Genomic DNA, 44,307 nt, shown 5'->3' with positions numbered 1-44,307 from the left:
CCCGCGCTCGTGCTGCCGCGCCGCGTGCCCTCCGCCTCGCCCGGCCCGGAGGCGGTGACGGCCGCCGCGTCCGCGCTCGCGCTGCTCCAGTCGAAGCTCAAGGGGCCCAGCTGGAAGGTGACGCGGCTGGCGCGCAAGGCCCGCCACGCGCTGCGGGTCCTGGGCGGCGTGGACCCCGCGGCGCACCCGGCCCTGGCCGCGCCCTTCGCCGCGCTGATGGCGCACGTGGTGGGCCCCAAGGCGGAAGGCCGGCTGCCGGTGCGCCACGCGCTGGGGCTTTTGTCCCAGGTGGACGTGGCGGCCTTCCAGCGCGCGGCGGAGATGTGGAAGGCCGCGCCCGCCGGCTCCGTGCCCGCGGGCCTGGCCGCCGCGAAGACGCTCAACGACCCGGAGCTGGCGCTGCGCGTGACGGCGCTCCTCGCGGAACGCCCGGACCTGCGCGACGGCTCCGAGGACGCGTGGACGAAGCGCTGGGCCGCGCTCAAGCCGCACGTGGAGGCCCACCTGTCCGGCGTGGGCCAGTCACTCGCCGCCTTCGTGGGCGGCGTGGACGCGGGCTCGGACGCGCACCTGTCGAAGCGGCTCTCCCGGCTGGGAGCGTGACGCTTCGGGCCCGTGCGCCGCGTCCGGGCCTACGGTGCGCCTTCCGCCGCGCTGCCGTTGTCGGACGCGGCGGGCTTCTTCTGGAGGGATTCGGCCGTGGGCTGACGGTCCACCTCCTCCGGCGGGTAGGCCAGCGCCGCGCCCAGGTACTTCTTCGCCTGCACGCGCCGGCGCTCCGCCTTCGACAGCCCCTCCGGGCTGAGCAGCGTGGCCTCCGCCTCGCCGGCCTTCTCCACGACGTGGCCGTCGCAGAAGAACCACTCGGTGCGCTTTCCCTCCGGCGACTCGCGCGCGAAGTAGAGGTCCGGCTGGCCCACCTTCGAGGGCTTCGGGCACCAGGTCTCCTTCGCCTTCGCCTCGCGCTCGGCGCCCTGCTCGCGCCACTGCTTCTGGGCCTCGCGCAGCGCCGCGGCCGCCTGGATTTCAGGCCCCAGCGCCATCCGCTCCCGCGCCTCCGAAAGCAGCGTCGCGCCGCGCTGGGCCAGGTCCGGGAACGCGCCCGCGCGCCGGAAGTCGCAGGCCTTCAGCGCCTGGAGGTTGGACTCGTGCACCTTCAGCACCGGGGGCAGTGTGCGCAGCCCCTCCTCCAGCAGCGCCAGCTGCTTCGCGTGCTCCAGCCCGTCCGGGTCCAGGGCCTGCTCCGTCTCCTTGATGAAGCGCGCCAGCAGGCCGTTCACCGCGGTCAGCTCGTCCTGGAACCAGCGCGGCTCCGAGTCGCAGGGGCTCGCCTTCGCCCCCGTGTAATCCCGATACTCCGCCCGGGACATGCCCAGCGCGTAGTGCTGGACCGGAGGCGCCTGCTTCGCCGCGCAGCCTCCGAACACCGCTCCCAGTCCCAGGAGCGCGATGCTTCGTGCCAGTGTCATCATCCGGTCCATTCTGCCAGTCCTATGGGCCCCTACAAACCCGCGAAAAGCTCCCTGGACGGGGAGCGGCCGGGGGACATGCCGTGAGTGACAGGGTTGTGACAAAAGCACGGGCGGGCTTTCGGGGACCGCGACCCGGGGTACGAGGGGGAGCATGAAGCCCCGGATTCTCCTCATCATTGGCGTGCTGGCCGCCCTGCTGGGGGTGTTCTACCTCCTGGCGGCCCCGGAGGCGCCCCGCACCGAGACGCCCGAGTCCGTGTCCGCGCCGCTGCCTTCGCGCAAGCGCGTGACGGACATCACGTTCCTCTACAGCACGGAGAAGCGGGCGTGGGTGGAGGCGGCGCTCGCGGACTTCGAAAAGACGCATCCCCGGGTGCGGGTGACGCTGGTGGGGCAGGGCTCGCTGGAGGCGGCGCAGGGCATCCTGGAGGGGCGGGAGAAGCCCACGGTGTGGAGTCCGGCGGACAGCGCGGAGCTGCGCATGCTGGCGGCGGACTGGGCGACGGACCCCTCGCACGGGCCGCTGTTCGCCACGCAGGGGGACGCCGCGCCGCACCCGCTGGTGATTACACCGCTGGTGTTCGTGGGCTGGCAGGACCGGATGGACGTGCTGCGCAAGGCGGGCGGAGGCGCGGCCCTGTCGTGGAAGACGCTCCATCGCGCGGTGGCCAGCGACCGGGGCTGGCCCGCGGTGGGCGGCCCGCCGGAGTGGGGCTTCGTGAAGCTGGGCCACACGGACCCCACGAAGTCCAACTCCGGCCTGCAGGCGCTCCTGTCCGCGACGCTGGAGTACCTGGGCCGGCGCGAAGGCGTGAAGCAGGGGGACCTGTTGGATCCGGGCTATCAGGCGTGGCTTCAGGGGCTGGAGCGGGGCGTGACGCGCTTCGAGCCGTCCACGGGCACGTTCATGACGGACCTGGTGCGCTACGGGCCATCCCGCTACGACCTGGCGCTGGTGTACGAAAGCCTGGCCATCGCGCACCTGGGCCACGCTCAGGGCCGGTGGGGGCAGCTGCGGGTGGACTATCCGCCGGTGACGCTGTGGAGCGACCATCCGGCGGCGGTGCTCCAGGCGGACTGGGTGACGCCCGAGCAGCGCGAGGCGGCGCTGGAGTGGGTGACCTTCCTGCGCAGCCCGGAGGTGCAGGCCCGGGCGCTGGCGTTCGGCTTCCGGCCGGCGGATCCGTCCGTGCCGCTGAAGACGCAGGACGCGGACAACCCCTTCACGCGGCTGGCGGCGCAGGGCATCCGCGTGGACGTGCCGCCCGCGGCGGACGTGCCGGACGCGTCCGTGCTGCGCACGCTGTTGAACCTGTGGTCGCGCATGGGTGTCGGGCGCTGAGGCGCGCGTGGTAGCTTCCCCTCGCGGGCGCCGGCCGGGTCGCCCTTGAGAAGCCGAGGGGGAAGTCCAGATGACACGTCGTGGGAAGGGGTGGCTCGCGCATCGCGCGTGGGCCCTGGGATTGCTGCTGGTGTTGGGGCTGGGCGCGTCGTGTGACACGAAGCCCGGACCGCCTCCGGTCATCGAGTCGCCTCCGGACATCAAGCCGCCTCCGGACATCGAGCCGCCTCCGGACATCGAGCCGCCTCCGGACATCGAGCCGCCTCCCCCGGTACCGGACGATGGACTGCCACGGCCCCAGGTGCTGGCGGAAGGAGCGCGGCTGCTGGAGGTGGATGCGCGGCAGCGCTTCATGCTGTTCGTCCGGGACGGGGGCACGTACGCGCAGGCCCTGCCGGACGGAGTGCCGGTGCGCATCTGCGGCGAGGCCGAGTCGGTCTCCGTCTCGGATGACGGCGACAAGGTCCTGCTCTGGAGCCCGCAGGGGCAGGACGTGTCCACGCGGTCGTTCTGGCTGTGGCGGCGGGGGACGCCCGCCGCCATCCTCCTCACCTCCCGGCTCTGGGGCGGCTGGGAGTTCGACCCGCCCATGTCCTACGTCGCCTACGCGGACTTCGAGGGCTACGGGAAGTCGTCGCCCCTGCGCATCGTGCGAACGGCCTCCTGCACCCCGGAGGCGTGTCCGGTCTGGGAGCCGTTCCCGCGCATCGCGCGCGCCAGCCCTTCCGAGGAACCATCGCCCCAGATGCTCCTGTGGCAGGACGGGCACATCGTCTCGCTCGACGTGATGTCCGGCGCCCTCACGGACCTGGGCCCGAGCGTGATGGGCCCGCTGCGCTCCGCGAACCGTGCCTGGTACGGCCTCTTCGACGCGGAGAACCACCTCCAGGTGTTCGACACGGCCACGCGGACGCTCCAGTGGGAGCACGTCTGGCGGGATGAAGCCACCCGCGCGAAATGGCACGTCTCCAACGCCTTCTTCACGTCCGCGGGCAGCGTCGTCCTCAACATCCGCTCGAACGCCGACGTGGTTCCTCCGAACCAGAGCGACACCGTCGTCTGCGACGCGGCGGGCTGCCGGGACACCCAGGGCGGCACCTGCTCGCCCGCGTCGTCCGACCCGGAGGTGCTGGGCTGCCTCATCGACCTCTGCCCGGGGCGCGACTGCTGGGTGTATGAGTATTCCTATCTCGATGCAGCCGGGCGGACGCTCGTCTATCTCGACAGGGACGCGAGTGTCTCCGCGGGGCCCATCTTCAGCCCGGCGCAGGACCAGGTCTGGATGGAGGGCTCGCCGAAAAGCACCCTCAAGTGGAAGGATGCCACGGGGACGCGTCAGACCGCCGTGGAGGGGTTCGTGGAAGGACTCCTGTTCCTCTTCACGCCCGCGCCCCACCAGCTGGTGTTCACCCGGGCGCTGCCCGACGGAAGGGGCGGGACGGATTTCCGCCTGTCCCGCTGGGATGGCCAGACCGTGTCCGACGTGGTCCGGCTGGGAGGCTCTCCTGCCTGGGCTCGCTCCTCGTTCAAGGTGCGTGACAACCCGCGCATGCTCTACGTGACCCTGGGCGGAGAGAAGGGGCCCTTCACCATCGTCCAGGTCCCGCTCCCCTAGTCGAGCGGACCTGCGCGACGCGACGATTCTCCAGCACTTCGAACCCTGAGGCCGACCATCTCCGTGCCAGGAAATCAGGCTGCCGCCGTATCACTCCCATGACATCCATGACGGGGAGGCAGCGCATGCCGTTGCTTGGAAGCCGTTCGTTCGCGGGACGCGCACTGCGGGTCCTGGGGCTCGTGCTGCTCGGGGTGGGGTTGAGCCACTGCAAGGGGGATCCCGACGGAGTGGATGCGGGCGTCGACGCCAGCGTGGATGTCGGCGAAACACCGGACGCGGGATGGGACGCGGGGCCTCGGGTCCAGACGTTGATGCAGGACGTGAACCTGCTGGACGTGGATGCCCAGCAGCGGTGGCTCGCCGCGGCACAGCGGGATGACGGGGGGACGGTAGCCCAGGACCTCGCGACTGGAGAGACCCGGCGCATCGCCCCCGCTGCCGATCGCGGAGCCTTCTCGAGTGATGGCCGCGTCCTGGTCCTCACCCGTTCCCCGGGAGGGGGCAACACCGCCTGGCTGTGGCGGGCGGGGGACGCGGAAGCCTCCGTGATGGGCACGCAAATCTTGAGCAACGTGGCGCTCAAGGAGGGCGCCACCCCCTATGCCGCCTTCCTCGAAGGGACCGCCACGGGGGGCTCGGAGCTGCGCAGGGTGTTCCCCCAGGCGTGCGATGGGGGGACGTGCCAGGTCGAGACGTTGGCCCAGGTCGAGGCGGAGTGGGCAGAACCCGCGGGCATCTCCGTGGGGGAGCGCTTCCTGTGGCTGCGGGGCACGCGCGCCACCTGGGCCTTCGATACGGAGCTGGGAACGCTCACGGAGATCGAAAGAGGCTTCAACAACCTGGTGCGCGTCTCCCAGAGCGGCAATCGTTTCGCGCGGCTTACTTCCGAGCGACACCTCCTGATGTACGAGACCCGGACGCAGGCCCTGCTCTGGGAAGTGGTCGTCCCACCGAGCGATAAGGAGCTCCGGGAGGTCTCCTTCCTCGACGAGGACACCGTCATCGTCGGCAGGGCCAATGACCTGGGGGCGCACCCTCGCGAGAACTCCGTTGCGTGTACCTCACGGGGGTGTGAATCGCTTGGCGACACGCTCTGCCGTTCCCGGAGCATGGGTGGCGCGACGGTGCTCTTCTGCTCGGCCACGGTTTGCTCCGGTGTCACCCCTTGCGAGCGGAGTTACGACTTGATGCGCAGCCCCGGGGTGACGCTCTCCCATCTGGAGGGAGCCATCGACCTTGAGCCCACCCTGAGCGATGACCTGTCGACGGCGGCGTGGATGACCTACGAAGTGAGCAACCCGGCGGGGAGCCGGACCCTGATCCGCGAACGGGGGATGACCTCGCAGTGGCTCGCCTTCCCACGGAAGATCGACATGACGGTCTTCTCCTTCGTGCCGGGGCAGCAGCGGTTCGTCTTCGTCAATCCGAAGCAGGATGCGAACGGCGGTGTGGAGAACGTGCTCTCGCTCTGGGACGAGGCGGGCGTGGAGGAGGTCGGCGTCGTCGAAGGCACGCCCGTCCACCCCCTCTTCCGGACGTCGCCGCCCGCGCTCTATCTGAACGCGTCGCAGCCGGCGTCGGATGGCGGTGCCGACGTGAGGATCCTCCAGCGCTTCGCGCTCTGAGTCCAGGCGCGCTCCGTGGCGCTCTTCGTGGAGGCGGACGCCGAACGTCCGGCTCCCATCAACCCCGCGCCTACCGCACGTGCGCCAGGAACTCGGAGACGCGCAGCGCCCACGCCTCCGCGGAGTCCAGCTCCGAGCGCGCATCGGCGTAGCGGTCGAACGACGCCTCCGAACCGTCGCGCGCGAAGAGGGCCGCGTTGAAGTCCTTCTGCGCCGTGGTGAGCCACTGGCTCGCGCGCATGCGCAACCAGCCCGCGACCTGCGGCGTGGGCTCGACCTGATTCAAATCCAACGAAGTGGGGTGGAAGTCCACAGCCTCTCCATCCTTCTCAAACTCTGGCGTTCCGTGCATGGACCGGATGGTTGCCACGCCCCCGGGGATGAGCACCCGACCCGGATGGACGAGACAAATGTCGGTTCCGCACAGTTGCCAGTGCTGAAATCTTCGCTGGAGGACGGAACGTCAGACTGGCGGGCTGCGTCAGATGACGCCATCCCACCCGGTGTCATGGCGACGGAAGGCGTCGCGGATGGCGTGCACGGTGGGCTCGGGGAGGGGCCCCTGCTCCAGGGTGCGAGCGTTGGCGCGCAGGTTGTCCAGCCGCGTGGTGCCCACGATGCAGGTGGCCACGCCCGGCGCGAACGCGGTGAAGCGCAGCGCCAGCTCCGGCCAGTCCAGGCCGTCCGTCTGGAGGGCCATGCGCTGCATGCGGTCCCAGTACTCGCCCACGTCGTGCGCGAGGGGACGTCCCGGGAAGCGCCAGGGCGCGTTGGCCAGGGGCCGCTTGGCGATGACGCCCACGCCGCGCTCCTGGGCCCTGGCCACGCCGTGGTCCAGCGAGCGCTGGTCGAAGAGGTTCACGGACGTCTGCACCACGGCGAACGCGCCCGTCTCCAGCGCGGCGTCCAGCCCGGCGTTGTCACCCGAGTACGCGGCCGCGCGCACCTTGCCCGCCTCCACCGCGCGGGTGAGCGCTTCAATGAGCCCCGGCCGGTGCAGCACGTCCGGCGGACACGAGTGGAAGTGCAGCACGTCCAGCACGTCCGTGCGCAGGCGCTGGAGGGCCAGGTCCACGCCGCGCGTGATGCACTCGGGCGTCCAGTCCTCCACGCCGGGCACGCCGTAGCCGCACTTGGTGGACAGCACGAACTCACGGCGGCGCGCGCCGAGGAACCGGCCAATGCGCTCCTCGGACACGCCGTAGCTGGGCGCGGTGTCGATGAGGGTGATGCCCGCGTCCAGCACGCCGTTCAGCAGCGCCTCCGCGTCGCGGTCGCTCAGCGCCTCATTGCCCACGGGCCCCGCGCCGAAGCCGAGCGCGGACACCGTGAGGCCACTCTTGCCCAGGGGACGTTGAATCATCGGGTGGGGCCCTCGCCACGCGCCGCCAGGTCGATGAAGCCGCGGATCCAGATGAGGTTCACCGCGTCGCACGCGTCCTGCGTCGTGGGCGTGGTGGTCTCCAGCGCGGCGGCGTACGGCACGCCCTGGCGCATGTACCAGTCGGTGACGCTGCCGTCGTGGAAGAAGATGAGGCCGTGCTCGTCCGCGTAGGCGTTGTCGTCCACCTTGCGGCTCTTCACCACGGTGGCATGCGCGGCGGCGGCCTCCTGCAGCGGGCGATAGGCGGCCTTGTCCCCGAAGACGTACGCGTACGTGGCCACACCGCCCAGGTAGTTGTCCTGATGGATGTCGAGCGCCGCGTCCGGAGCCGGGAAGCGCGCCAGGTCCGTGCGCACCGCGCGCGTCTCCTTGGGGCCGCCGTCATACAGGGCCCAGCGGAGGATGGACGGGTCGCCCACGAGCTCACCGCGCCACTCACCGGGAGCGACCTCGTAGCGCATGAAGTCGTTGTTGGGCTTCTCGCCGCTGCGGTTGTAGCGGGTGCCGTCCTCGAAGCCGGAGGGGTTGATGCAGGGGTAGACGCGCAGGCCCACGCCCCTGGACTTCGCGTACGCGACGATGTCCGGCAGGTGCTTCGCGAGCGTCAGGGGCCCGGCGGGCTCCTCCCCATGGAAGCCGGACGTGATGACGAGCCAGCGGTCGCCCGGGACGATGAGGCGGAAGAGGGGATAGTCGCGCCCCCCTTCGTGTACCTGGCCGTATTCGGAGAGCTCACCCAGGGAAGCGTGGGAGCGGATGCGTCGAGCGTAGTCGGTGTAATCCACCGACCGACAATAACCGCGCGCGTCATCCCTGCCCACGAAGGTTCACGGCGCTACACGGAATGTGTCATTCGCCGCGCACCGTGGGAGGGCGTTACTTTGCGCCGGTGTGCTCGCGGAAGTCGCTGGCGAGCGTCTGGCGCTGGGCGGGCGTGAGCGTGCGGTGGACCTCGAGCACGGCATCCACGGCCTTGTGGGCGAAGGCGCGCGCGGCGTCGATGCGCGCATCCACCAGGGAGTGGAGCTTCGCCGCGTCGGGCGTGTCGGACGTCAGCTGCGTGACGGCCTCGGCGCGGGCGGCCTGCTGGCCCTCCATGAGGGACTGGCCTTCGTTGAGCAGGCGGTCCTTCACGGCGTGGATGGACGAGCGCTGGGCCTCGGTGGCGTTGAGGTCATCCAGCTTGTCGTCCAGCTTCCAGGTGACCATCTGATGGATGCGCTCCGGGTCGGGCGTGCCGCGGTGATGGCGGCCCCAGCCGAAACCGGTGAGCAGGGTGACGGCGACGACGGCGGTACCGGCGATGGCGAGCGTCTTCTTCATGGCGTGTGACTCCAGGCGTGGGGTGTCGTTTCCCGCTGCTTGACTGGAGCCAATATGGAAGCCGCTGGTTGCGTGGGTTTGAGCACGCGGTGAAGAAGTGTGAAGGCCTGGGGGCGAGCACGCAGCGCCGTCCACGCGGCAGGCACACGAGGGTGTTGGCGGTGCTGTCGTTGTGGCCGTTCTTGAAGAACCCGCGTCCCTGCGGACCGTTGAACACCACCACGCCCAGGCCCGCCGCCGCGGCGGTTCGCCTTGCGCATTGCGTGCGCCATGGGCCCGGGTCGCCACCACGCGCCCGTCTTCAATGACAGCAATGGCCAGTCCCTGCGCGCCGGTTGCGGTCATCGCTCGTGCCGCTTCCGCATCCATCGCGGCGATGTCCGGGACGGGCGGCGTCTCACGGACCCCTGGCGTGATGCGTCGCACCGGCGCCGCTCCTTCTTTTCCAGGGTGCTTTGCGTTTAGATGCCTTCCACGCCTCCAGAGACTCACGGTTCTTTCATGTCTCAGTGCCCTGACGAGAACGAGCTGCTGGACGGGGCGCGGGCGCGGCTGTCGGCGGAGGCGCAGGCCCGGCTGGAGTCGCACCTGGACGGGTGCGCCGCGTGCTGCGAGGTGCTGGCCGGCCTGGAGGGTGGGCGCTCCCTGTCCCTGCGCGACCCGCGGCGCGAAGCACCGCCGGAGCCGGAGGAGATGCCCCGGCCCGGTGCTCGCGTGGGCCGCTATGTGCTGCTGCGGCGCGTGGGAGAGGGCGGCATGGGCGCCGTGTTCGCCGCGCATGACCCGGACCTGGACCGCCAGGTGGCGCTCAAGCTGCTCAAGCCCGGCGTGGTGGCGGACGCGGAGGCTCGCGGGCGGCTGATGCGGGAGGCCCAGGCCCAGGCGCGGCTGTCCCATCCGAACGTCGTGACGGTGCATGACGTGGGCCTGGACGGCGACACGGTCTTCCTCGCCATGGAGCTGCTGCGCGGTGGGACGCTGCGCCGCTGGTTGGCGGAGGCACCACGGACCTGGCGCGAGGTGCTGACGCGCTTCGTCCAGGCGGGGCGGGGTCTGGCCGCCGCGCACGCGGTGGGCCTCGTGCATCGAGACTTCAAACCGGACAACGTGCTGCTGGGCGAGGATGACCAGGTGCGCGTCGCCGACTTCGGCCTCGCTCGCGCCGGGCCCGTCCAGCCTGGCGCGCTGGATGCCCCCGCCGCCTCGGTCCCCGTCCGCGAGCCGCCACTTCTCGCGGGTGCGACGCCCACCGGCGCTACGCTGGGCACGCCCGCGTACATGTCCCCGGAGCAGTGGCGGGGCCAGCACGCGGATGCGCGCAGCGACCAGTTCAGCTTCTGCGTCGCGCTGTACGAGGCCCTCTTCGGCCAGCGGCCCTTCGCGGGGGACACGGCACTGGAGCGCGCGCGAGCGGTCTTCGAGGGCCGGGTGCTGCCACCGCCCCGGGACTCGCGGGTGCCCGTCGAGGTGAGGCAGGCGGTGCTGCGCGGCCTCGCCAGCAATCCCGCCCTTCGTCACCCTTCGCTGGACGCGCTGCTCGCACGGCTCGAGCCCGCTCCGCGCGCGTCACGCTGGCGCCTGGCCTCCTCGGCGCTGGCCCTGGGCGTGGTGATCAGCGCGGCCACGGGCCTTGTCGTCATGCGCGGCGGCGAGCAGCGGGTCTGCACCGGCTTCGAGTCCCGGCTCGCGGGCACCTGGGACGCGGCGCGGCGGGCGCGGCTGGAGCAGCGCTTCCGCCCGGGAACGCCCGGTGTGCCCGAGGCCACCTTCGCGTCCACCGTGCGCGCGCTGGATGCCTATGCCCAGGCGCTGGTGGCCCAGGAGCAGCGGTCCTGCGAGGACACGCGCGTGCGGCAGACCCAATCCGAGCGGCTGATGGACCTGCGCGCCGCATGTCTGGATGGCCGGCGCCAGGCCCTCCACGTCCTGGTGGAGCTGCTCGAGGGCGGGGAGCGCGAGGCGCTGCTGCGGGCCCCGGAGGCGGCGCGGCGGCTTCCCTCGCTGGCCGCGTGCGCGGACCGGGCGGTGCTGGCCCGCGTGGATCCGCTGCCCGAAGCCCCGGAGACCCGCGCGAAGCTCGCGTCGCTCGTCCGTGAGCTGGACGGGCTGCGCGCGCAGGGCGCGGCCGGCTTCCACGCCCGGGCCCTGCCCCGGCTGGAAGAGGTGGTGGGCGCGCTGCGGGGGTTGGGACACCGCCCCACGCTCGCGCGGGCCCTGCTCCTGCTGGGCGAGCTGCGGGGCACCGACGGCGGCTTCACGGCGGCGCGCGAGGTGCTGGAGGAGGCCGTGCGGGTCGCGGAGGCCGGACACGACGACGAGACCGCCGCGCACGCCTGGAACCGCCTCCTCTACACGGAGGGCGAGGGGCTGGGCCTGGTGAAGGAGGCCCAGCGCACCGCGCGCATGGCGGAGGCCGCCCTGGCCCGGCTGGGACCCGAGGGCTCCGCGGAAGTGGCGTCGGAGCTGCACCGCTACCGCAGCGCCTTGAGCTACCGGCAGGGCGAGTTCGCGCGGGCCCTCGCCGACGCCGAGCAGGCCCTGGCGCTGCTGGAGCACGCGGAGGGCGCGCAGGACGAGGCGCTCGCGGAGTCCCTCACCGGCATGGGCCGGGCCCTCAACAGCCTGGGCCGCTACGCCGAGGCGGAGCGGCACTACGCCCGCGCCCTGACGTTGGTGGATGCCGTGTACGGGCAGGACCACCCGCTGCGCGCGGTGTACCTCAACAACCTGGCCACCGCGCTGCGGCTCCAGGGCCGGGTGGCGGAGGCTGTCGAGCGCTACCGCGAGGCGCTCGTGCTGGGAGAGCGTCACTACGGAGCGGATCACCCCACCACGTGCGTCATGCGCACGAACCTGGGCGACGCGCTCGCGCGGCAGGGCCGGTTGGAGGAGGCGCTGACGCACTACGAGCGCGCCCGGGCCAGCCTGGGCGGCGGCGGGGACGGGGAACGGCTGCGGCTGGCGGCCGTGCTGCTGAGCCTGGGCAACGCGCGCTCGGACCTGGGGCAGCTGCCGGAGGCGGAGGCCGTCTACCGCGAGGCGCTCGCGCTCCAACTGGCGCAGCTGGGCCCGCGGCATCCGGACGTGGCCCTGTCACGCAACAACCTGGGGTCGGTGGCGCTCGACGCGGACCGCCTGCGTGAAGCGCGCGAGCACTTCGAGGCGGCGCGTGAGCTGTGGGAGGCCGCGCTGGGCCCGGAGCACCCGAAGGTGGCGAGCGCCCTGTACAACCTGGGCAACGTGGCGCTGCGCATGGGCCGGGTGCGCCCGGCCATTGCCTACCTGCGGCGGGCGCTGGCGGTGCGCGAGGCGGCACTCGGTGCGGAGCACCCCCGCGTGGTGCCGACGCTGGGGCTGCTGGGCGAGGCGCTGTGGGACGCCGGCCAGCCACGCGAGGCCCGTGAGCTGTTGGAGCGGGCGGTGGCGCTGTCCACGCGAGTGGAGGTCTCCCCGCCGGACCATGCCCGCGCGCGCTTCGCGCTCGCCCGTGTCCTCTGGCCGACGCGCGCCGAGCAGCCCCGGGCGCTCGCCCTGGCGCGCGAGGCGCTGGAAGCCTATTCGCGCAGCTCGCCCATCAATGCGCCCCGCGTGCGCGAGGTGCGGGCCTGGCTGTCCGCTCACGGCCCTTCGTGAGCCGGGCGCGCGTGTCCCCGCCCGCGTGGGCGGGCCTGTCGCTGGAGGTGGGCCATGCCGTCCGAACAGACCGAGTTCTTCCTCTCGCGGGCTCCCCGCGCGCTCGTCCCGGCGCTGCGCTCGCACCCCGGGCTGGAGCAGGTGCTCCAGGAACTGGTACGGGCCGCGCGCGAGGCCTGGCCGGAAGTGGGCCTGGAGGTGGAGGCCTTCCTCGCGCACGCGGCGGAGCGGCTGCCTGCCACGGGTGACGCCGGTGCCGTGCTCGCGAGCCTGTGCGCGGAGGACCTCGCCCTGGCGTTCACCTGCACGCGAGGGAACGCGCGGGCCCTCCAGACGTTCGACGCGCACGTCCTGTCGCAGGTGGGGACGTGGCTGCCGGGCGAGGCGCCGTCACAGGTGGATGAGCTGCGGCAGTTGCTGCGTCAGCGGCTGCTCGTCCCGGTGGGCGGGGCCCCGCCGAAGCTGGCCTCCTATTCCGGGCGTGCCCCGCTGGCGCAGTGGGTGCGGGCGGTGGCGCTGCGGCTCCACATTGATCAGCAGCGCGCCGCGCCCCGCGAGCAGCCGGTGGGCGAGCGGCTGCCGGGGCTGGCGGAGCGGTTGGGCGCGGACCCCGAGCTGGCCTTCATCCGCGAACGGCACCAGGAGGACTTCCGCGGGGCCTTCCGCGCGGCGCTGGGCCGGCTGGACACGCGGGAGCGCAACCTGCTGCGGCTGCACCACGTGCATGGCCTGTCCATGGACGCGATGGCGGCCACCACGCAGGCGCCGCGCTCCACGGTGGCGCGCTGGATTGCCCGCGCCCGCGAGCGGCTGCTGGCCCTCACCCGCGAGGAGCTGACGGCGCGGCTGGGGCTCACCACGGATGAGCTGGACAGCCTGCTGCGCCTCGTGCGCAGCGAGCTGGACATCAGCCTGCGCCAGCTGCTGGCGGACTGACCCCCACTCCGGAATCCCGCGGCCGGGTGAGACGAAATTCTCAACTTCTCGTCCCTGGGGAAGAACAGTAACCGCGGGAAACACGGGATGTCGCGATGCGTCGAGGCGCGGGGCGTCGTGGGAGTCGTGTGTCCGGCGGTGCGCGTCACTCAAGGGAGGAAGCCCATGAAGCAGTGGACCCGATGGAGCACCGCCAAGTCCGCAGTCACCGCCCGTACCTGGGCCATGCCGTTGGCGTTGCTGGGCATGGTGGGGTGCACGAACGACGTCGCGGGGGATGAGGCCAGCGCCCCCGCTCCGCAGGACGCGCACGTGAAGGCGTGGGTGCCGGAGACGGCGGTGCCCGCTCCGGCGCACGCGGAAGGAACAGAGCACACGCTCCAGATGGACTGGGCCCTCCAGGAGAAGACGGTGGAGGACCTGACGGACCACTCGGCGCTGATCATCGACGGGAAGGTGGAGTCCACGCGCTACGACGTCCTGCGCACCTATGCGCGGTCGAAGACGGAAGGGGCGACCCCGGGTGAGCTGAGCGGCCTCTACACGGACCTGCCCGTCACCATCGCGACGGTGCGGGTTTCCAATATCGCGCGCACGTCGAGGGACCTGCGGAGCGCGTCGGGCGGTGTCGTCGCGCAGGGGGCCACCGTGGACGTGATGTATCCCGGCGGCCTGCTCGCCGACGGCTGCACGCTCGCGCCGGAGGACAGCCCGCTGCCGGCGGTGGGGGAGCAGGCGGTCCTCTTCCTCGCGCCGCAGGAGGGCGTCAAGCCGCTGGCCGCGCAATCCCTGACGGGCGTCTACGCCGTGACGGGAGGGCCGGTGGGGCGCGTCCTCGTGAAGGGGGGCTTCGTGCAGGGCCCGAGTTCGTCGCGTCACGCCACCGCGCTCAAGGAGCACCTGGGCGGCCCCGTTGACGCACTGCTCGCCCGGGTCGGCGCCCGCGCCCGGGCCGTCGAGTACGTGCGCCCCGAGGCGCGCGCGGTGCCCTCGGTGGAAGACGCGCCGAGCGGGCCGCGCGCCCAGAGCTGGTGCGGGGTTCCACTCTTTGGCTACAGGTGGTGCCGCTACCCCACGAACGTCACGTACACGGACTTCACGACCACGCGGTGGCCGGTCGGCGACGCGATGAACGCGTGGATGTACACGAGCATCTCGAACGGCCTGTACCTGCACTGGCGCGGCAGCGGTTCCTCCGACGTCATGGTCTATGAGAACTGGTACGGCAACAACGGCTGGCTTGCCTATACCTGGAACTACGCGTCGGGCGGCTGCATGACCGGCAGCGTCGTGAACATGAACAACACCTATCACGCGGGCGCGTACCACGCGAAGAGCGTCAGCGTGCATGAGATTGGCCACACGCTCGGCATCGCGCACCACTGGGATTGCAACTCGATCATGTACTCGAGCCCCACCGTCTGCGGGTCGGCCGTCACGTCCTGCGACGCCCAGGTGGCGGCGGAGCTGTACCGGTACTGACGCCGCGGCCTCGCGCGTGGACGGTGGTGCTCGCGTTCGTGCTCATGCTGATGACGCTCGTCGTCGGGAGCGTCATCGTGGTCAACGTCGCCCTGAGCGTTGCGTGCGCCATACATAGGCCCGGGTTGGCAGAAGGCGTGGCACAGCCGCTGACAAGCAACACACCCAGGCCCCAGGCCCCAGGTCCGCGGTGCTTTCCGCAATCGGCTCTCCTCCAGCACGCATCACCCGCGAAGCAGGAAACGTACTTCATGGTTTCGCGTGGAGGAGGACTTCCGTCCGGAGAACACCCACTTGCAGGCGTATCGCGCGGCAGGAGAGCTTCTTCCGGACGCCCTGGAAGCGCCATCCCCCGGAAGAGGTAAAGACAGTCAACGTCCGTCTGGACATCGTGCGCCCCGAACACCGACCCTTGGGGGCATCGCACAGGCATGAAGATTCATCGGATGTTGGCAGTGGTCGCGGGGATGTTGCTGGCGGGTTGCGGTGGCGGTGACGACCCGGGGGAGGACAATAAGCCCCCGGTGACGTGCTCCGCGGCGAACTGCACGGGCTGCTGTTTCAACAACACCTGCCAGACGGGGAACACCGCCTCCGCGTGTGGCAAGGCCGGGGCCGCGTGCATGGCTTGCAACGCGGCCCAGGTCTGCAAGACGGATCAGACGTGCGGTGCGGATCCGGCGGGTGTCTGGTTCGTCCAGCCCACGTCCGCTCAAATCACGGCCAGCAACAACGGCACGGCCTGGGATGCGGATGGCTCCGCGCCGGATGTCTTCGTGGAGATGCAGTGTCCGGGGGCGACTGCGTCCTCCGTCACCCCGGAAGTGGAGAGCTACACGCCCGCTTGGACTTCGGGCGGCTGCACCGCCACGGCGGGTCGTCTGCTCACGGAGCCCTGGGCCTTCCGCGTCTGGGACAGTGATGTCAGCGTCAATGACACCATCACCGGCGTCCTCCTGTATCAGTTCAAGGAGGCGGACCTCTCCGCGGGCCGTGTCACGCTCCAGGCTTCGGGGGGAATGATGTCCATCACCCTCGGCGTGCGGAAGCAACCGTAGGGCGCGAACCGAGGCCTGCCCGGGCTGCCATGGCAGGCCATGGGTTCCCCTGTCGAGCCATCTTCCGGCGCCAGTCCTCCGGCACCCGAATCGCCACGCCCGCGCGTGTGGCCGGTGCTGGTCGCGTTCATCCTGCTGCTGCCGGCGATCTTCGTGATGACGCTCATCGTGGCCAACATCGCGATGGCGGTGGAGATGGCCCGCGCGGGAGTGGACCCTCAGGACAGCGAGGCCATTCGGGCCGTGACGGAGCAGCTCTGGCCGATGTCCTGGCTGCACGTGGCGGTCATCATGACGTCCAGCCTCCTGGTGATGCTCGCCGCGCTCCTGGGCGGATTCCTGTCGCCGAAGCCCCTGAAGGAACGGTTGCGCTTGGGGACGGGAACGGCATTGCCCTCGTGGGCCTGGGGCGCCGCGCTGGTGGGATGCTTCACGGTGGGGCAGGCCCTGGAGAGTCTGTCGGTGCTCGCAGGTGTATGGAATTACGCAGTGGCGCTGAAGAGTTTGTAGGCCACGAGTCAAGGCTCGGCTGCGACCTTCGCGGGGCTGGTGTTCGTGGGAGTGGTGACAGTTCTGCGGCGTCGGCGCTTGCTCTGTCTGTCCAAAAAGCTCGGAGCCGCCTTGCACCCGCAATCCAAGGCAACCTAGCGTTCGAGGTCGCAGTCCTTCTCCTTGGAGGCAATCGATGAGGAAGTTGCTCTTTGGCGTCGCGCTGGCGGTTCCCGCGTTGGTGGGCCTTGGAACGTCCGCATATGCCCCGAAGGCCGAGGCGGCTCCGGCGCAGAGTTGCGAGTGGGACTACTACGCGGATGCCACCTATTCGGAGATGGTGGGCAACGCAACCCAGACGTGCAGCGGACGGACGTACCTCACGGGCATCCGGACGCCGTACTCCCAGCTGGTGATCTGCTTCCCCTGTTGAGGAAGCGGTTCATGGCGGGTGCCGCGACCTTCAGTGCGAAGTGAGCAGCACCCGCCGCCGCAACTCGCGCAGGGCGTCCAGGTCGGGGGCCAGTCGTCGAACCTCCGCCATGGCCGCGTCCGCTGCCTTCAGCGCTGCACCCGCCAATCCCTCTCGGTACGTGTGCGCGGAGTAGCCCATCCACTGTTCCCAACGCGAATAGAGCTCCACGGGCCAGTCGGCGAGGTGGACTACCACGTAGTAGGGCGTGGCTTCGGGCTTCGCGGGGCCGCAGCGCAGGAGCCATAGATGCGCCTCCGCCAGGAGGACGCCGTTGCCTTGTTTGGCTTCAGCTCTCCAGAGATCAAAATAGCCGCGCGAGAACCGCTCCCTGTGCGGCCAGTGCGCCAGACATTCGAGGTGCAGCGGCGCGTCGCAGTAGGGCCAGAGCTCATCCCCTTCATCGAAGAACGCGCCGGAAGTCGCGGTGTACGGCTTCGACAAGTCGGTGCTGCCGCAGATGGGGCAGCTTGTAAGTCCTTCCAGGATGATGGCCATGGCATGACACCCTACTCAGGGACCCACGGCGCCGCGAGCTTCACCCGTCCCATCCGGCAGCTCCGCAGCAAGCTTCGCCCTCAATGAGGCCACGACGTTCGGATGGTCTCCCGACACGTCCCGAAGCTCCGAAGGATCCGACACCGTATCGAACAGCTGCACCCGCACCCCATCCGGCGTGGGCAGCTCCAACAGCTTCCAGCGCCCCAGATACACCCCGCGGTGACGCGACCGTCGCACCGGTCCCTCCCACTCCGGCTTCAGCGCGATCTCCCCCGTGTCTCCCTCCACCATCGCAATCTCATAGAGCCACGGATACGGCATGCGCACCGTCTGGTACGGCTGACCATCCCGGTCGCTGAACCACACATCCGTCTCAATCAACGCGGGCACGTCCGGTAACGCCTTGGGCTCTGGCCCCGGCCGCACGAGCGACGCCAACGAGCGTCCCCGGAACGACTCCGGCGCGGGCACGCCCAGCAAATCCAGCACCGTCGGCGCCACGTCCAGCGACCGCGCCCGCTGCGTCACCTCGCGCCCTGACGCCACCTGCCCGGGCAGCCGCACCACGAACGGGATGCGCAAACCCGCGCTGCCCCACAGATGGTCGCCGTGCCCCTGGCCCAGTCCCTCGTCCTCCAGGTGCTCACCATGGTCCGACAACAGCACCACCAGCGTGTCGTCCCATCGGCCCCGCCGCTCCAGGTCCGCGCGCACGTTGCCCACCAGCCCATCGAACGTGCGCACCGCCGCGTCGTAGTTCGCTCCCAGCGCCGCGACGTCCTCCGGCGTGGTCGCGGGCGCGTTCGGATCCACCTCCATCCTCGGCGTCGCCCCGAAGCGCCAGGGCCCCCGGTAGCCGTGCTCCACGTACTGCCCCTCCTGCGGCCACGGCGCCGCGTAAGGGAAGTGCGTGGAGGACGCGAACACCACCAGCGCGAACGGCGCGTCCTCCGGCATCCCGTCCAGCACGCGCCGCACCCGCGTGCGCAGCGGGGCAGGGTCCGTCAACTCCGGGAACTCGCCTCGCTCCTTGAACAGCCCCGGCGCCAGCGCTGTCCACGGCAGCAGTGCCACATGCGTGATCAACATTCGCTGCCGCACCAGGTCCGGGAAGCGGAAGTCCGGCGCGGACGTCACCTGGAAGCCGTACGGGAACCGCGAGAAATGATCCCCCGCGTAGTCCGCCACCACCGCCGTGCGGTAGCCCTGCGCCTCCAGCGCCGTCGCCAGCGTGGTGAGCTTCGCCTCGCGCGCCTCGCGCCCCACCAGCGTGTGCACCACCGGGTGTTCGCCCGCGTACTGCGACGTGAGCAGCGTCGTCCACGACGGCGCCGTGCGCGGCACCTGCACCACCGTCTCCCGGAAGCGCGTTCCCTCCTCCATCAGCCGGTCGATGTTCGGCGACGTGGACCGCGAATAGCCATTGCCCGACAGGTGGTCCGGCCTCAGCCCGTCCGACGCCAGGATGAGCAGGTTCGGTTTCGCGCGCCCCGCCGGCTCCGGCTCTGACGGGTTCCACGCCAGCTCCAGCCCCGTGAAGCCCGCCACCGCCGCCGCGGCCGTCATGCCCCCCAGCACGCCGCGCCAGCGCGGGGACTCCGCAAGCCACCGCGCCACCACCGCCAGCACGCTCAACACCGGCAGCACCAGCGCCGCGAACACCCAGCCCGACGGCTGCGTGCCGCTCAACCCCCGCAGCACCGCCGCCGTCACCTCCGAGCGCGCATACAGCGTCGCCGCGTACAGGTGCGGATGCCGCGCCATGTCCCCCGCGACGAGGAACGCCTCCACCACCAGGCACCCCAGGCCGCTCAGCCAGAACACCGCGCGCCGGCTCCGCCCCGCCGCCCACAGCCCGGCTCCCAGGAGCGCCCCCAGCACCAGCCCCACCACGCAGTACGCGCCAATCAGCCGCGCCACCTGCCACAGCACCACGCCCCGCCACGTGTTCCACACGTACTCCGTGACGATGCCGCTCTCATTCCCCTGGTAACCCAGTTGCATGTTCAGCAGGGCACAGAGCGTGTAGAGCACCAGGAAGACGAGCAGGCCCGCCCGGCAGCCCAGCAGGAGGGCGCAAGCGAGCGTCGGCGGTGTGCGGGCGAAGGTGGGCATCCTGGGGCAGCGTGGTCACGAATCCCACGGCGGTCACCCCATGCCGGAAGGGAGTGCCCACGCCCGGACGGACGGGGGGCCGGAATTCCGCTCCGGGTGTTTCCCAGGCCGGTTTTCCGGGCCCCGCACGCGAGCGTCCTGCTTCTTTCCCACAGCCCCGTCACTGGACTGGCGAGCAGGGGTTGCGGGCTCTAGTGTTCAGGCGCCTCTTTCTTCACCGGGAGCCGGAACGCCCATGTCCTTTACCCACCTTCACCTCCACACCCTCTATTCGCTGCTGGATGGGGCCATCCGGATGAAGGACCTCATCAAGACGGTGAAGGAGAAGGGCATGTCGAGCGTGGCCGTGACGGACCACGGCAACATGTTCGGCACCATCGACTTCTACAAGAAGGCGAAGGACGCCGGCATCAAGCCCATCCTCGGCCTGGAGGCCTACGTCGCGGGCCCCAAGGGGCGCGAGGACCGCTCCGAGAAGGTGGCCCACCACCTCATCCTCCTGGCCAAGAACGCGGAGGGCTACGCGAACCTGCGCTACCTGTCCTCCACCGCGTACATGAACGGGTTCTACTACCACCCGCGCATCGACAAGCAGGTGCTCGCGGAGCACAGCAAGGGCCTCGTCGGCCTCACCGCGTGCCTGGGCGGTGAAGTCACCAGCGCCTGCTTCCGCGGCGACATGGACCACGCCCGCCGCGTGGCCGCCGAATACAAGGGCATCTTCGAGCCCGACAGCTTCTACCTGGAGGTCCAGTCCAACGGCATGGCCGAGCAGGACAAGGCCAACGAGAACCTGAAGCAGCTGTCGCGCGACCTGGACATCCCGCTCGTCGCCACCGCGGACGCGCACTACATCAAGCGCGAGGACGCCAAGGCGCACGAGCTGCTCATGTGCATCGCCAGCGGCAAGACGCTGGCGGACAACAAGCGCCTGCGCCACTCCACGGACAAGCTCTACGTCACGAGCCCGGAGGAGATGCTGGGCTTCTTCGCCGACTCGCCGGAGGCCGTGCACAACTCCATGCGCATCGCGGAGATGTGCAACGTGGAGCTGAAGCTGGGCAAGCCCATGCTCCCCACGTTCAAGGTGCCGGACGGCCACACGCCGGACACCTTCATGTCGGAGCTGGCCTACGAGGGACTGCGCCAGCGCTTCAAGGAGCTGGAGGGCCAGTACCCCATCGACCGCGAGCAGTACCAGGCGCGCCTCACGCTGGAGCTGGGCGTCATCCAGCGCATGGGCTTTTCCGGCTACTTCCTCATCGTCCAGGACTTCATCAACTGGGCCAAGGACCACAACATCCCGGTGGGCCCGGGCCGCGGCTCCGGCGCGGGTTCGCTGGTCGCCTACGCGCTGCGCATCACCGACCTGGACCCCATCCCGTACAACCTCCTCTTCGAGCGCTTCCTCAACCCGGAGCGCGTGTCGATGCCGGACTTCGATATCGACTTCTGCCAGGACCGGCGCGACGAGGTCATCAAGTACGTGGGCCGCAAGTACGGCGAGATGAACGTGGGGCAGATCATCACGTTCGGCTCGCTCAAGGCCAAGAGCGTGCTGCGCGACGTGTGCCGCGTCTTCGGCCTGCCCTTCAGCGAAGGCGACCGCATCGCCAAGCTGGTGCCGGAGGTCCTCAACATCACCTTGAAGGAGGCCATCGAGATGGAGCCTCGCCTCAAGGAGATGATCGAAAAACCCCAGAACATCGGCGAGGTGGAGGGCAACCCCGTCACCACCAAGGACGTGCTGGAGATTGCGCTCGCGCTGGAGGGCCTGCACCGCCAGCCCGGCATGCACGCCGCGGGCGTGGTCATCGCGGACAAGCCGCTCTGGGAGTTCGTGCCCGTCTACCAGCCGCCGGGTGAGAAGATCCTCATCACCCAGTTCGCCAAGGACGAGGTGGAGGCCGCGGGCCTGGTGAAGTTCGACTTCCTGGGCCTGAAGACGCTCACCGTCATCCAGCACGCGCTGGACCTGGTGAACCGCAACCACGGCAAGGACATCAAGCGGCACGAAATCCCGCTGCACGACGAGAAGATGTGGCAGCTGATGGCGGAGGGCGACACCGCCGGCGTCTTCCAGATGGAGTCCAGCGGCTTCACCGAAATGGTGATGAAGCTCAAGCCCACGTGCTTCGAAGACGTCATCGCCGCGGGCGCGCTCTACCGCCCGGGTCCGCTGGACTCCGGCATGGTGGACGTCTTCATCAACCGCAAGCACGGCCGGGAGAAGGTGGCCTACCCGCACCCGAAGCTGGAGCCGGTGCTCAAGGACACCTACGGCGTCATCGTCTACCAGGAACAGGTGATGCAGATCTCCCAGGTGCTGGGAGGCTACACCCTGGGCCGCGCCGACCTTCTTCGCCGCGCCATGGGCAAGAAGAAGGCGGAGGTCATGCAGGCCGAGCGCGCCGGCTTCCTGGAGGGCTGCAAGGCCAACAACGTGGACCTGAAGGTCGCGGGCGAAATCTTCGACCTGATGGAGAAGTTCGCCGAGTACGGCTTCAACAAGAGCCACTCCGCGGCGTACGGCCTGGTCACCATCCACACGGCGTGGCTCAAGGCCCACTACCCGTGCGAATTCATGGCCGCCCTTCTCACCAGCGAGAAGGACAACACCGACAAGGTGGTGAAGCACATTGGCGAGGCCCGCGAGTCGGGCACGCAGGTGCTGCCCCCGGACGTGAACCAGTCCGACATGGCCTTCGGCGCGGTGGACGGGAAGATCCGCTTCGGCCTGGGCGCCATCAAGGGCGTGGGCGAGGGCGCCATCGAGTCCATCCTGGAGGCGCGCAAGGACGGCCCCTTCAAGAGCCTCTTCGACTTCTGCGAGCGCGTGGACGGCCGCCGCGTCAACCGCAAGGTGATGGAAGCGCTGGTGAAGGCCGGCGCCTTCGACTTCGAGAAGCGCCCCCGCGCGCAGCTCTTTGAAACCATCGAGCGCGCGATGAACCGCGGCTCCTCCAGCCAGAAGGACCGCGCGGCGGGCCAGAGCTCGCTGTTCGGCATGCTCGCGGGCCCGGAGTCCTCCGGCGCGGGCCTCAAGGACGACTACGCCCAGGTGGAGGAGTGGCCGGAGAAGGAGCGCCTGGCCTTCGAGAAGGAGTCCATCGGCTTCTACGTGTCCGGCCACCCGCTGTACCAGTACGAGAAGGAGCTCAAGCGCTACGCGCGCCCCATCACCGCCGTGCAGCGCGCGCGCCGCGACGAGAAGCTCACCGTGGCGGGCATCATCACCGTGCTGCGCGAGCGCCCCACCAAGACGGGCAAGCGCATGGCGTGGGTCACCATCGAGGATTTGTCCGGCTCCACGGAGCTGGTGTGCTTCCCGGGCAAGGACGGCACGCGCAACGTGATGGGCAAGGACGGCAAGTGGTCCAAGCAGGGCCCCAAGCCGGGCTACGAGCACTGGGAGCACCTGCTCAAGTCGGATGACCCCATCCTCGTCACCGGCACCGTGCAGATTTCCCAGCGCGACGAGAACACGCCCACCGCGGAGCTCATCGTCGAGGACATCCAGAGCCTCAAGGCCGTGCGTGAGAAGCGCACCAAGCGCCTGGAGCTGCGGCTGCCCGCGGAGATCGTCACCGAGGAGCGGCTGGCGAAGCTCAACGAGCTGGCGAAGAAGTACGCGGGCGCGACGCCGGTGGCGGTGAGCGTGCTGTTCCCCGGGGAAGCGGAGGCGCACATCTCCGGCACCACCCTCAAGGTGCAGGTGAACGACGATTTGCTCCTCGCCGTGGACCGCCTCTTCGGGCAGAAGGTCGTGGAGTTCGGCTGATTTCGAAAGGAAGCGACTCCATGGCGGACAGCGTGTTCAAGGACGGGCTGCTCAAGGGCAAGACGGCGTTCGTCTCCGGCGGCAGCAGCGGCATCAACCTCGGGATCGCCACCGCGTTCGTGAAGGCGGGCGCGAAGGTGGCCATCAACGGCCGCAACGTGGAGAAGCTGGAGGGCGCGGTGAAGGGCCTTACGGCCCACGGCACCGCCATGGGCGTGGCCGCCGACGTGCGCGACTACGCGTCCGTAGAGAAGGCCCTCCTGCAGGTGAAGGACGCGTACGGCGAAATCGACATCCTGGTGTGCGGCGCCGCCGGCAACTTCCCCGCGCCCGTGCTGGGCATGTCCTCCAACGGCTTCAAGGCGGTGATGGACATCGACGTGCTGGGCACCTTCAACGTGTCCCGCGCCGCCTTCGAGCTGCTGCGCAAGCCGGGCGCCGCCGTCATCAACATCTCCGCGCCCCAGGCCTACCTGCCCATGGCCATGCAGGCCCACGTGTGCGCCGCCAAGGCCGGCGTGGACATGCTCACCCGCGTGCTTGCCATTGAGTGGGGCGCCGCGGGCGTGCGCGTCAACGCCATCACCCCGGGCCCCATCGCGGGCACGGAGGGCATGAGCCGCCTGGCCCCGTCGGAAGAGGCCCGCACGAAACTCGCGGAAGCCCTGCCACTCCAGCGATTCGGAACCCCGGACGACATCGCCCGGCTGGCCCTGTTCCTGGCCTCGGACGCCGCGTCGTACATCACCGGCTCCATCATGGTCTGCGACGGGGGGCAGTCCCTCCTGGGCGGTGCCGCGGTGCTTCAAGCCATCAACGGCTGATCCAGTTGACGTGCAAAGTTCCGGTGCCACTTCGCGGGCACCGGGGGATGTCTGCTAGAAAGCACTGCAACCCCGCGTGAAGCGCTTGTCGCCGCGCGGGGTCTGCTCGCTGGACGGAGACATTCATGTCCCCACGGATCGCTGTGCTCGCCCGCTGTCTGGGGTTGGGCGTGCTGTGCCTAGGGCTGTCACTCGGCTGCAAGGATTCAGGAACCCCGCCGCAACCTCCGCCGGAAGTGGAGAGCGTGGTGGACGCCGCGGCCTCCACGGTGGCGGTGGACCGGCCCACGGGCGTGGTGGCGAACGGCGTCGACACGGCGGTCGTCACGGTGACGGCGCTGCGCAAGGGCGACAACTCGCGGCTGTCCGGGCGCGCCGTGTCCGTGACGGTGGAGGGCGCCTCCGTCCAGGAGAGCGCGCTCGTCACCGACATCAACGGTGAGGCGCGTGCCCACGTGCTGGCCACGGAGCCGGGCGTGAAGACGGTGAAGGCGTCCGTGAAGGACGACACCGGCAAGATGGTGGCGCTCAGCCAGACGGCCACCGTGGAGTTCGTGAACGTCAGCACCGTGAAGACGCTGGCGTTCCGCTCCGCGCTGCCGGACGCCGTGGCGGGCGAGCCGCTCAAGCTCCTGGTGGTGGAGGTGCGTGACGGCGCCGGGGCGGTGGTGACGGACAGCACGGCGGAGGTCACGCTGTCGCTGGGCTCCGGCGGCATCGTGTTCCCGGAAGGCCTGCTGACGGTGACGGCGGTGAACGGCGTCGCGACCTTCCCGGACGTGGTGCTGAACAAGGCAGGCGGGGGCTACCACTTCATCGCGAACGCGCCGGGCTTCGAGCCCGTGGCCAGCACCTTCTTCAAGGTGGTGCCGGGCCCGGTGAAGGGCCTGGGGTACGACCGCTTCCTGGATACGGTCACGGTGGGGGTGGCGGAGTCCCTGGAGGTCACGCTCGAGGACGCGCACTCCAACACGGTGACGGACTACACGGGCACGGTGACGCTGACGTCCACGGACGCGGCCGCGACGCTGCCCTCGCACACGTTCACCGCCGCGGACGCGGGCAGGTTCAAGTTCCAGGGCATCACCTTCCGCACGCCCGGCGAGCAGTTCCTGACCATCGCGGACAGCGCGGGGGCCTTCTCCTTTGAAATGCGGGTGATGGTGTCCGCCGCGGCGACCGCGTCGCTGGCGTTCACGCCGCAGCCGTCCAACGGCAACGCGGACTCGGCGCTTCCGGACGTGAAGGTGTCGCTGCTGGACGCGCGCGGCGACGTGGTCTCCACGGCCACGTCGGTGGTGACGCTGACCCTGACCGGCCAGCCGGACTTCACGGCGGTCCCGGTGGCGGCGGTGAATGGCGTGGCCACCTTCTCCGGCCTGCGTGTCACGACGGCCGGGACGTTCACGTTCACCGCCACGGTGGGGGCCCTGACGCGGGAGAGCCAGCCCTTCACGGTGGGCGCCGGCGCCGCGGCGAAGCTCGTGCTGGCGGCCTTCACGGATCCGGTCGACGCGGGCGACGAGAATGACGTGACGGTGACGGTGACGGATGCCTTTGGCAACCGCCGCCAGGACTACGCGGGCACGGTGCACTTCACGTCCTCGGACGCGCAGGCGGTGTTGCCGGCGGACGCGACCTTCGTCCCGGCGGACGCGGGCCAGAAGACCGTCTCCGGCCTCGTGTTCAAGACGGCGGGCGCGCGGACGCTCACCGCCACGGACGCAGCGACCCCGGCGCTCACGGCGACGGTGGACGTGGAGGTGCGCGCCAGCGCGGCCGCGTCCTTCGAGGTCATCGCGAGCACGAGCCCCGTCGCCGCGGGTCAGTCGCTGGGCTACGAGCTGGTGGCGCGTGACGCCTGGGGCAACGTGGCGAAGGATTACGCGTCCACGGTGACGTTCACCTCCACGGACACGCAGGCGGTGTTGCCCGGCGCGTACACGTTCACCCTGGTGGACGAGGGCCGGCACACCTTCAGCGTGACGCTGCGCACCGCCGGGGCGCAGGGGGTCACCGCGGAGGACGTGGCGGACCCCGCGCTCACGGCCACGCACACCTTCACTGTTGGCGCGGCGGCCGCGAACCACCTGGCCTTCGTCTCCGCGCCCACCACGGGCCCGGTGCGGCAGGACCTGGCGGACATCGAGGTCGCGGTGCAGGACGCCTTTGGCAACACCGTCACCGGCGCCTCGGTGGACGTGCAGCTGGCGCTGGCGGGCGGCTCCTTCGCGCAGGGCATCCCCACGCGCTCCACGGTGGACGGCGTGGCCACCTTCAGCGGCCTCAGCGTGAATGATGAAGGCACGTACCAGCTCCAGGCGAGCGCGGACGGCTTCCAGGCAGTCACGTCCGGGGACCTCGCCATCTCCGACACGCAGGCGCCGGCCGCCGCGGCGGGCTTCAGCGCGACGGCGGTGGACGGTGCCAGCATCCGGCTGGACTGGCAGGCGCCGGGCGATGATGGCGCCCTGGGCACGGCCGCGCAGTACGAGCTGCGCTACGCCACGTCCGCCCTCGACGACGCCACCTTCGGCTCGGCCACGCTCGTGACGGGCGTGGGCGCGCCCCAGACGGCGGGCACGGCGGAGTCCTTCACCGTCAGCGGCCTGACGGCGGGCACGACGTACTTCTTCGCGCTGAAGACGTTCGACGCGGCGGGCAACGCCAGCGTGCTGGCCACCGCGAGCGCCGCGACCACCGACCCCTGCAGCGGCTACGTGTGCACGCCGCCCGCGCCCCAGTGCGCGGAGGACGGCTACTCGCGCGAGGTCTACGCGTCGGTGTGCGTGGTGCAGAACGGCGCGCCGGCCTGCGTGGACGGCGACACGACGCTGGAGACCTGCACCGGCGCGGACGCGGTCTGCTACGCGGGCGCGTGCACCACCGCGCCGCACCCGGGCGCGGGCGAGCTGGTCATCTCGGAGGTGATGCACTCGCCCTCCGCGGGCACCACCGAGTACCTGGAGCTGACCAACACCACGTCGCACCTGCTGGACGCGCAGGGCCTGTCGGTGACCCTGGTGAACAGCGTGGGGACGGAGACGACCTTCACGGTGAACCACAACCCCACGCTGCTGGTGCCCCCTGGCGGCCGGACGGTGCTGGCGCAGGACGCGAACTTCACGCGCAACGGTGGCGTGGCGGCGAACACCGACTACGGCATCGACAAGTTCATGGACAGCACCGGCTCCATCACGCTCAAGCAGGGCACGGTGACGGTGGACAGCCTCACGTACACCAATGCGTTCCCGCAGGCGACGGGCCGGGCCATGAGCCTCGCGTCCAGCATCATCGGGACGAAGGGCAGCAGCCAGGCCTGGTACTGGTGTGAGTCCTCCGGCAGCCTGGATGGTGGAGACCGGGGCACGCCGGGGCAGCTCAACGACGACTGCGGCCTGAACGTGGAGAAGCCGCTCAACTGGTGCGCCATCCAGTACCCGAAGACGTTCCCGTCCCCGGACAACACCTACCCGGCGATCATCAACACCGGCGCCAGCTACGACATCTACAGCCAGTTCTACAGCCGCGACGTCACGCAGCGGAACACGACGGGCAACGACTTCTACCCGCTCATCGAGGCGCAGCTGGGCTACGGCACGGACGCCACCAACCCGGCGGGCTGGACGTGGACGGCGGCGGACTTCAACCCGGGCTTCACCACGCCGGGCTCGAACAACGACGAGATGAAGGCGGTCCTCCAGATCCCCACGGCCGGCACGTACAGCTACGGCTTCCGCTACCGGTTCGCGGGCGAGGAGTGGGTGTACTGCGACCAGTCCGGCAAGGTGGAGCCGTCCGCGGGCACCTACGGTTCCGTGACGGTGGTGAAGCCGCCGCTGACGAACCACGTGGTCATCAGTGAGTTCGCCTCGAAGGGCCCCGGCAGCAACCCGACCAACCCCAATCACAGCGACGAATTCATCGAGCTCTACAACCCGACGAACGCGCCGGTGACGCTGACGGGCTGGAAAATCCAATACAAGTCCGATACGGGCAATGCCTATTCGACCCTTGTCACGTTGGGCACGGTGAGCATCGCGGCCCATGGCTACTACCTCATCGCCAATACCGGCTATGTAGGCACGGTCGCCCCGAATGCGACCTATACGAGTGCGACCGCGCATACTGCGGGCCACATCCGGATCGGGCCCGGCGCGCTGACGACGGCTGTGAACGACACGGCCACCGTGGACAAGCTCGCCTGGGGAACCACCGCAACTTCACCAGAGGGCACCGCCCCCGCAGCCTTTGTCGCTGACGCTGCGGGCAGCCTGGAGCGCAAGGCTGTATCCACCTCCACCCCTGCATCCATGGATGCTGCCGATGCGCTGCGGGGCAACGGTCTGGACACGGACCAGAATGGGTCTGACTTCGTGATTCGCACGACGCGCAACCCGCAGAACGCGAGCAGTCCGCTCGAGTTCTACTGACGCCTCCGGCTCTTGATCGGTCCCAGGAAGGCCGCCTCCGGCATGCACGCCGGGGCGGCCTTCCGCCATTTCTAGCGCATCCCGGCTCGTGACAGACTCCGCCCGCCGCACACCCACTTCGGGCGCGGGCCGTCCGGGAAGGAATGCTCATGTCTTCGCGTCGCGTGCTGCTGGCTCGGTGCCTGGTGGTGGGGCTGCTGGCCCTGGGCGTCCCGGTGGGGTGCGGAGAGGACCCGAAGGTCCCTTCCCCCCTGGTGGCCCCGGAGAAATGCTCGGTGGAGCTCTCCCCAAGTACGGATCCGTTGCTGGCGAACGGTCAGGACACCATGGTCGTCACGGTCACGCTGCGCAACGCGGACGCCATGCCGCTGTCCGGACGCGTCGTGAACATGCAGGCGGGGACCGGCGACGGCTTCACCCTCTTGCAGGAGAAGGGCCTCACGGATGGCCAGGGGCAGAACCGCGTGGAGGTGCGCGCCACCACCCCGGGCACCAAGACGGTGTACGTGTCGGCGAACGAGCTGGATGGCGTGAGGGTCATCCTCGGCGAGGTGGCGATCGAGTTCCGGTAGCCCCGTCCCCATATCCATGGGGGGCGACTGGCTGAAGCCCGCCCGTCCGCCGCCCGACGGACGGGGCAGGGGAGGGCGTCCACTGCACGGCACCCGCTTGCCTCACCTCACACGGATGCTGCCAGGGCCCCCGGAGCGCATTAGCCTTGGGCACCACACCCACGGCTTGAGAGGAGCCCATCCCGTGTCCGAGCCCCTGGTCCCAGACGCCGCCCGCCATGTCACCTGCCCGCCGGAGGAGTTCCGCCGCGCGAGCGAAGAGGCCCTGGCCAAGGCCCGCGACGGCATCGCGCGTCTGAAGACGCTGCCTGCCTCCACGCCCTCCCAGGACGTCCTGGAGCTGTTCGACGAGTCCTCCGCCGCCCTGGACGACGCCGCCTCGCGCGCCAGCGTCGTGCGCCACACGCACCCGGAGGCCACCCTGCGCGAGGCCGCCGAGCAGTCCGAGCAGGCCATCGAGAACCTGGCCAACGACATCCGCATGGACCGGGGCGTCTACGACGTCCTGGCGCGCGTGGACCTGTCCGGGGCGGACGCCGCCACGCGCAAGTGGATGGAGAAGGTGCTGCGCGACTTCCGCCGCGCCGGCGTGGACCGCGACGACGCCACCCGCGCCAGGGTGAAGGCGCTCCAGGAGGAGCTGGTCCGCATTGGCCAGGAGTTCAGCCGCAACATCAGCCAGGATACCCGCAAGGTGTCGCTGCCCCCGTCCGCGCTGGACGGCCTGCCGGAGGACTACGTGCGCGCGCACGCCCCCGGCGAGGACGGCCAGGTGCGCATCTCCACGGACTACCCGGACCTGGTGCCCTTCCTCACCTACGCGCGCGACGGCAAGGCCCGCGAGGAGCTCTGGCGCGCCAACCGCCAGCGCGGCTACCCCGCCAACGTGGACGTGCTCCAGAAGCTGGTCCAGAAGCGCCACGAGCTGGCCACGCTGCTGGGCTACCCGCACTGGGCCGCCTACGCCACCGAGGACAAGATGGTGCGCACCGCGGACGCCGCGGGCACCTTCATCCGGAAGATCGCCGACGCGTCCGAAGAGCGCATGAAGCGCGACTACGCGGTGCTCCTGGAGCGCAAGCGCAAGGACGACCCGAAGGCCGACAAGGTGAACCCGTGGGACTCCGGCTACCTGGATGACCGCGTGAAGGCGGAGCAGTACGCCTTCGACTCGCAGACGGTGCGCCCGTACTTCGAATACACGCGCGTGAAGCAGGGCGTGCTGGACCTCACCGCGCGCCTCTTCGGCGTCACCTACCGCCCGGTGAAGGACGTGCCCGTGTGGCACCCGGACGTGGAGGTCTACGACGTCTACGAGGGCCCCGCGCTCAAGGGCCGCTTCTTCCTGGACATGCACCCGCGCGCGGACAAGTACAAGCACGCGGCCCAGTTCACGCTGACGAGCGGCAAGTCCGGCCGCCGGCTGCCGGAAGGCGCGCTCATCTGCAACTTCCCCAAGCCCGGCACGGAGCCCGCGCTGATGCAGCACGGCGACGTGGAGACGTTCTTCCACGAGTTCGGCCACCTCTTGCACCACATCTTCGGCGGCCACACGAAGTGGGCGGGCCTGTCCGGCGTGCGCACGGAGTGGGACTTCGTGGAGGCGCCGTCGCAGATGCTGGAGGAGTGGGCGCGCGACGTGACGTGCCTGCAGACCTTCGCGAAGCACTACCAGACGGGAGAGGCGCTGCCCGCGGAGCTGGTGGAGCGCATGCTCGCCGCGGACGAGTTCGGCAAGGGGCTCTTCGTGCGCCAGCAGATGTTCTACGCGGCGCTCAGCCTGGAGCTGTACCGGCGCGACCCGAAGAACCTGGACGCCACCGCGCTCGTGCGTGAGCTGCAGGGCCAGTACATCCCCTTCCCGTACCTGGAGGGGACGTACTTCCACCTCACCTTCGGGCACCTGGATGGGTACTCGTCCAACTACTACACGTACATGTGGTCGTTGGTCATCGCGAAGGACCTCTTCACGGTGTTCCAGACGAAGGGGCTGCTCAACCCGGAGCCCGCGCAGGCCTACCGCCGCGCGGTGCTGGAGCCGGGCGGCTCCGACGACGCCGCGCGCCTCGTGCACCAGTTCCTCGGCCGCGACTACGACTTCCGCGCGTACGAGGCCTGGCTCAACAAGGCCGCCTGAGTGACGGCGAGGGGCCCCGGCTTGAAACGCCGGGGCCGCCCCGAGCCTCACGTCATTCCACGTCGGTCTTCTGCACCCGCCAGATCTCCTCCGCGTACTGCTTGATGGTGCGGTCGGAGGAGAAGATGCCCGCGCGGGCGACGTTGATGATGCACTTCTTCGTCCAGGACTCCTGGTCCTTGTAGGCGCGCGCCACGTCCTCCTGCTTCGCCGCGTAGGCCGCGAAGTCCGCCAGCACGAGGTAGCGGTCCTCGTTGAGCAGGCTGTCCACCAGCGGCTGGAAGAGGTTGCGGTCCTCCGGAGAGAAGAAGCCGGAGCGGATGAGGTCCAACGCCTCGCGCAGCTCCGTGTTGGACTCGTACACCTCACGCGGCCGGTAGCCGGCCTTCTTGCGCGCGATGACCTCGTCCGCCGTGAGCCCGAAGAGGAAGAAGTTCTCGTCGCCCACCGCGTCGCGGATTTCAACGTTGGCGCCGTCCAGCGTGCCCAGCGTCAGCGCGCCGTTGAGCATCAGCTTCATGTTGCCCGTGCCGGAGGCCTCCCAGCCCGCCGTGGAAATCTGCTCGGACACGTCCGCCGCGGGGATGATGCGCTCCGCCAGGCTCACGCGGTAGTTGGGCAGGAACATCACCTGCAGCCCCGTGGCGCCCGCGTCGCTGTTGACGACCTCCGCGATGCCGTTGATGAGCCGGATGGTCAGCTTGGCCAGGTGGTAGCCCGGGGCCGCCTTCGCGCCGAAGAGGAACGCGCGCGGCGTGATGACGCTCGCCGGGTCGCGCCGCGCCTTCATCCACAGCGCCACGATGTGGATGGCGTCCAGCAGCTGCCGCTTGTACTCGTGCAGGCGCTTGATCTGCACGTCGAAGATGGCGTCCGGATTGAGCTGCACCCAGCGCAAATCCCTCACGTGCTGGGCCAGGTCCTCCTTGTTGGCGCGCTTCACCTCACGGAAGGCCTTGCGGAACTCCGCGTCCTCCGCGAGCGGCTCCAGCTTCCGCAACTGATCCAGGTCCGTGACCCAGCCCTCGCCGATGCGGCTGGTGATCAGCTTGGACAGACGCGGGTTGCACCACGCCAGCCAGCGGCGGGGCGTCACGCCGTTGGTCTTGTTGTTGAAGCGCTCCGGGTACATCTGCGCGAAGTCCGGGAGCACGTCGCGGCGCAGCAGGTCCGTGTGCAGCGCGGCCACGCCGTTGATGCTGTGGCTGCCCACGACGGCCAGGTGGGCCATGCGGATCTTCTTCTCCGGGCCCTCCTCCACCAGGCTCATCCGCTGCTGCTTCTCCACGTCGAACGGGTAGCGGATCTGCACCTGGCGCATGAAGCGCTGGTTGATCTCGAAGATGATCTCCAGGTGGCGCGGCAGCAGGCGCTCGAACAGCGACACCGGCCAGCGCTCCATGGCCTCCGCCAGCAGTGTGTGGTTGGTGTAGCCGAACGTCTCCTGGGTGATGGACCACGCCTCGTCCCAGAGCAGGCGCTTCTCGTCCACCAGCACGCGCATCAGCTCCGCCACGCCAATGGCCGGGTGCGTGTCATTGAGCTGGATGGCGCACTTGCGGCTGAAGTCCCGGAAGTCGTCGTGGTTCTTCAGGTAGCGCCGGACGATGTCCGCGATGGAGCACGCCACGAAGAAGTACTGCTGCTTGAGGCGCAGCTCCTTGCCCGCCTGGAACGCGTCGTTGGGGTAGAGGACCTTGGAGATGACCTCCGAGTCGTTCTTCTCCACCACCGACCGCTCGTAGTCACCGGCGTTGAACAGCAGCAGGTCGAACTCCGCGCTCGCGCGCGCCTGCCACAGCCGCAGCGTGTTGACCGTGTTGTTGCCGTAGCCCGCGATGGGCGTGTCGTACGGCACGCCAATCACAGTCTTGCCGCCCACCCAGCGCGCCACCGGCCGGCCATCCGGGCCCTGGTGGTGCTCCACGCGGCCGAAGAAGCGCACCGGCACGGCCTTCTCCGGCCGGACGATCTCCCACGGGTTGCCGAACTTCAGCCACTCGTCCGCGCGCTCGACCTGATGTCCCTCCACCAGGTCCTGGGAGAAGATGCCGAACTCGTAGCGGATGCCGTAGCCCATGCCCGGGTAGCCCAGGGTGGCCAGCGAGTCCAGGAAGCACGCCGCCAGCCGGCCCAGGCCGCCGTTGCCCAGGCCCGCGTCCGGCTCCATCTCCAGCAGCTGCGTCAGGTCCACGCCGACTTCCTGCATGGCGGCGGCGGCGGCCTCGTACATGTTGAGGTTGAGCAGGTTGTTGCCCAGCGCGCGACCCAGCAGGTACTCCGCGGACAGGTAGTAGGCGCGCTTGACGTCCTGCTCGTAGTAGGTGCGCGCCGTCTTCACCCAGCGGTCCGTGAGGCGGTCGCGCACGGCCAGGGACAGCGCCATGAAGCGGTCGTGCGGCGTGGCCGTCTCCGGGTTCTTGCCGCGCGAATAGCGCACGTGTTCGAAGAAGCCGCGACGGACGCTGGCCGCGTCGAGCCCGGTGCGGCCGCTGTCTTCGGGAGTTCCCGAGGCGGAGGGCGGGGGCGCTGCGGGGCGCGCGGAGGCGGGAGGAGCCATAAGTCGGTCGTCTCGAGGGTCGCGAAGAGGTTGAAGGACTGCGGGGCGCACTCGTGCTTTTGACGCGGGCCGCCCATGACGGAAGGCTACCGTGTCACGCCAGCCCAGGGCAGCGGAAACCCACGGCTTCCATGGAGGTCGGCCGCTTCCTCCGTCAGGGAGGGAAGGTGCTGGGGGACCCGCCGTGACGCGGCGCGGCCACAGGGAATGACAGACATCCACACCGCCTTCGTGAGAGGGACCGAAAACGCGCAAAACTGGAGTACAACGCTTACGAATGTCCCTTCCCCTGGATGACCTGGAAGAGCGCATCGCCCTCACCCGGCCCGGGGACACCGTGCGAGGGCTGAGCTTCGCGGCGGTGCTGCGGCTCGTGCACCAGCGGCTGGGGCGTGACGCCTCGGAGCGCCTGCGCGCGCCGCTCATGCAGCGCAGCCCGGTGGACTTCTTCTCCTACCCGGCGGTGGACTTCCTGCGCCTGCTCGCCTTCGCGTCCGAGGCGCTGGAGCCCCAATACGGCACGCGCGACGTGGCCCTGCGGGCGTGCGGAGAGGCCATCGTGGGGACGTTCCTGGAGTCCACGGTGGGGCAGACGCTCCTGCGCCTCACGTCCGGTGGCGGAGACCCCAAGCGGCTCTACAGCAACGCGCCCACGTCGTACTCCACCGCGGTCAGCTACGGACAGCGCGAGTACCAGGCCCTGGGCGACAAGCGGGTGCGGCTCTGCTTCAAGGGCGACCTGCTGCCCGTGCAGGTCCACGAGGGCATCCTCGGCGGCGCCCTCACCGCGCTCCACCGCGAGGGCAGCGTGCGGGGCACCGAGCGCGGCCTGGGCGACTCCGAATTCCTCATCGAGTGGACCTGAAAAAGCGACGGGCCCCGCTCCACCGTGAGGGGGAGGGGGCCCGTGGGCTTGAAGCGCGGGAGGGCGCTACTTCGTGGCGGTGGGCGGCGGGCCCGCCTTGCCGGCGACGGCGGCCACGGACACGGCGTCCAGCTGCTGGGCCATGTCCTGCGCCTTGGCGAGGAAGTCCGACGTCAGCTCCTTGGGCAGCGGATCCGCGCGGGGGAACTTCTGCGTGAGCGGGTTGGCGTAGGCGCCGTTGCGCTTCAGGCCGAAGTGCAGGTGCGGGCCGGTGGAGCGGCCGGTGTTGCCGGAGTAGGCAATCACCTGCTTCTGCCGCACGCGCTGGCCGGTGCGCACGCCGTCGCCAAAGCGCGACAGGTGCATGTACTGCGTCTCCATGCCGTTCGCGTGGCGCAGGACCACCATGTTGCCCGCGGCGCCCGCGTTGCCCGCGGACACGACGGTGCCGTCCGCCACGGCCCACACCGGGGTGCCAATGGGCGTGCCGTAGTCCACGCCGTTGTGGTTCTTCACGTACTGGAGCACCGGGTGGAAGCGCGACCCGAAGCTGCTGGTGACGTGCGCGTACTTCAGCGGGCTCTTGAGGAAGGTCTTCTTCGCGCTGGCGCCGTCCTCCTGGAAGAAGTTGGCCTCGCCGTTGGGCAGCACGTAGCGGAACACGCGCTTGTTGCCCACCAGGCCGCCTTCATACGTGGCCGCCAGCACCTCGCCGTAGCGCAGCACGCGGCCCTTGGAGACGAACTTCTCCACCAGGGCCTTGGCCCGGTCGCCCTTGCGCACGTCCCGGTAGAAGTCGATGTCCCACGCGAACACGTCCGACAGCACCAGGCCGATGGACGGGTCCTCACCGGCCGCCAGCGTCGCCTCGTACAGGGACGAGTTGATCTCCAGCGAGACCACCGACACCTGCTTCTCCACCTCGATGGAGCGCTTGCTGCCGACGTACTTCTCCCCGTCGCGGCGCACCTGCCACTCGTCCACGGTGCTCTGGCGGTAGTCGAAGAAGTCCAGCTCGCCGTTCTTCATCACCAGCCGGAACTGGTCACCCACGCGCGACTTGCGGAAGTCGAACACGCCCTCCAGCGCGGAGATGACCGCCGTCACCTGCTCGTCGGGCAGGGCCGCGTCGTGCAGCGCACCCGCCAGCGTCTGGCGCGGCTCGATGCGGCGGTTCTTGATTTCGAACTGGGTGGCGGCTTCGGACGTCGAAGCCACCCCGAGGGCGGCAAGGCACAGGAGGGAAGCGGTCTTCATGGGGGGCGATACAGGATTGTAGAGGACTGTTGGTCCTCCGCCCAAATCCTGACCGCACTTCGCCGCCCGCCTGCCTGCTTGCTGGTTACAGCTCCACTTTCTTTTCCGAGTGGTGCTGCCCGTCGTAGCGCAGGAGGGTCCCCTTGCCGTCGTAGCGGGTGATGATGTTCACCGGCCGGCGCCACAGGGACTGGAGGTTGCGCAGCGTCTCCCGCGCGTAGTCGCCCTTCAAATCCTGCCCGTCGTGCTTGTGCGCGAGCAGCAGCTCCGAGCGGTTCTCGTAGTTGCCGTCCACCACTTCGATGATGGGCTGGCCGAAGTTGGTGAGGGACGTGAGCAGCTTGTTCTTCACCTTGCGGAACTCGCGGTCCAAAATCTCCCACGAGTTGCGCTTGTCGTTGAAGCCGTAGACGAAGAGCTTCTGCTGCTGGGCGAACTCGGCGGTGAGGAACGTGTCGATGAAGGTGATGTCGTTGTAGTGCTTGCGCACCTCGAAAATCTTCTCCCGCCCCGCGCCCAGCTTCTTGTCCCAGGCCTGGCGCGCGCGAAGGTCATCGCACTCGTCCCACTCCTTGCCGAACTTGCCCTTGTTCCACCGGTCCTCGATGTCCCGCCACAGCTCGATGCCCAGCTTGTACGGGTTGATGGCGCCGGGGCGCACGCCCATGGTGCCGGAGTGGTGGTCCGCGTAGTCGATAATCTCGTCGTCGCGCAGCGCCCGGCGGGTCATGATGGTGGAGTGCCAGTAGCTGGCCCACCCCTCGTTCATGATCTTCGTCTGGCCCTGCGGCGCGAAGTAGTACGCCTCGTCGCGGAGGATGGAGAGGATGTCCACCTCCCACGGCTCCAGCGGCGCGTGCTCCAGCAGGAAGTAGAGCACGTCGCGCTGCGGGCGCTCCGGGAAGCGCTTGCGCTGCTGCTTCTCGTCCTCCGCGCGCTTGCGCTGGGAGTCCATGAACTCGGAGGGGTTGATGAAGCCGCGCATGTACTCGCGGTTCACCTTGAAGCCCTCCACGCGCTCGTTGGACTTCGCCTCTTCCTCCGCGCGCTGCGGGTCTGGATTCCGCCGGATGTGGGGCGCGTGCTGGTCGATGAGGTTCTCCAGCGACAGCGTCCGGTCGATGAAGTCCTCCACCTTCTCCACGCCAATCTTGTCCACCCACCGCCGGACGCGGGTGGCGTGGTTGGCCATGTCGTCAATCATCCGGCGGTTGGTGTGCCGGAAGGAGAAGTTGTTCTTGAAGAAGTCGCAGTGACCGTAGACGTGGGCCATCACCAGCTTCTGGTCCACCTCCGGGTTGCTCTCCATCAAGTAGGCGTAGCAGGGGTCGTTGTTGATGACGAGCTCGTAGATCTTCGACAGCCCGTACTCGTACCCCTTCGCCAGCTGCTCGTACTCCATGCCCCAGCGCCAGTGGGGATAGCGGGTGGGGAAGCCGCCGTAGGCGGCCACCATGTTCATCTCGTCGTAGGACACCATCTCGAAGACGGTGTCGAAGAAATCCAGGCCGAACTCCTTGGCGTAGCCGTGGATTTCATCCCGAAGCGCGGCGAGTCGCGGCGTGAGGCTCTTGGGCATTGGGGCGGTGGCTCCGGTGGGGAATGAGACAGAAGCGCCTTTCAGCGCCCCTTGCCGAGGAAGTCCTTGATGGAGGCGTAGATGGCGTCCTTGTCCGCGATCTCGCTCAGCGCGACGTTGTTCGTGTCACCCACCGCCTCGCGCAGGTCCTTGATGAACTGCCCGCTGCCGTAGGGGGACTCCACCTGCCCGTAGGCGAACTGGTTCACCTGCGGGAGGATGTCGTTGCGGAGCATCTCAATGCACTGGCGCGTGTCGTCCGCGCTCCAGTTGTCCCCGTCGCTGAAGTGGAACGGGTAGATGTTCCACGCGCTCTTCGGGTAGTCCGCCTGGATGATGTCCCGGCACAGCTTGTACGCGCTGGAGATCATCGTCCCGCCGGACTCGCGGGTGTGGAAGAACGTGTCGCGGTCCACTTCGCGCGCCACCGCGTCGTGGATGATGTAGCGCGACTCCAGGCCCTTGTACTGGTGCTTGAGCCACGTATCGAGCCAGAAGCTCTCGATGCGGACGATCTCCTTCTGCTCGTCTCCCATCGAGCCGGACACGTCCATCATGTAGATGATGACCGCGTTCGTCTCCGGCAGCTCCTGCAGCTTGTAGCTGCGGTAGCGCCGGTCCTCGCGCGTGGGGATGATGACCGGCATCTTCGGGTCGTAGGTGCCGGTGGCGATCTGCCGCTTCAGGGCCTGCTTGAAGGTGCGCTTGAAGTGGCGCAGGGACTCCGGACCCGTGGTGTTCACGCCGGTGTACTTCACCTTCTGCGTGACGATGCGCTCGTTCTGCCGCCGTTCAATCCGCGGCAGCTGGAGTTCTTCGCCAAGAATCTGCGCCAGCTCCTCCAGCGTGACGTCCACCTCCAGGGCGTGATCGCCTTCGCCCTGGCCGGCCTGATGCCCGTCCCCGGGCTCCACCGCCCCGGGGCCGAGCTGCTGACCCACGTCACCGTCACCCTGTCCGACGCCGCCCTGCTCCTTGTGGCCGTACTTGAAGCGCGGGATGTCGATGAAGGGGATGGGGATGCTGATGGCATCCTTGCCCTTCTTGCCCAGCATCTCGCCCTTCTGCACGTACTTGCGCAGGTTGGCTTTGATCTTCCCGCGGACGATCTGTTTGAAGCGGGAGTGGTCCTGGTGGATCTTCAAGGTCACGGTGTCACGTCCCTCTTGGAGTCAATTCGCCAGGCGTTACTCCTTGGCGTCACCGCGGGCGAAGATGCTGGCCACGAAGTTCAGCACGTCCGTGGAGCAGATCTCGCAGTACCCGTAGTTCTTCATCATCCGGTCCTTCACCAGGTCGATCTTCTCCTGGGTCTCCTTGTCCACGACGGACGACACCAGGTTCTTGAGCTTGATGCTGTCCTTCTGGTCCTCGAACAGCTTCAGCTCCAGCGCCTTGTGCAGCCGCTCGTTGGTCCGGTAGTTGAAGGTCTTGCCCTCCACGGCGAGCGCGCCGATGTAGTTCATGATCTCGCCGCGGAAGTCGTCCTTGCGGCTCTCGGGGATGTCGATCTTCTCTTCAATCGACCGCATCAAGCGCTCATCCGGCACTTCATAAATACCGGTGTACTTGTTGCGGACCTTCTCCTTCTGGGTGAAGGCCTTGATGTTGTCGATGTAGTTGCCGCACAGCTTGCCGATGGCGTCCTCGTCGGCGCTGATGGCGCGCTGGACCTCGTTCTTGACGATGTCCTCGTACTCCTGCTTCACCGTGGTGAGCAGCTCCTTCATCCGCTTGCGCGCGTCCTCGGTGTTGATGAGGGAGTGCGTCTTCAAGCCGGCTTCCAGCTCGTTGAGCACCATGAAGGGGTTGATGCAGCCCTCGCCCTTGTCGCTCACCAGGGCGTTGGAGATCTTGTCCTGGATGTAGCGGGCGCTGATGCCCTCCAGGCCCTCGCGCACGGACTCCTTGCGCAGTTCCTTGATGTTGTCCTCGGTGAAGTTGGGGAGCGTCTTGCCGTTGTAGAGCTTGAGCTTCTGCAGGAGCGACAGGTTGTGCTTCTTGGGCTCCTCCAGGCGCGTGAGGACGGCCCACATGGCGGCCATCTCCAGCGTGTGCGGGGCGATGTGCTTGCCCTTGATGGCGCGGGAGTTGAAGTCCTTCTCGTAGATCTTCACCTCCTCGGCCAGCTTGGTGATGTACGGGATGTCAATCTTCACCGTACGGTCGCGCAAGGCCTCCATGAACTCGTTGTTCTCGAGCTTCTTGTACTCGGGCTCGTTGGTGTGCCCGATGATGACCTCGTCGATGTCCGTCTGAGGGAACTTCTTCGGCTTGATCTTGTGCTCCTGCGACGCGCCGAGCAGGTCGTAGAGGAACGCGACGTCCAGCTTGAGCACCTCGACGAACTCGATGACGCCGCGGTTGGCGATGTTGAACTCGCCGTCGAAGTTGAAGGCGCGCGGGTCGGAGTCCGAGCCGTACTCGGCGATCTTCCGGTAGTTGATGTCGCCGGTGAGCTCCGTGGAGTCCTGGTTCTTCTCGTCCTTGGGCTGGAAGGTGCCAATGCCCACGCGGTCCTTCTCACTGAAGATGAGCCGGTTGACGTGGACGTGGCCCATGACCTTGGCGAAGTCTCCGCCGTACTGGGTCATCAGCTCCTTGAAGACGAAGCGGCAGGCGGGGCACAGCTCGCAGCCGTTGGGAATCGTGTAGCCGGACTCCGGCGGGGACAGCTCGGAGAAGACCTTGTCACGCCACTCGCGCGGGATGAGGTTGAGGGGCTCCTCGTTCATCGGGCACTTCATCTTCTCCTTCGTCACCGTGCCGTCCGGCTGCTTCTTGTCGGTGAGCCAGGAGAAGGTGTACGCGGCGCCCTCCGGCGTCTTCGAGTACTCCTCCATGCCCTTCTTGAGCAGGCGGGCGATGGTGGACTTGGACGAGCCCACGGGCCCGTGCAGGAGGATGACGCGCTTCTCCGTGCCGTAGCCTTGCGCCGCGGACTTGAAGACGTTGACCAGCTTCATCAGCGGCACGTCCAGGCCGAAGATGGCGTCCCGGCCGCCGAAGCGCTCGTCGCTGAAGAAGTGGTAGCGGGTGAGCTTCTTCTTGTTGTCGATGTACTCCGACTTCCCGTGGCTGAGGATCATGTCGTAGATCCTCTGGAAGGCGGTGCGGGTGACCTTGGGGTTCTTGCGGACGATTTCGAGGTAGTCCTCGAAAGAGCCCTCCCAGTTGAGTTCCGCGTAGGTCTTCACGTCCTGGAACGCGGCGATTCTGGAGACCCACGAGCCCTTCTCAGCGTCCTTCATGTCTCTCCCTCGTAGCCTCACAGGCGGACGCGAGAACTCGCGTGCTTCCGGGAGGCCAACATGGTGAACCTGGAGGGCTGGAAGGCCATTCCACACCCACTCCGAAGAGGTCCCAGGCGACGACAATCGCGATGCTTCAGCCCCTTCGGGACCCCGCCGCGGAGTGGGACCGCGCGTTCGGCTCGTGTCGGAGGGGAGCCGCCCTCCTCCACGGGGTGAAAAGGCACTTCGATTATAAGGACCGGGACGCGCGCTGGGAGGAGCCCCCCCGGTGCGATGTGTCCGGTCCCACCTCACCCAAGCGCGTACTTCCCGACGCTTGGGCTTTTGCTGGAGGACATCCCGTCCGGGCAGGCCCTCCCTGTGGGGCGGCGTCCGTGTCCGCTCCACATGTCGGCGTGACGGCCGGCGCGCCGGTTCCATCCCGTCCAGAACGGTCCGTAACGGCGCGAAATCCACGCTGCCCGGCGAAGTGGTTCCCGAGCCGGAGCAGGGCAGGCGGGCGGGCACCGGGCAGGGAGGTGGGACGCTGACTTGGCTTTGAGCCCTGCCTGCGTATCCTCGCGCGCGCCATGGTTCCCGCTTCGAGTCCCGCCGCCCTTGCTTCCCCTCCCGCCGCCGTGCCCGGTCTGTCCGCGGTGCCCGCACCCCAGCCCGAGCCGTCCATCCGGTGGTTGGTGGGCCTGCTGCTGTTGGCGGCGCTGCTCCCCCGGCTGGGGGTGTTCTTCATCAACGAGAACCTGTTCGGTGACGCGGTGGTGCGCACGGAGCTGGCGGAGCGGTGGCTCGCCGACCCGCACGTCATCACGTCCTACAAGGACGGCACGTACCAGTTCGGGCCGCTGCACGTGTACCTGGTGGGAGCGGTGCTGTCGGTGTTCGAGCGCGACGTCGCGGGCCGGCTGGTGAGCCTGTTGTTCGGCGTGGCGTCGGTGGTGCCGTTGTTCGCGCTGACGCGGCGGCTGTTCGGCTGGCGCGCGGGCGTGGCGGCGGGGCTGGCCTTCAGCGCGTGGGGCATGCACCTGCAGTTCTCCACCACGGCGGGCAGCGAGGCGGTGTCGCTCTTCTTCATGCTGGCGGTGTTCGCGCTGGTGGCGGAGGGCGTGGAGGAGAACCGCTTCCAGCCGCTCTTCTGGGGCGCGGTGCTGCTCAACTTCGCGTGCGCGCTTCGCTACGACGCCTGGCTGTACATCCCGCTCATCACGGTGGCGCTGGTGTTCAGCAGCGAGGACCGGGTGGCGTCACTCACGCGCGCGGTGGGCTTTGGCCTGGTGTGCCTGCCGTTCCCGCTGCTGTGGATGCAGGGCAACGAGCTGGCGCACGGTGACCCGTTCTTCCCCATCAACGCGGTGGAGGGCTTCCACAAGCAGTGGGTGGCGGACTCCGGCGGGGCGGGAGGGGCGATTGGCTGGCGGCTGCAGCAGCTGGGGTTCTGGCCCGCGGTGGCGCTCTTCACGCTGACGCCGGGCGTGGCGCTGCTGGGCGGCGTGGGCATGGTGCGCGCGTGGAAGAAGCACCCGGAGACGCGCTGGCTGGTGGTGATGGCGGTGCTGCCCACGGTGTACTTCACGCTGCGCGCGGCGGTGCTCCTGAACTTCGTGCCCCTGGCCCGCTTCACGGTGACGCAGCTGGTGCTGCTGCCGGTGTTCATGGCGCCGGGCCTGGCGGCGCTGGTGGGTAACAAGGGGCCCTTCGCGCGCCGCGCGGTGGTGGGCGTGAGCGCGGTGCTGGCGGTGGTGATGCCGGTGGCGCTGGGCCTCTACACGTTCCGCACGGAGGGCGGGCTGCATGACTCGCTGCGCCCGGTGAGCCCCACGTCCACGAACCCCGTGGCGGTGATGCAGGTGGCGCGCTTCCTCAGGGAGGAGGTGGCGGCGAAGGGCGGCGCGGCGGCCATCGATGATGATCCGCGCTACATGGACCTGCAGGTGGCCTTCTTCTCCACGCTGCCGGAGATGCGCATGGCGCGCGTGCGCTGGGACACGTTCCGCCAGCGCCTGCAGGACGCGCGGCCGGAGGTGCTGGTGCGCTTCGACGGCGGCAAGCTGGTGAAGGACCCGGGCGTGACGCTGGACGGGCGCACGCTGACGCTGGACGGCGTGGTGTACCAGGAGCAGGACGGGTTCTCCGCCCCGCTGCACGTGTACCGGCGCCAGCCGTAGTCAGGCGAGGGCTTCAGCCCTCCGGGTCGTAGTTGTCGTCGTAGCCGTCGTCGTCCTTGGGGCGGTGCGCGTCCAGCCAGCCCTGCAGGATGAACTGCGCGGCGAGCTGATCAATCACCTCCCGCCGCTTCTCCCGGCGCACGTCCGCTTCCAGCAGGGTGCGCTGGGCGGCCACGGTGGACAGCCGCTCGTCCCACAGCTCCACGGGCAGGCCGAGCGCGCTCTCCAGCACCTGCGCGAACTTGCGCGTGGCCTCCGCGCGGGGCCCCTCCGAGCCGTTCATGTTGAGGGGCAGCCCCAGGACGAAGCGCGTCACCTCGTGCTCCTTCACCAGCCGGGACAGCTCCGCCAGGTCCCCCTTGAGCGAGGTGCGCCGCACGGTGGTGACCGCCTGGGCGGTGAGCCCCAGTCCATCCGAGACGGCCACCCCGATGGTCTTGGTGCCGTAGTCGAGCCCGAAGGTGCGCATGGGCGCGGGACTCTAGCCGCAATCCTCCCGGGCGGACCGACCCGTCCGTGAGTGGGGACGCGGCGGAGGGGCCTGGCTGTCCAACCCCGCGTTTCGACTCGCCCCGCGCGCGGCCGCGCCCGGCACCGCCGCTGCAATGCCCGTCCGCGTCCGAAGAGACGGCGCGCGGCACCCACTTCAACCCGCCGCGCGGGAGTAGCGATGCTCGACATCCTGAAAGGCGTGGCGAACCTGCTGGGCGGTCCCATGACCGCCGTGGCCGACCTGGCGGGGGACGCCCTGGGGCTTCCCCCCGTCCTCACGAACTCCATCAAGACGGCCGCGGGGGTGATGAGCGGCAACGTGATGATGGCGGCCAGCGGCGCGCTGGGCGTGGCGGATGAGCTGAAGAAGCACCCGTCCGCGAAGACGGAGTACTGCGCACCCCAGGACGCGGCGAAGGCGGGCATGGGCTACGCCCCGGGCACCGCGTCGTCCGGGTCCACGCAGGCGGGGGGCACGTCCGGAAGCCGCAGCCCGTTGGATCCCAAGCTGCTGGACTACGCGGACTCGCTGCGCACGCTGGAGGCGAACTTCGGCTACCTGGACCTGCTGGACGGCAAGAAGGACGGCACGCTGTCGCACGCGGACCTCCAGCGCATCTCGCAGGACAAGAACGTGTCGCCTTCGCTGCGGGACGCGGCGAAGTTCCTCGTCGACAACCGGACCTTCTTCGAACAGCTGGACACGGCGAAGTCGACGTTCCTCCAGCTGCCGGTGCCGGCCTTCAACGACGACCGCTTCGACCTGCGCAGCCTCCAGCAGGAGTCCAAGCGGCTGGCCTCGGAGTTCGCGAAGTACGGACGCCCGGAGCGCCCGGGCAGCCGTCCGCCCCCGTCGACGCAGGACTGTAAGCCCGCGCCGAAGGACTGCGCGCCGCCCGCCACCGGGGGCGGCTCCAGGCCGGGGCCGGGGAGCGGCACGGGGC

At 69.2% G+C, this 44,307-nt stretch carries 30 protein-coding genes and 1 pseudogene; 18 read left to right on the top strand and 13 right to left on the bottom strand.

Translation table 11 applies throughout. From position 1 onward, the window contains the following. Positions 1-603: molybdenum metabolism regulator (locus D7X96_RS23620; protein WP_121770763.1), on the top strand; the 603-nt coding region annotated here is incomplete at its 5' end. Positions 604-632: 29 nt separating this feature from the next. Here the strand turns inward: D7X96_RS23620 and D7X96_RS23615 are convergent. Further along, complete coding sequence (locus D7X96_RS23615) at positions 633-1,472, bottom strand: hypothetical protein (protein WP_233610010.1); 840 nt, start codon at positions 1,470-1,472, stop codon at positions 633-635. Positions 1,473-1,623: 151 nt separating this feature from the next. Between D7X96_RS23615 and D7X96_RS23610 the strand changes: the two genes are divergently transcribed. From D7X96_RS23610 to D7X96_RS23600, 3 genes are all read left to right on the top strand, one after another. Continuing rightward, positions 1,624-2,814 (top strand): substrate-binding domain-containing protein, encoded by a 1,191-nt coding sequence (locus D7X96_RS23610; protein WP_121770762.1) that lies wholly within the window; start codon positions 1,624-1,626, stop codon positions 2,812-2,814. Positions 2,815-2,884: 70 nt separating this feature from the next. Continuing rightward, positions 2,885-4,429: a hypothetical protein gene (locus D7X96_RS23605; protein WP_147468379.1), complete on the top strand. Its 1,545-nt coding sequence runs from the start codon at positions 2,885-2,887 to the stop codon at positions 4,427-4,429. Positions 4,430-4,554: 125 nt separating this feature from the next. Beyond that, positions 4,555-6,057: a TolB-like translocation protein gene (locus tag D7X96_RS23600; RefSeq protein WP_147468378.1), complete on the top strand. Its 1,503-nt coding sequence runs from the start codon at positions 4,555-4,557 to the stop codon at positions 6,055-6,057. A 70-nt stretch (positions 6,058-6,127) separates the two neighbouring features. Here D7X96_RS23600 and D7X96_RS23595 read toward each other — a convergent pair whose 3' ends face one another. The 4 genes from D7X96_RS23595 to D7X96_RS23580 form a co-directional block, all read right to left on the bottom strand. After that, positions 6,128-6,370, bottom strand: coding sequence for a FruA-associating protein, FapA (locus D7X96_RS23595; protein WP_147468377.1), 243 nt, complete (start codon positions 6,368-6,370; stop codon positions 6,128-6,130). A 168-nt stretch (positions 6,371-6,538) separates the two neighbouring features. After that, positions 6,539-7,420: an aldo/keto reductase gene (locus D7X96_RS23590; protein WP_120549448.1), complete on the bottom strand. Its 882-nt coding sequence runs from the start codon at positions 7,418-7,420 to the stop codon at positions 6,539-6,541. Continuing rightward, on the bottom strand, positions 7,417-8,226 hold the full coding sequence (locus D7X96_RS23585; protein WP_121770759.1) for a M14 family metallopeptidase: 810 nt from the start codon (positions 8,224-8,226) through the stop codon (positions 7,417-7,419). Before D7X96_RS23585 ends, D7X96_RS23590 begins: the two co-directional genes overlap by 4 nt. Positions 8,227-8,317: 91 nt before the next feature. After that, positions 8,318-8,764 carry a Spy/CpxP family protein refolding chaperone gene (locus D7X96_RS23580; RefSeq protein ID WP_121724258.1) on the bottom strand — a complete coding sequence of 149 codons (447 nt, stop codon included), beginning with the start codon at positions 8,762-8,764 and terminating at the stop codon, positions 8,318-8,320. Between the two features lie 501 nt (positions 8,765-9,265). Here D7X96_RS23580 and D7X96_RS23565 point away from each other — a divergent pair. The 6 genes from D7X96_RS23565 (at position 9,266) to D7X96_RS23540 (ending at position 16,795) form a co-directional block, all read left to right on the top strand. Then, positions 9,266-12,397 (top strand): tetratricopeptide repeat protein, encoded by a 3,132-nt coding sequence (locus tag D7X96_RS23565; protein WP_158626620.1) that lies wholly within the window; start codon positions 9,266-9,268, stop codon positions 12,395-12,397. 54 nt (positions 12,398-12,451) lie between these two features. Beyond that, positions 12,452-13,333 (top strand): sigma factor-like helix-turn-helix DNA-binding protein, encoded by an 882-nt coding sequence (locus tag D7X96_RS23560; RefSeq protein ID WP_120549445.1) that lies wholly within the window; start codon positions 12,452-12,454, stop codon positions 13,331-13,333. Between the two features lie 165 nt (positions 13,334-13,498). Then, on the top strand, positions 13,499-14,815 hold the full coding sequence (locus tag D7X96_RS23555) for a reprolysin-like metallopeptidase (RefSeq protein ID WP_121770757.1): 1,317 nt from the start codon (positions 13,499-13,501) through the stop codon (positions 14,813-14,815). Between the two features lie 446 nt (positions 14,816-15,261). Next, the gene (locus D7X96_RS23550) at positions 15,262-15,873 is read left to right on the top strand and encodes a hypothetical protein (RefSeq protein ID WP_120549443.1); all 612 of its coding nucleotides are present in this window, start codon (positions 15,262-15,264) and stop codon (positions 15,871-15,873) included. 114 nt (positions 15,874-15,987) lie between these two features. Continuing rightward, entirely contained in the window at positions 15,988-16,383 is a 396-nt protein-coding gene (locus D7X96_RS23545; protein WP_147442790.1) for a hypothetical protein, read from the top strand. A gap of 175 nt (positions 16,384-16,558) precedes the next feature. Then, a complete protein-coding gene (locus D7X96_RS23540; protein WP_120549441.1) occupies positions 16,559-16,795 on the top strand; it encodes a DUF6289 family protein in 237 nt (78 codons plus the stop codon). A 30-nt stretch (positions 16,796-16,825) separates the two neighbouring features. Here the strand turns inward: D7X96_RS23540 and D7X96_RS23535 are convergent, their stop codons facing one another. Both D7X96_RS23535 and D7X96_RS23530 read right to left on the bottom strand, forming a co-directional pair. Further along, the gene (locus tag D7X96_RS23535; protein ID WP_121722591.1) at positions 16,826-17,332 is read right to left on the bottom strand and encodes a hypothetical protein; all 507 of its coding nucleotides are present in this window, start codon (positions 17,330-17,332) and stop codon (positions 16,826-16,828) included. 15 nt (positions 17,333-17,347) lie between these two features. Further along, a complete protein-coding gene (locus D7X96_RS23530) occupies positions 17,348-19,450 on the bottom strand; it encodes a sulfatase family protein (RefSeq protein WP_121770756.1) in 2,103 nt (700 codons plus the stop codon). A 235-nt stretch (positions 19,451-19,685) separates the two neighbouring features. Between D7X96_RS23530 and dnaE the strand changes: the two genes are divergently transcribed. The 5 genes from dnaE to D7X96_RS23505 all read left to right on the top strand — a co-directional run bounded on the left by dnaE (position 19,686) and on the right by D7X96_RS23505 (position 31,197). Then, on the top strand, positions 19,686-23,231 hold the full coding sequence (dnaE, locus tag D7X96_RS23525; RefSeq protein ID WP_120549438.1) for a DNA polymerase III subunit alpha: 3,546 nt from the start codon (positions 19,686-19,688) through the stop codon (positions 23,229-23,231). A gap of 20 nt (positions 23,232-23,251) precedes the next feature. Further along, a complete protein-coding gene (locus tag D7X96_RS23520; RefSeq protein WP_120549437.1) occupies positions 23,252-24,055 on the top strand; it encodes an SDR family oxidoreductase in 804 nt (267 codons plus the stop codon). A 125-nt stretch (positions 24,056-24,180) separates the two neighbouring features. Next, positions 24,181-28,488: a lamin tail domain-containing protein gene (locus D7X96_RS23515; RefSeq protein ID WP_147468376.1), complete on the top strand. Its 4,308-nt coding sequence runs from the start codon at positions 24,181-24,183 to the stop codon at positions 28,486-28,488. A 149-nt stretch (positions 28,489-28,637) separates the two neighbouring features. Further along, positions 28,638-29,060: an Ig-like domain-containing protein gene (locus tag D7X96_RS23510; RefSeq protein WP_158626619.1), complete on the top strand. Its 423-nt coding sequence runs from the start codon at positions 28,638-28,640 to the stop codon at positions 29,058-29,060. 184 nt (positions 29,061-29,244) lie between these two features. Next, complete coding sequence (locus tag D7X96_RS23505) at positions 29,245-31,197, top strand: M3 family metallopeptidase (RefSeq protein WP_121770753.1); 1,953 nt, start codon at positions 29,245-29,247, stop codon at positions 31,195-31,197. A gap of 52 nt (positions 31,198-31,249) precedes the next feature. On the opposite strand, the gene D7X96_RS23500 is transcribed toward D7X96_RS23505, so the two are convergent. Continuing rightward, positions 31,250-33,757 carry a glycogen/starch/alpha-glucan phosphorylase gene (locus tag D7X96_RS23500; RefSeq protein WP_120549433.1) on the bottom strand — a complete coding sequence of 836 codons (2,508 nt, stop codon included), beginning with the start codon at positions 33,755-33,757 and terminating at the stop codon, positions 31,250-31,252. 277 nt (positions 33,758-34,034) lie between these two features. Here D7X96_RS23500 and D7X96_RS23495 point away from each other — a divergent pair, with 277 nt between their 5' ends. After that, positions 34,035-34,622 carry a DUF2378 family protein gene (locus D7X96_RS23495; RefSeq protein ID WP_120549432.1) on the top strand — a complete coding sequence of 196 codons (588 nt, stop codon included), beginning with the start codon at positions 34,035-34,037 and terminating at the stop codon, positions 34,620-34,622. 66 nt (positions 34,623-34,688) lie between these two features. Here D7X96_RS23495 and D7X96_RS23490 read toward each other — a convergent pair whose 3' ends face one another. From D7X96_RS23490 to D7X96_RS23475, 4 genes are all read right to left on the bottom strand, one after another. Then, positions 34,689-35,879, bottom strand: coding sequence for a peptidoglycan DD-metalloendopeptidase family protein (locus tag D7X96_RS23490; protein ID WP_120549431.1), 1,191 nt, complete (start codon positions 35,877-35,879; stop codon positions 34,689-34,691). A gap of 85 nt (positions 35,880-35,964) precedes the next feature. Continuing rightward, the gene (locus D7X96_RS23485) at positions 35,965-37,458 is read right to left on the bottom strand and encodes a SpoVR family protein (RefSeq protein ID WP_120549430.1); all 1,494 of its coding nucleotides are present in this window, start codon (positions 37,456-37,458) and stop codon (positions 35,965-35,967) included. Positions 37,459-37,499: 41 nt separating this feature from the next. Continuing rightward, a complete protein-coding gene (locus D7X96_RS23480; RefSeq protein ID WP_120549429.1) occupies positions 37,500-38,609 on the bottom strand; it encodes a DUF444 family protein in 1,110 nt (369 codons plus the stop codon). 36 nt (positions 38,610-38,645) lie between these two features. Beyond that, positions 38,646-40,709 (bottom strand): PrkA family serine protein kinase, encoded by a 2,064-nt coding sequence (locus D7X96_RS23475; RefSeq protein ID WP_014399123.1) that lies wholly within the window; start codon positions 40,707-40,709, stop codon positions 38,646-38,648. Positions 40,710-41,281: 572 nt separating this feature from the next. On the opposite strand from D7X96_RS23475, the gene D7X96_RS23470 reads away from it, so the two are divergent. Then, positions 41,282-42,871 carry an ArnT family glycosyltransferase gene (locus D7X96_RS23470; protein WP_121770752.1) on the top strand — a complete coding sequence of 530 codons (1,590 nt, stop codon included), beginning with the start codon at positions 41,282-41,284 and terminating at the stop codon, positions 42,869-42,871. A gap of 13 nt (positions 42,872-42,884) precedes the next feature. Here D7X96_RS23470 and ruvX read toward each other — a convergent pair whose 3' ends face one another. Next, the gene (gene ruvX, locus D7X96_RS23465; protein ID WP_121725655.1) at positions 42,885-43,340 is read right to left on the bottom strand and encodes a Holliday junction resolvase RuvX; all 456 of its coding nucleotides are present in this window, start codon (positions 43,338-43,340) and stop codon (positions 42,885-42,887) included. A 201-nt stretch (positions 43,341-43,541) separates the two neighbouring features. Between ruvX and D7X96_RS23460 the strand changes: the two are divergent. Next, a pseudogene (locus D7X96_RS23460) lies at positions 43,542-44,307 on the top strand (hypothetical protein); the annotation flags it as partial.

Origin of the sequence: Corallococcus interemptor (assembly GCF_003668875.1) — a bacterium.
Classification (GTDB): Bacteria; Myxococcota; Myxococcia; order Myxococcales; family Myxococcaceae; genus Corallococcus; species Corallococcus interemptor.
The sequence above is the reverse complement of the archived record's forward strand: the minus strand, read 5'-3'. Positions and strand labels throughout refer to the sequence as shown.

Bases quoted from the DNA above. Each gene is read 5' to 3' on its own strand.
- D7X96_RS23475 (WP_014399123.1), bottom strand. From the start codon at position 40,709: ATGAAGGACGCTGAGAAGGGCTCGTGGGTCTCCAGAATCGCCGCGTTC.
- D7X96_RS23610 (WP_121770762.1), top strand. From the start codon at position 1,624: ATGAAGCCCCGGATTCTCCTCATCATTGGCGTGCTGGCCGCCCTGCTG.
- D7X96_RS23605 (WP_147468379.1), top strand. From the start codon at position 2,885: ATGACACGTCGTGGGAAGGGGTGGCTCGCGCATCGCGCGTGGGCCCTG.
- D7X96_RS23500 (WP_120549433.1), bottom strand. From the start codon at position 33,757: ATGGCTCCTCCCGCCTCCGCGCGCCCCGCAGCGCCCCCGCCCTCCGCC.
- dnaE (WP_120549438.1), top strand. From the start codon at position 19,686: ATGTCCTTTACCCACCTTCACCTCCACACCCTCTATTCGCTGCTGGAT.
- D7X96_RS23555 (WP_121770757.1), top strand. From the start codon at position 13,499: ATGAAGCAGTGGACCCGATGGAGCACCGCCAAGTCCGCAGTCACCGCC.
- D7X96_RS23515 (WP_147468376.1), top strand. From the start codon at position 24,181: ATGTCCCCACGGATCGCTGTGCTCGCCCGCTGTCTGGGGTTGGGCGTG.
- D7X96_RS23580 (WP_121724258.1), bottom strand. From the start codon at position 8,764: ATGAAGAAGACGCTCGCCATCGCCGGTACCGCCGTCGTCGCCGTCACC.
- D7X96_RS23520 (WP_120549437.1), top strand. From the start codon at position 23,252: ATGGCGGACAGCGTGTTCAAGGACGGGCTGCTCAAGGGCAAGACGGCG.
- D7X96_RS23510 (WP_158626619.1), top strand. From the start codon at position 28,638: ATGTCTTCGCGTCGCGTGCTGCTGGCTCGGTGCCTGGTGGTGGGGCTG.
- D7X96_RS23490 (WP_120549431.1), bottom strand. From the start codon at position 35,879: ATGAAGACCGCTTCCCTCCTGTGCCTTGCCGCCCTCGGGGTGGCTTCG.
- D7X96_RS23590 (WP_120549448.1), bottom strand. From the start codon at position 7,420: ATGATTCAACGTCCCCTGGGCAAGAGTGGCCTCACGGTGTCCGCGCTC.
- D7X96_RS23535 (WP_121722591.1), bottom strand. From the start codon at position 17,332: ATGGCCATCATCCTGGAAGGACTTACAAGCTGCCCCATCTGCGGCAGC.
- D7X96_RS23485 (WP_120549430.1), bottom strand. From the start codon at position 37,458: ATGCCCAAGAGCCTCACGCCGCGACTCGCCGCGCTTCGGGATGAAATC.
- D7X96_RS23530 (WP_121770756.1), bottom strand. From the start codon at position 19,450: ATGCCCACCTTCGCCCGCACACCGCCGACGCTCGCTTGCGCCCTCCTG.
- ruvX (WP_121725655.1), bottom strand. From the start codon at position 43,340: ATGCGCACCTTCGGGCTCGACTACGGCACCAAGACCATCGGGGTGGCC.
- D7X96_RS23615 (WP_233610010.1), bottom strand. From the start codon at position 1,472: ATGATGACACTGGCACGAAGCATCGCGCTCCTGGGACTGGGAGCGGTG.
- D7X96_RS23600 (WP_147468378.1), top strand. From the start codon at position 4,555: ATGCCGTTGCTTGGAAGCCGTTCGTTCGCGGGACGCGCACTGCGGGTC.
- D7X96_RS23560 (WP_120549445.1), top strand. From the start codon at position 12,452: ATGCCGTCCGAACAGACCGAGTTCTTCCTCTCGCGGGCTCCCCGCGCG.
- D7X96_RS23565 (WP_158626620.1), top strand. From the start codon at position 9,266: ATGTCTCAGTGCCCTGACGAGAACGAGCTGCTGGACGGGGCGCGGGCG.
- D7X96_RS23540 (WP_120549441.1), top strand. From the start codon at position 16,559: ATGAGGAAGTTGCTCTTTGGCGTCGCGCTGGCGGTTCCCGCGTTGGTG.
- D7X96_RS23550 (WP_120549443.1), top strand. From the start codon at position 15,262: ATGTTGGCAGTGGTCGCGGGGATGTTGCTGGCGGGTTGCGGTGGCGGT.
- D7X96_RS23495 (WP_120549432.1), top strand. From the start codon at position 34,035: ATGTCCCTTCCCCTGGATGACCTGGAAGAGCGCATCGCCCTCACCCGG.
- D7X96_RS23470 (WP_121770752.1), top strand. From the start codon at position 41,282: ATGGTTCCCGCTTCGAGTCCCGCCGCCCTTGCTTCCCCTCCCGCCGCC.